Annotated in this window: 31 protein-coding genes and 8 pseudogenes; 14 read left to right on the top strand and 25 right to left on the bottom strand. The window is 70.3% G+C overall.

The window, feature by feature from the left end; genetic code table 11:
* The 3 genes from B118_RS0120015 to B118_RS28715 all read right to left on the bottom strand — a co-directional run.
* The coding region (locus B118_RS0120015; protein ID WP_162173364.1) for a transposase family protein at positions 1-228 on the bottom strand (228 nt) is incomplete at its 3' end.
* A gap of 79 nt (positions 229-307) precedes the next feature.
* On the bottom strand, positions 308-1093 hold the full coding sequence (locus tag B118_RS0120010) for an FkbM family methyltransferase (RefSeq protein ID WP_050592844.1): 786 nt from the start codon (positions 1091-1093) through the stop codon (positions 308-310).
* Positions 1080-2360, bottom strand: a complete 1281-nt coding sequence (locus B118_RS28715; RefSeq protein WP_162173363.1) for a cytochrome P450 — start codon at positions 2358-2360, stop codon at positions 1080-1082. The genes B118_RS0120010 and B118_RS28715 overlap by 14 nt, the downstream gene beginning before the upstream one ends.
* 376 nt (positions 2361-2736) lie before the next feature.
* On the opposite strand from B118_RS28715, the gene B118_RS0120000 reads away from it, so the two are divergent.
* The 9 genes from B118_RS0120000 (at position 2737) to B118_RS0119960 (ending at position 18302) form a co-directional block, all read left to right on the top strand.
* Positions 2737-5994 (top strand): non-ribosomal peptide synthetase, encoded by a 3258-nt coding sequence (locus B118_RS0120000; protein ID WP_080678098.1) that lies wholly within the window; start codon positions 2737-2739, stop codon positions 5992-5994.
* Positions 5995-6034: 40 nt separating this feature from the next.
* Positions 6035-6241, top strand: coding sequence for an MbtH family protein (locus tag B118_RS0119995; RefSeq protein WP_028193308.1), 207 nt, complete (start codon positions 6035-6037; stop codon positions 6239-6241).
* A gap of 107 nt (positions 6242-6348) precedes the next feature.
* Positions 6349-9408, top strand: coding sequence for a non-ribosomal peptide synthetase (locus B118_RS0119990; protein ID WP_028193307.1), 3060 nt, complete (start codon positions 6349-6351; stop codon positions 9406-9408).
* Positions 9405-10199: a thioesterase II family protein gene (locus B118_RS0119985; RefSeq protein WP_080678097.1), complete on the top strand. Its 795-nt coding sequence runs from the start codon at positions 9405-9407 to the stop codon at positions 10197-10199. Before B118_RS0119990 ends, B118_RS0119985 begins: the two co-directional genes overlap by 4 nt.
* Positions 10196-11263, top strand: coding sequence for an alpha/beta fold hydrolase (locus tag B118_RS29595; protein ID WP_080678096.1), 1068 nt, complete (start codon positions 10196-10198; stop codon positions 11261-11263). Before B118_RS0119985 ends, B118_RS29595 begins: the two co-directional genes overlap by 4 nt.
* Positions 11260-12516 (top strand): ATP-grasp domain-containing protein, encoded by a 1257-nt coding sequence (locus B118_RS0119975; protein WP_028193305.1) that lies wholly within the window; start codon positions 11260-11262, stop codon positions 12514-12516. Before B118_RS29595 ends, B118_RS0119975 begins: the two co-directional genes overlap by 4 nt.
* Positions 12517-12571: 55 nt before the next feature.
* Positions 12572-13729, top strand: coding sequence for a cytochrome P450 (locus tag B118_RS0119970; protein WP_238324040.1), 1158 nt, complete (start codon positions 12572-12574; stop codon positions 13727-13729).
* A 9-nt stretch (positions 13730-13738) separates the two neighbouring features.
* The gene (locus B118_RS29590) at positions 13739-17128 is read left to right on the top strand and encodes a non-ribosomal peptide synthetase (RefSeq protein ID WP_050592840.1); all 3390 of its coding nucleotides are present in this window, start codon (positions 13739-13741) and stop codon (positions 17126-17128) included.
* Entirely contained in the window at positions 17121-18302 is a 1182-nt protein-coding gene (locus B118_RS0119960; protein ID WP_028193303.1) for an NAD(P)/FAD-dependent oxidoreductase, read from the top strand. Before B118_RS29590 ends, B118_RS0119960 begins: the two co-directional genes overlap by 8 nt.
* Before the next feature lie 68 nt (positions 18303-18370).
* On the opposite strand, the gene B118_RS0119955 is transcribed toward B118_RS0119960, so the two are convergent.
* Positions 18371-20452: an amino acid adenylation domain-containing protein gene (locus B118_RS0119955; RefSeq protein WP_155256578.1), complete on the bottom strand. Its 2082-nt coding sequence runs from the start codon at positions 20450-20452 to the stop codon at positions 18371-18373.
* The gene (locus tag B118_RS0119950) at positions 20449-21687 is read right to left on the bottom strand and encodes an MFS transporter (RefSeq protein WP_043541639.1); all 1239 of its coding nucleotides are present in this window, start codon (positions 21685-21687) and stop codon (positions 20449-20451) included. Before B118_RS0119950 ends, B118_RS0119955 begins: the two co-directional genes overlap by 4 nt.
* Positions 21688-21867: 180 nt before the next feature.
* On the opposite strand from B118_RS0119950, the gene B118_RS33935 reads away from it, so the two are divergent.
* Positions 21868-22131, top strand: coding sequence for a hypothetical protein (locus B118_RS33935; protein ID WP_420329462.1), 264 nt, complete (start codon positions 21868-21870; stop codon positions 22129-22131).
* A 3-nt stretch (positions 22132-22134) separates the two neighbouring features.
* Here B118_RS33935 and B118_RS33060 read toward each other — a convergent pair whose 3' ends face one another.
* Positions 22135-22500 (bottom strand): hypothetical protein, encoded by a 366-nt coding sequence (locus B118_RS33060; RefSeq protein ID WP_238324045.1) that lies wholly within the window; start codon positions 22498-22500, stop codon positions 22135-22137.
* On the opposite strand from B118_RS33060, the gene B118_RS32485 reads away from it, so the two are divergent.
* The 3 genes and pseudogenes from B118_RS32485 to B118_RS0119920 all read left to right on the top strand — a co-directional run.
* Entirely contained in the window at positions 22393-22701 is a 309-nt protein-coding gene (locus B118_RS32485) for an IS3 family transposase (protein WP_026270612.1), read from the top strand. The genes B118_RS33060 and B118_RS32485 overlap by 108 nt on opposite strands.
* On the top strand, positions 22698-23057 hold the full coding sequence (locus tag B118_RS28695; protein ID WP_080678095.1) for a hypothetical protein: 360 nt from the start codon (positions 22698-22700) through the stop codon (positions 23055-23057). Before B118_RS32485 ends, B118_RS28695 begins: the two co-directional genes overlap by 4 nt.
* Positions 23005-23403 (top strand): annotated as a pseudogene (locus tag B118_RS0119920) (transposase); the annotation flags it as partial. The gene B118_RS28695 and the pseudogene B118_RS0119920, both read left to right, overlap by 53 nt.
* Before the next feature lie 20 nt (positions 23404-23423).
* On the opposite strand, the pseudogene B118_RS0119915 reads toward B118_RS0119920, so the two are convergent.
* The 5 genes and pseudogenes from B118_RS0119915 to B118_RS31905 form a co-directional block, all read right to left on the bottom strand.
* A pseudogene (locus B118_RS0119915) lies at positions 23424-23998 on the bottom strand (IS5 family transposase); the annotation flags it as partial.
* A 33-nt stretch (positions 23999-24031) separates the two neighbouring features.
* Positions 24032-24472 (bottom strand): annotated as a pseudogene (locus B118_RS28690) (MIP/aquaporin family protein); the annotation flags it as partial.
* Positions 24473-24494: 22 nt separating this feature from the next.
* Positions 24495-24920, bottom strand: a pseudogene (locus tag B118_RS0119905) (IS701 family transposase); the annotation flags it as partial.
* A gap of 13 nt (positions 24921-24933) precedes the next feature.
* Positions 24934-26184 (bottom strand): annotated as a pseudogene (locus B118_RS28685) (IS701 family transposase).
* A 79-nt stretch (positions 26185-26263) separates the two neighbouring features.
* Positions 26264-26401 (bottom strand): hypothetical protein, encoded by a 138-nt coding sequence (locus tag B118_RS31905; protein WP_155244132.1) that lies wholly within the window; start codon positions 26399-26401, stop codon positions 26264-26266.
* Between the two features lie 2 nt (positions 26402-26403).
* On the opposite strand from B118_RS31905, the gene B118_RS33485 reads away from it, so the two are divergent.
* Positions 26404-26526, top strand: coding sequence for a hypothetical protein (locus tag B118_RS33485; RefSeq protein WP_018223636.1), 123 nt, complete (start codon positions 26404-26406; stop codon positions 26524-26526).
* Positions 26527-26723: 197 nt separating this feature from the next.
* Here the strand turns inward: B118_RS33485 and B118_RS30790 are convergent, their stop codons facing one another.
* The 14 genes and pseudogenes from B118_RS30790 to B118_RS0119830 all read right to left on the bottom strand — a co-directional run.
* Positions 26724-27065, bottom strand: coding sequence for a hypothetical protein (locus B118_RS30790; RefSeq protein WP_232430539.1), 342 nt, complete (start codon positions 27063-27065; stop codon positions 26724-26726).
* Positions 27066-27128: 63 nt separating this feature from the next.
* Positions 27129-29432 carry a lantibiotic dehydratase gene (locus B118_RS0119885; RefSeq protein WP_028193298.1) on the bottom strand — a complete coding sequence of 768 codons (2304 nt, stop codon included), beginning with the start codon at positions 29430-29432 and terminating at the stop codon, positions 27129-27131.
* The gene (locus B118_RS0119880) at positions 29432-30487 is read right to left on the bottom strand and encodes a methyltransferase (RefSeq protein WP_028193297.1); all 1056 of its coding nucleotides are present in this window, start codon (positions 30485-30487) and stop codon (positions 29432-29434) included. Before B118_RS0119880 ends, B118_RS0119885 begins: the two co-directional genes overlap by 1 nt.
* A 13-nt stretch (positions 30488-30500) precedes the next feature.
* Positions 30501-31850 carry an MFS transporter gene (locus B118_RS0119875; RefSeq protein ID WP_018223632.1) on the bottom strand — a complete coding sequence of 450 codons (1350 nt, stop codon included), beginning with the start codon at positions 31848-31850 and terminating at the stop codon, positions 30501-30503.
* Positions 31843-36297, bottom strand: a complete 4455-nt coding sequence (locus B118_RS0119870) for a non-ribosomal peptide synthetase (protein ID WP_050573252.1) — start codon at positions 36295-36297, stop codon at positions 31843-31845. The genes B118_RS0119875 and B118_RS0119870 overlap by 8 nt, the downstream gene beginning before the upstream one ends.
* Positions 36298-36332: 35 nt before the next feature.
* Entirely contained in the window at positions 36333-39647 is a 3315-nt protein-coding gene (locus B118_RS0119865; protein ID WP_028193296.1) for a non-ribosomal peptide synthetase, read from the bottom strand.
* Positions 39644-40378, bottom strand: coding sequence for a DUF6875 domain-containing protein (locus B118_RS0119860; RefSeq protein WP_018223629.1), 735 nt, complete (start codon positions 40376-40378; stop codon positions 39644-39646). The genes B118_RS0119865 and B118_RS0119860 overlap by 4 nt, the downstream gene beginning before the upstream one ends.
* 5 nt (positions 40379-40383) lie before the next feature.
* Positions 40384-41739 (bottom strand): FAD-dependent oxidoreductase, encoded by a 1356-nt coding sequence (locus B118_RS0119855; protein WP_018223628.1) that lies wholly within the window; start codon positions 41737-41739, stop codon positions 40384-40386.
* Positions 41736-44990 carry a non-ribosomal peptide synthetase gene (locus tag B118_RS0119850; RefSeq protein ID WP_018223627.1) on the bottom strand — a complete coding sequence of 1085 codons (3255 nt, stop codon included), beginning with the start codon at positions 44988-44990 and terminating at the stop codon, positions 41736-41738. Before B118_RS0119850 ends, B118_RS0119855 begins: the two co-directional genes overlap by 4 nt.
* A pseudogene (locus tag B118_RS33715) lies at positions 44987-45475 on the bottom strand (lantibiotic dehydratase); the annotation flags it as partial. The gene B118_RS0119850 and the pseudogene B118_RS33715, both read right to left, overlap by 4 nt.
* Positions 45476-45808: 333 nt before the next feature.
* Positions 45809-49474, bottom strand: a pseudogene (locus B118_RS33710) (amino acid adenylation domain-containing protein); the annotation flags it as partial.
* Between the two features lie 267 nt (positions 49475-49741).
* A pseudogene (locus B118_RS33705) lies at positions 49742-51451 on the bottom strand (condensation domain-containing protein); the annotation flags it as partial.
* Positions 51373-51582, bottom strand: a complete 210-nt coding sequence (locus B118_RS0119835) for an MbtH family protein (RefSeq protein WP_026185846.1) — start codon at positions 51580-51582, stop codon at positions 51373-51375. The pseudogene B118_RS33705 and the gene B118_RS0119835, both read right to left, overlap by 79 nt.
* A 235-nt stretch (positions 51583-51817) precedes the next feature.
* The coding region (locus B118_RS0119830) for a transposase (protein ID WP_028193295.1) at positions 51818-52273 on the bottom strand (456 nt) is incomplete at its 5' end.

Below are 52273 nucleotides of genomic sequence, written 5' to 3'. Positions count from 1 at the left end.
CCCGAACAGCGGACCGATCTGGCGCATGGTCAGGTTCGTGCGCCAGTACACGGCCACCAGCAACACCCGGTCGGCGAGGTCGAGTGACCACTGCCGGCCCGGCCGCCCGTCCGCGATCGCGTCACCGCCCCGCTCGGCGACCAGCCGGACCAGCCTGCGGAACTGGACGGGCTGTAGTCCGGTGAACGGGAAGATCCATTCCGGGCGGGTTGACGTGATCACCTGCACCCCGAACATCCTGCACGACTGTCCCTAACAGACGGACATCAGGGTTACGAGACATCCCTTAGTCCGTTCCGAGGGATGTTCACGCGTGTGCAATGAGTTCGTACAGGACGGTTCCGGCCAGTTTCGGACTCTGCGAGACGGTGGTGGAAAAGCCGTGCTGCCGGAGTAGTGTCGTAATCTGCTCCAGTCGGCCATTCTCCGCGTGCACTTCGGCCGCGATGCGACGAATCATCGGCCAGTGGCTTTCTTCGATTCCCTGGAGCACGGAGAGTTCGGCGCGCTCCACATCGATCTTAAGTAGGTCGATCTCCTCGATCCTGTACCGCCGCATTATTTCCGACACGGTAGTGGCGTGGACGGTGAGGGACGTCCCGGAGTGGAGATCCTCGAGGAGTTCGTCGATGTACTCCTCATCGATCCCTGAGTTTCGGAGAAACTGGCGTGTCGTCTCGTCGTCCGCCCCGCGGTTCGCGAAGAGACTCGAGTTGCCGGGAGAGTTCGGGTAGAAGGTGAACTCTAGTTCTCCGATCCTGTCAGATACGGCGGCACGTACCGCGGTGGACTGCGGAACATGCTGGCGTAGATTTTCCTCTAGGCACACGAAGGTCTGAGGCGCCGGCTCGAATGCGAAGATCCGCAGGTCAGGTACGGTGTGATGGAACATCAGAGAGGCGAGCCCGATGTTCGCCCCGATGTCGAGTACGACATCGCCGGGTCGCAGGCTGGCTGCGACGGAGCCGTACATTCCTTCTGCAGACATCTCGTCCCACAGTAGGAGCGCTTCTGATTCCGTGACGCAGGCAATCTTCCGCCCATCGGGCAGCTCAAGATTTGCTTTCGGGAAATCTGAGCTATCTGCGTGCATCGCAGTCATTGTTACTGTTGCCGCCCTTCTGGTGAGCCGTCGGTGAGCCGATCGGATCCAGCTGTGCCATGACACTGAGTGGACCTCGGGTGAAGTTGGAGGGACTCCACTTCACTGGTTCAACAAGACGAATCTGCTGAACCCGGGTGCGCAACTCCTCCAGGAACGCGGCGATCTCCATCCGCGCTAGTCGCGCGCCGACGCAGATGTGTCGTCCGTTGCCGAAGCTGAGATGCCGGTTGGGATGCCGCGTTATGTCGAACCTATCCGGTTCGGTGAAAACCGAGGGGTCGCGGTTGGCGGCGTATGTCCAGAGGGTGACCCGGTCGCCCGGTGCGAGGGTGCGCTCGCCGAGCCGGGTCTCCTGGGTGACCGTCCTCATGGCGTGCACGGCCGGAGAAGTCCAGCGCAGGATCTCTTCCACCGCGGGGGTGACCAGTTCCTGGTCCTGCTGCAGCCGCATCCACTGGTTGCGGTCTTTCGCCAGCGCGACCAGCCCCCCCGCGACCGCATAGCGGGTGGTTTCGTTGGCTCCGATGAGGATGCCGGCCAGGTTCACTACTAAATCGACATCGCCGAGTTGGGGCGCGCCGGACGCCTCGGCCTCGGCTGCGGCCCTGATGAGAATGGTGATCAGATCCTGTCCCGGGTTCTGCCGGCGTTCCTCGATGGCTTCGGTAAAGTAGAGGAAAAGCTCGGAATTGGCGGTCAGCCGGACGTCGTCATCGTCGGAGTCTATACCGTCGGTAGTCAGCTGACCGATCCGCTCCCAGTCGCTTCGGGGTAGCCCCATGAAAGAGCAGATGATGTGCGTCGGCAAAGGGCGGGCGACCGAGGAGACGAATTCGCGCGGTGCATCGGCGATGGCCCTGTCCATCAGCTCCCTCACCACAGTCTTGACGTGGGTCTCGAGGGTGCGGACTACGGGAGGGGTAAAAGCTGATCCCACCAGCCGTCGTACATATGTGTGCTCGGGGTTGTCGGTGACGATCAGCATCCTGTCGGCCACAGCCTTGACAGCGTCGGGATTGGCTCCGAGACGCATACCGAGTCGTGAGCTGAACAGGTCGGCGTTCGCGTAGACGTGTGACACGTCCGCATGCCGTGTGACGATCCAGAATCCCGGCCCGTTCTCTTCTGTCTGAAAATGAACAGGTTCATGTTCGCGCAGATACGACAACGCGTCGATGAATCGGTCGCCGGCGAACATTGTCGGATCGGTCAGATCGAAATGCCCTTCGCCCGGCCTGTTCCCTCCCAGGTGCATACGCTTTCCTCTCCAGCGTGGGCGCGGCAGATTTTGGGCGCGCATAACGTGCAGCAAAGACGCACGAGGTGCGACGCGAATCGGTTCAAGAGCACACGCCAGGGTCACGGTATGTAGTCGGTATTGCCCGGGATTTGCACTCACGCGCCTTCCTCCCAGGTGATCATTCCTATCACAGGTTCGCTGTTGCTGTACAGAGCCGGATACTCCTGCCGCATCGTTTCTGAGGTGTCCAGGTGTCCACAGGTGTCATGTCGCGTGCCGGTGGCGTCCATGGAAGTGGGGCGCCGCAGTGGCCTTCTATAGCGTATTGTCCCGTGCGCCTGATTCGCCGCCTCGACTGCGCCGCCCACCCACCGCCTCACGCCGTTCCCGTATGGACATCCGAGGTCCGATCGGTTATCTTTCAATGGCCCTCGCTGTAGATCACTTGTGGAGGGTCCTGATCAGGTTATTGCCACGGGGGGCACTCTTGCATAGCCACGCTCTGCGTCCAACACCCGCAGAAATCGCGGCTCCGGCTACTCCGGCTACTCCGGCTCAGCGCCGTATATGGCTGGAGAGCCGAGTTCGAGAGGACTCCGGAGCCGACGGCGCAGGATTTCACTCGGTTCTCCTGCTTGGGCTGCCGCCGGACGTTTGCTTCGGCTCGATGCGACGCGCTTTGACCGCGCTCGTGCAAAGACACGAAGCTCTGCGGACGACTTTTTACTTCGCCTCGGACGAATTGTTCCAGGTGGTCCAGCCGCCCTACGTTTCCGACCTTGCCGTCGAGGAAAGCGCCTGCGACGCAGGGGTGCCTGTGAGCGGCCAGCACGTCGACTTTTTTCGCGAGCCATTCGACTTGGCGGCCGGACCGGTCTTCCGAGCTCGTGTCTTCACTGACATGTCGGGCGAGCGAACGCTGATGATCGTGATGCATCACATCAGTACGGATGGCTGGTCAATCGGGCTTCTCCACCGCGATCTGGGGGAGCTGTACCGGGCCGAGGTGGGACGTGTGAGGCCGGATCTGCCGGAGATCTCGCTGCGGCTCGCTGACATCGGTCAACTGTCCAAGGGCGACATGGCACTCGCCGCCCGTAAGGAAAGCCTCGCCTACTGGGAGCAGCGGCTCTACGGGGCACCGTCGGTGCTGGAACTTCCGCTCACCCGCCCTAGACCAGCTGTGCGGTCTCATCATGGCGATCGTATGGAGTTGGAGCTCGCCGACTCCCTCTGCCGAAGCGTGGGCCGCCTGGCCCGCGAGCTCGACAGTTCCGACTTCGTCCTCTACCTCAGTGCATTTCAGGTCGCGCTGAGCCGCTGGTGCGAGCAGGGTGATGTCATGGTGGGCACGGTGATAGCCGACCGCTTCGAACCAGGCTCGGAGTACGTCGTCGGCCCGCTGGTCAACATGCTGCCGCTGTGGGCCCGCATCGACGAAGCGGTGACCTTCCGGCAACTGGTCGACGTCAACCGCGAGATGGTGCTGGAATCGCTCGAGCACGTCGGCCTCGGCTTCGACGAATTGGTCCAGCACCTCGGCCCCGAACGGCTCCGCGGCTGCGCCCCGCTGGTCCAAGCGGTGTTCAATGACGTACGCGAGGTCTACGCATCCGGTGACTCACCGTTGGGCCGCTCCCTGCCCTTCGCCTACGGGGACAGCACCCACTTCGACTTCGTGGCCGAACTAGAAGAGCACGCGGGCAAGGCGTACCTGGCCCTGTCGTTCGCCACCGACGTGCTGGACCGTTCTGCTGTGGCCGCCTTCGGGGCCCGGTATCTGAACCTGCTGCAGCAGCTCTGCCGCCACCCCGACGCGGCATTGCTCACTTATCCGCTGGTGAGCCCCGCGGAGCAGACCGATCTCCTTCGTAAGGGAGCAGGGCTGGCCGTCTCCGCAACGAAGGGGTTTGTGCAACGGGTGCAGGAGGCGGCGGCTCGACACCCCGACCGACCTGCCGTGATCGCAGGTGACGAGACGCTCACCTACCGGGAACTGCTCGACCGGGCCTCCCTGCTCGCGCAGGTACTGCGGGAGACAGGCGTGGGTCCCGAGACGCCGGTGGGAGTTCACCTCCCACGGTCGGCCGAGTTGGCTGTCGCCATGACAGCCGTCATGGGGGTGGGCGCCTCGTACATACCGCTCGACCCGGACTATCCCGTGGACCGACTGCGGTTCATGATGAACGACGCCGGTGTCACGGTGCTGATCACCTCAGTTCCACAGGATGTCGACTGGGCCGGGTCCTCCTGCACCGTGCTCCCGCCCGACGCCCGTACGACCGAAGCGGCAGCCTCCGTCGCCGCAGAGCCGCTCCCCGACGGTGTGGCGTACACGATCTACACATCGGGAACCACCGGGCGTCCCAAGGGGGTTCAGGTTCCGCACCGCGGGTTGAGTCACCTCATCGACTGGTACGTGGGCGCGTACGGGCTGACGCACCGGGACCGGATTCCGCAGATGGCGGGGATCAGTTTCGACGCCAGCATCCTGGAGATGGCGCCGACCCTCGCCGCCGGTGCCTGTCTTGTCGTCGTGCCCGACGACGTTAGGGTCGATCCGGCGGCGCTGTGCCGATTCCTCGACGTATCCGGCGTGACCGTGGTCTTTTTGGTAACACCGGTCCTCACCGCCGTCGAGGCTGCAGGCAGCGAACTACCAGCCCGAATCCGCAGGGTGCAGGTTGGCGGCGATGAACTGACCGCCGTGCCTGCCGGAAAGCCCTACCGCCTCGCCAACCTCTACGGCCCGACCGAGGTGACCGTTGTCAGCACTGCCGGGGATCAGTACGAGGCGACAACGATCACACTCGGCAAACCGCTGCCCGGCGGGAGGCTCTATCTACTCGACAGCCAGCTGCGACTGGTGCCCGACGGAACGTCCGGCGAGCTCTACATCGGGGGCGTCGGGGTTGCTCGCGGCTACGTGGGTCAGCCGGGGCTGACCGCCTCCCGTTTTCTCGCTGACCCGTTCGCCGCAGACGGATCCCGGATGTACCGCACTGGCGATCGCATGAAGTGGGACGGCGACCGGGGGCTGATCTTCCTCGGCCGTACCGACGCGCAGGTCAAGATTCGCGGATTTAGGATTGAACCTGCCGAAGTGGAACGTGTACTCCTGGAAGCCGAGGGAGTCGGCGCCGCCTGCGTGGTGGTGCGCGAGGTGCCGGGAGCAGGAAAGCAGCTTGCTGCCTACTTCATCCCCGCAGCCGCGACGGACGAAGTGCCAGATTTAGACGAGATCCGTGGTCATCTCGCCCGTAGGCTGCCGCAACACATGGTGCCGCCGATCCTGGTCCAAGTGTCCGAGTTCCCGCTGACGCCGAACGGAAAGGTTGACCGTAGCGCTCTGTCACAGCGCGAGATGCCGACCGCCGAAGAGCCCGACTTCACGGCTCCAGAGGGACCGGTGGCCGAACTCGTCGCTGTTGTCTGGGGCGAGGTGCTGGGCGTGTCGCGCTTGTCGGCCGAGGACGACTTCTTCGCTCTCGGCGGTCACTCCTTGCTGGCCACCCAGGCGGCCGCCCGCGTGTCCGACCGCTTGGGCCTGCGCATCCCTCTGAGCCTGTACTTCGAGCAGACGGTGCTGCAGTCCCTCGCCGACGAGATCGAGCAGCGACTCTTCGCCGCCATCGGCGAAACCGCCTGAAACGAAGCTTGCCGATCTTTTACCTGCCAGGAGAAGACACATGACGGCCTTTGGCGTCCAATACCAGGTCCTCGTGAACAACGAGGGGCAGTACGCGATCCACCCCGGTTGGCTGAGTTGGCCAGCGGGCTGGCGCGCGGCCGGATTCACCGGCTCCGAGACAGAGTGCATGGAGTTTGTCGATGAAGTGTGGACAGACATGCGTCCCCAGAGTTTGATCGACCAGCTGTCTGGGGGCTCTCGGTGAATCAGACGGTAGAACGTAGGGCGGCGATCGCGAAGTGGCTCGCCCAGCGAGCCGAAGCCACCGCGCAGGATCCGACCGTGACCCCCGCGAACACAGGGCGTATATCTATGGGCCAGCGTGGACTGTGGTTCCAGAGTGGCCTGGGCGAGAGTGAGAATACCGGCTCCGCCTTCTGCTATCGGCTACGCGGACCGTTGCATCACGAAAGCCTCGCCCGGGCGTTCGCAGCCGTCATCGCCCGCCATGAGCCCCTCCGTACCCGCTACGTCTATGAGCGGGACGAGCCCGCCATGGTGATCGACCCCCCGACCCCCGTTGCGCTGGACGTCGTCCAGGCCGAGCGGCCGGCCGGTGAGGACGGGATCGACTGGCTGGTCCCCTCAATCCAGGGCTACGTGAGCGAACCATTCGATCTGGGCGCCGACGCGGCCCTGCGGCTGCGGCTCTGGAGGATCACGGAGGACGATCACGTCCTCGCCATCGTAGTCCACCACATTGCCTTTGACGGCTGGTCCCTTGGGATCTTCCAGAACGAGCTCTCGTATCTTTACGACCACTTCTTGAACGGCACCCGGGTCACCCTTCCCGAACTGACGACGACGTACAGCGCGTACGCAGAGGAACAGCGCAGGTCGGTGGACGAATTGCGGTTCGCCGAGCACGCGGCGTACTGGAAGGAGCAACTGCGCTGCGCTCCGCCGCTGCTGGATCTGCCGACCGACCACCCGCGTCCGCTGGTGCAGTCCTTCAAGGGTGACCTATGCGCCTCCGCGGTGTCACCCGAGACCTGCCGGGGCCTGAGCGGGGTGGCCGAGGAAGAGGGGGCGTCGCTGGCCATGGCCCTCGTCGCCGGCTATGCGCTGTTCCTCGGTCGTTGGGCACGCAAGGACGAGGTCGTCGTCGGTGTGCCCGTGGCGAACCGCGCCAGAGCGGAACTCGAGCCGTTGATCGGCATGTTCGTCAACTTGCTGCCGATCCGTGTCCGGCTCGACCGCGACCTGACCTTCCGCGAGCTGCTGCGGCAGGTTCGCGTGACAATGCTCGCGGCGTTCGACCACCAAGCGCTGCCGTTCGACCAGATCGTCCAGGACCACCGTCGGGCGGACGAGGACCAGTGGTCCACACCGATGGTCAACGTTGCGCTCGCGCTGCAGACGGCCGATCGCGGCAGACTGGTGTTCGGTGAGGCGTCCATCGAACCGCTCATGGTCCACGAGCGCACCAGCATCTTCGACCTGACGTTGACGATGGGCCCGGCCGACGACGGGTTCGCCGGATACATGGAGTACAACAGGGAACTGTTCGAAGCCGAGACGATCAGTCGGATGAACGACGCGCTGAGCGTGGTGTTCGGCCATTGCGGCGGCCGCCCCGACGTGCCCCTCGCGGACCTTTCGCTGGGGGGGGAGGAGCCTGCGGCACAGACTGCCGGGGAACCGATAGCCGCATCGGTGGAGGGGCAGAGGGCCGGCCACAGCTTGTTCGACCGCTTTCTGTCCACCGAGCGCGACGATCCGCAGCGCGCCGCTGTGCTAGACCGTCGGGAGGCGATGACCTACGCCGAGTTGCGGACCGCCATCGAAGCGCTCGCCGCCCAGCTCAAGGATGCTGGAGTCGTCCCGGGATCGGTGGTGGGCGTGCACCTGCCGCGGGGCAGGGACCTTTTGACGGCGTTCCTCGCCGTTCTGTGGGCAGGCGGGGTCTACCTTCCTCTCGATCCGGTCCATCCCGCGCGGCGGCTGCGTGGCATCGTCGAGGACAGCGGTGCCAGTCACATCGTGACGGGAGCCGTCGGTGACGTCCCGTGGGAGCCCGGGCCCGTGGTTCTGGGACCTCGCCCGGAGGCCCGAGCTCGCCTTGCTCCCGTCGCGGTCGGGGAATCGGCCCCCGCCTACCTCATCTATACCTCTGGGTCGACCGGGCGGCCCAAGGGCGTGACGGTCAGCCGGGCGAGCCTGGACCACCTTGTCGTGGCGCAGGATGCACTGCCGGTCGAGGGCTTGGAGCGCTTCGCGGCCGTCGCCACGCCCTCGTTCGACGCGTCTATCTGGGAAATGGTGCTGCCGCTGGGCCGGGGCGGGCGTCTGGACTTCTGCGCCCCCGAGGAACTCGTCGAAGCGCTCCAGGAGTTCGGAACCCAGATGCTCACCGCCACTCCCTCGCTGCTGGCGACGGTCGACCGATTCCCGCCGTCGCTGCGGGTGGTCGTCTCGGCGGGCGAGGCACTTCCGCAAGCACTGGCGCGGAAGCTGGAGCAGTCCGTCTGCCTGGTCAACGCCTACGGTCCGACCGAGGTAACCGTGTGCGCCTCGTTCTCCACCAGCGCTCGTGGCCAGGACACACGAAGCATCGGCTTGGCGCTGCCCGGCGTCAACATCCACGTTCTCGACGCGAACCTCCGCGAGGTGCCTCACGGGGCCGTGGGCGAAATCTGCATCGGTGGAGCGGGCGTCGCACTCGGGTACCACGGTGACGAGGCCCTGACCAAGGACCGCTTCGTGTCGTCGGTGTTCCGGCCGGGTGACCGCGTCTATTGCACGGGCGACCTCGGCCGGTGGGGCGTGGACGGCTGTCTGTATTACCTGGGCCGCGTGGACGACCAGGTCAAGCTCAACGGCCAGCGGGTGCAACTGGCGGACATCGAGGCGGCTGCGTCTCGTGCGCCCGGCGTGCTCTCGGCCGCCGCCTACGTCGGCCAGTCCGCAGCGGGAATTCATCTGGGGCTGGCCGTCACCGCGGACAGCGGGACCGACACCGCGGGTCTCGTCACGGCGGTGGAGCGGAGCTGCGCCGAGTGGCTGCCGTCTGGCGTCGTACCGACCCGCGTCTGGGCTGCCGCAGAGTTGCCTCTGACTCCGAGCGGCAAGGTCGACCGGGCGGCGCTGGCCGCTGCGGAACCGGCCGGGCCCGAGGCACCGACGGATGCGGCGCCGCCGCGTACCGAGCTCGAAGCGGCGATCGCGGACATCTGGGAAGCCGTACTCGGTACACCGGTGAACGACCTGACCAGCACCCTGTACACCCTGGGCGGGCAGTCCCTGCAGGCGGTCCGGATCATCTCCGAGATCCGCAAGAAATATGGCATCGGGATCGCCGTGCGCGACTTCCTCTCGGCCCCGACCGTCGCGGCCCTGGCCGAGCGGGTCGGAAAGGAGTTGAACCAATGACGGCGATACCACGATCCGGCCCCGTGCTCGTCGGCCTGCGCGACGGCGCCGCCACCGCACCGCTGGTCGTTCTGCTGCCGCACTCCGGATGTAACAGCGGCGTGTTCCTGCCCGTGGCCCGCGCCATGACCGGCCCCTCATTCGTGATGGGCGTCGACTACCCCGGGCACGGCGGCCGCTTCACCGAGCCGCTGGCGCCGGACGTCTTCTACCTCGCCGCCGAGATCGCCGACTCCGTGGCGGCACTCACCCCGCCGGAAGTCGTTCTCTTCGGCCACAGCTTCGGCTCGATCGTCGGCTTCGAAGTGGCACGAGCGCTCAGTGCGCGGGGCGTACGGGTCCGCAGACTGATCGCCTCCAGCTGCGTCAGCCCCCACGCGATGGCCGCGGAGACACGCACGGTCCATCAGGAACCCGAACATGTCCTGGTCGATCTGCTGGTGGACCACGGGGGGCTCGATGCGGACCTGCTCGATGAGCCCGAGCTGCTGGAAGTGATGCTGCCCGTCATTCGTCACGACACCCGGCTCGGCGAAGTCCACCGGCCTGATCCGGCAGCGGTGGTCAACGCGCCGGTGACCGCCGTCGGCGGATCCGAGGACCGCACGGTGAGCAGTGCGGACCTAGCGGGCTGGGGTGAGTGCACGACTGACGAGTGCACGGTCGAGTTTGTGCCCGGTGGCCACTTCCACGTCATGGAGCATCCGCAGAACATAGCGGTTCTGCTCGACGCCGCAGCAGGCCGCGACGCCGGACAGCCGCTGGAGACCATCGAAGGACGGACAACATGAGGCAACTCTCGCCTAGCTTTTGGGAACTGAGCCCTCCGGCTGGGCCGGGGCTCCCGGTCGCGCTCCTCTTCCCCTTTGCTGGCGGGAGCGCCCATTCCATCAGGGAATGGGGCGACCGGTTCGCCGGCTACCGGACAATCGCCGTGCAGTACCCCGGGCGGGGCAGCCGCACCGAGGAGCCGTTTGCCGCGTCCGTGGAGGAGTCGGCTGCCGCGCTGGTCGACGAATACACCGACCTGTTCACCGAAGCGCCGGGGCTGCTCCTCGGACACAGCATGGGTAGCCTAGTTGCGCTGCAGACAGCGCTGGCGTTCGAGAAGCTCGGCACCCCGGTTGGTGCACTGGTGGTATCTGCCGCCGGACCCCCCGGGACCCGGCCGGGGGGTGATGGACCACTCTCGGAGGGCCGACACGGCCGACCGCTGCATCTCCTCGACGACGACGAGCTTGCCGCGTCACTGGTCGCAGCCGGTGGACTCCCGGCGGAGACACTGCATGAGCCGGAACTTCTCGCCCTGGCGCTGCCGGTGGTGCGCCATGACTTTCGGCTGGGATGGAACTATGTGTCTTCAGCGGAGGGGTGGACAGTATCGTGTCCACTTATAGCCGTCGGCGGCGTCGACGACCAGACCGTACCTGACCACGTCCTGCGTGCGTGGGAGCCCCTGACGACGGGTCCGTTCACGACTCGGACCTGGCCGGGCGGCCACTTCTACTACCGTTCGGACCTGCCGGGCTTCGATGATCTGGTCCGCCCGGAGCAGCTTCCTGTGACCCGTGGGCCCGTTGGACCGTCCGGTTCTCCGCCCGCTGCCGTGCAGCAGGCGGAGAACGAGGTGCTGGCAGCGGTCATCGACGTATGGGCCGAGCTGCTTCCCCTTGCCGCCGTCGACGGGCAGACGCGGTTCTTCGAGGCCGGAGGAACATCGATCGCGGCCATGCGGGGCTGCGCCAAGCTGAGCGCCAAGCTGGGCGTACGCGTGCCCGTGAAGATTCTCCTCGATCAAGGGCGTCTGGAGGACTTCGCCGCCCAGGTCTGTCAGATCCGGCGCGCCGCGCGATGAAGCGACTCCTGGTGCCGTACGACAAAGGGGCGGTGCATCCCGCAGAGATCGCGCGCGCGTTGGGAGACATCGCGGAAGTCGTCTTCGCGGTTCCAGACTCCCCACACGCGAGGCGTCTGGAACCGGTGATGGCCGCACTTGGCTGTACGATGCCGCTGTCGCAGCAGCGCGAGTCCGATCGCCGGGCAGCCAAGGCACTGGGACTCGACGGAGTCGTCACCTTCAGTGAACGGATGATCCGGTCAGCGGGGTGGATCGCCGCGGACCTGGGGTTGCCAGGCCCCGGCGCAGAGGCGGCCGAGGCGGTCACCGACAAGGGCCGCCAGCGTGATCTGCTGCGGGCCCGCGGCGTCGACACGACCCGATCGGTTGTGGTCGCTTGCGGCTCGGACTGGGACGCGGCCGTGGCGGCTGTCGGCCTCCCCGCGGTGCTCAAACCGGCACGGGGAGGAGGCAGCCGGGAGACGCATCCAGTCGCCGACGCCGAACAGGGAAGGCGTCTGTTTGCCCGTCTGCAGCGCTCCGACGAGGTCTTTGTGTTGGAGGAGCTGTTGCCCGGCGCCGATTGCGGTCCCTTCGGGAACTACGTCTCGTTAGAGAGCCTGGTACTGGCCGGGACACCGCACCATGTCGCGGTGACGGGGAAGTTCCCGCTCGCGGCACCCTTCCGCGAAGTGGGCCAGTTCTGGCCGGCTCCGCTGAAACCAGCCGACATGGACGCCGTGCTCGGTCTGACGACAGCCGCCCTGCAGGCACTCGGGTTCGAGACCGGAGTAACGCACACGGAGTTGAAGCTGACCCCGAGTGGCCCTCGCATCATCGAGGTGAACGGTCGTCTCGGCGGGCACATAAGCGAGCTCGCCAGACGCGCAGCAGGGATGGACGTGGTGCGGGTTGCAGGCCTTGCCGCCTTGGGAGAGGCGTCGCCGCCCCGGCCGGTTCCGACCTGCGGCCCAGTGCACTGGCAGTACAACAATCCGACACCACGCGACGCCTGTGAATTTGTCGGCGTCAACGGGTGGCGTGAGGCACTGGGGGTCGAGGGCGTCAGCGTCTACACGCCATACCTGCGGCCCGGGACCCGGCTACCGGGCGGGGTCATGACAGAGCCGCTGGATCTTGTGGGCGGAGAGGCCGCCGACTACGACGAGATGTTCACCCAACTCGTGGAGGTGGGGCGCCGTCTGTCGTATTCCTTTAAGTTCGCCGATCGCGAGCGGACCATATCCATGGGGTTGCTGCCTGATGCCTAGTCCAACAGACGCACTGACACGCCCTGCCGCAGAGCCGTATCTCCCCGACCCGACCGTGCACGCGGAGCAGGACCTCTCTGGTTACTTCCGGCAGATGCGCGTGCACCAGCCGGTGGCCTGGCGCCAGTCGGTGGACGGGCCGGGGTTCTGGCTGGTGAGCAGGCATGCCGACGTGCTCACCGTGTGCCGGGAATCCGACTCGTTCGTGTCCACCGGCGGCAACGTGATCGACACCCTGCTTAACGGCGGCGACACGGGGGCCGGCCGAATGCTCGCGGTGATGGACGGACCCAAGCACACCAGCATGCGCAAGCTGCTGTGGCGTTCCTTCACTCCCGGGGCGCTCACGACCTACGCGGAGCGCATCAGAGCAGCGACGCGGGAACTCCTCCGGACTGCCTTGCTGGCAGGCACCTGCGACTTCGCGCGTGATGTCGCGGCCCACATCCCCTTGGCGGCGATCTGCGACCTTTTGGGCGTACCCGCGGCAGACCGGCAGTTCATCCTGCAGCGGACCAGCAAGGCGCTCGGCTCCGAAGGGGCTGCCCATGCCCCGGGAGCCGCCCGGCTGGCCAAGGGCGAACTACTGCTGTACTTCGCCAAGCTGGCCCGTGCCCGACGGGATGAGCCCGCCGACGACCTGGTCACCTTGTTGTCCACCGGGCTGGTCGAGGGAGACAGGCTCACCGACGATGAGGTCGTGCTCAACTGCTACAGCCTCATCCTGGGCGGCGATGAGACGACGCGACTGGCCCTGATCGGCGCTGTCCAGGCCCTGATCCAGCACCCCGATCAGTGGAAGGCGCTGAAGACCGGCGAAGTCAGCACCGCATCGGCCACCGAAGAGGTCCTCCGGTGGACCTCGCCCGCCCTCCACGTCGGTCGGACGGCCGTGCGCGACGTTGAACTGGGCGGACATAAGATCCACAGCGGTGACGCGGTGGTGGCCTGGACCGCCTCTGCCAACTTCGACGAAGCCGAATTCGACGAGCCCGAACGATTCGACCTGGCTCGGCAGCCCAATCGGCACCTGTCCTTCGCCCATGGCCCTCATTACTGCCTCGGTGTCCATCTCGCGCGTATCGAGATCGCGGCGCTGCTCGACGGCCTGCGTGAGACTGTGAACGTCCTCGAGCCGGCGGGCCCCACCCAACGTGTCCATTCCAATTTCCTGAGTGGCTTGAGCAGCCTGCCGCTGCGGCTGGGAGCATAGGTGTTGACGATGCATGAACCGGCGACCATTCCCGCGCTCTTCGACGAAGTGGCCCAGCGTCACGCCGACCGCACCGCGCTCGTCTATCAGGGCACGACGCTGACGTATCAGGAACTGCAACACCGCGCCGACGACCTCGCCGATCTGCTGAACGGCGGTGGCGTCACTACCGAAACCGTCGTCGGCGTGTACGCGGAGCGCTCAATCGAACTCGTTGTTGCTTTCCTCGGTGTGCTCAAGGCGGGCGGAACCTACGTCTGCCTCAGCCCCGACCACCCCAGGGAACGACTGGCCCAGATCCTGGCCGAGGCGGGAGCAGCCCGCGTAGTCACTACCAGCCAGCACCGGCAGGCGGCGGAGGAATTCGGCCTGCCCGTGATCGACATCGCCGAGACCACGGACTCGGGCCGACTCTCCGCGGGCCGCGTGCTGTCCCGTCCGGTGACGGCTCCGGATGCACTCGCGTACATCATCTTCACGTCTGGGTCGACCGGGAGGCCGAAGGGCGTCGGCATCACGCACCGCAACCTTCTCGGGCTGGTCCGCGACCAGACGTATGCCGCATTCGGTCCCGAGGAAATCTATCTCCAGCTCTCTCCCGCGTTCTTCGATGCCTCGGCCTTCGAGATCTGGGGTGCGCTGCTCTCTGGCGCCCGGCTCGTCGTCGCGGCGGCCTCCTACCACGCCCTGGACGAGCTGCCCGACGTGCTGCGCACCGAGCAGGTCACGATGCTGCTGCTGACGCCTCCGCTCTTCCACGAACTGGTCCGGCGGCAGATCGACGCCTTCAGTACCGTCCGACGGCTCATCGTCGGAGCCGAGGCGATGTCGCTGACAGCCGCCCGGACCTATCTGGAGCACGCCCGCAGCCACGGTGCGAGCTTCGCCAACGTCTACGGTCCGACTGAAGCGACCACGTTGGCCAGCTGCTACGAGATCACCGACCTGGAGAGAAGCGAGGGGATCATTCCGATCGGCTCGGCCATCGACGGAGCAGCCATCCACCTGCTCGATGAGGACTTGAACCCCGTCGCTCCCGGCGCCACGGGTCAGATCTACATCGGCGGTCCCGGCGTCGCACGTGGCTATGTGGGACAGCCGGGTCTAACGGCAAGAAGCTTCGTCGCGGACCCGTACTCGGCTGTCCCCGGGGCACGCATGTACGCCACGGGAGACCTCGGGCGACGCCGCGCCGACGGGGAGATCGAGTTCCTCGGGCGCGGCGATGACCAGGTGAAGATTCGGGGCCACCGGGTTGAGCTGGGTGAGGTTGAAGCCGCACTGGCGCGGTGCCCGGGGGTCCACGCCGTCGCCGTGACCGCCCGAAGCACCAGCGTCGGCAGCCACCAGTTGGTCGCCCACCTGGTGGCTCAGGATCCCCAGAACCAGCGACTGGGCCGAGACCTGGCACAGTTCGCCGTTACCCGGCTTCCGGCCTATCTGCGGCCCTCCGCGATCCAGTTGCTTCCCGATTTTCCGCTCACGCCCTCTGGCAAGATCGACCGGAAGGCGCTCGACGCCCGGCTCGACGAACCGGCCCCTGCGGCGACACCGATGCCGACCCCGGACGACGAGCAGTCCGTTCTCACCGGCATCTGGCAGCAGATCCTGGGGGTCGACGACATCGGCCCGGACGACGACTTCTTCGCACTCGGGGGTGACTCGCTGCTGGCCATACGTGTCATCGCGGATGCGGAAGCGGCAGGGATCGACATCGCCCTCGCGGATTTGTTCGCCACGCCCACGATCAATGGGTTGACCGGCAGAGGGGCGTCGGACAAGTCGGGGGCTGCTGTGGCCGTAGCTGGGGCAACGCAGGAGAGGCCTTCGCCTGTCCAGCAGCGGCTACGGGATTTGTGGGCCGAACTGCTGGGCGTGGTGCCGGCGCTGGATGACGACTTTTTCGCCTTGGGGGGTGACTCGCTGCTGGCCATACGTGTCATCGCGGATGCGGAAGCGGCAGGGATCGACATCGCCCTCGCGGACCTGTTCGCCACGCCCACGATCCGCGCGCTGGCCCCTGACAGCAGCGGAACCCCCGTGCTCGCGCAGCGAAGCGACGGCCATGCCGACCACACCGAGGACAGTGACCTGACACGGCACTTCGGCCCGGAGGTCGAGACGGTGTATCCGGCGACCCTGATGCAGCTCGGCCTCCTCTTCGAGTCGGAAGCAGACCCAGACAGCGGACTGTACATCGATGTCATAAGCCGGCGGATCGCAGGCCGCTTCGAGGAGGCGCTGTTCACCGAGGCGTTGCGGCTGAACCTGACGCGGCACCCGGTCCTGCGTACAGGTTTCGACCTGCATACGCTCGACATGCCCGTGCAACTCGTGTACGCCGAGCCGGCCATCAGCCTGACGGTCAGGGACGTGCGAGGTGAGAGCCCCGACACGGCCGCCGCAGCCGTGAAGGAGGACCTGCGGGCGGCAGGGCTGCCCTTCGCCCCCGACGACCGCTCGCTCATCCGTTTCCGGGTCACCCGGACAGCCGTCGCGGAGTACTGCCTGACCTACGGCTTCCACCATGCCGTCATGGACGGCTGGAGCGAGTCGGTCTTCGCCGGGGAGCTGCTGCGTCGCTACGACGCACTGCTGCGCGGTGCAGCCCCCGTCCCCGTCCAGCCGTTGCAGGGTTACGGCGACTTCGTTGCCCTCGAACAGCAAACCCTGCAGTCGGAGACGGCCCGCCAGTACTGGAAGGAACGCTGTGCGGCCCTGGCCCCGACGCTCACCAACTCCGGGGAGGGTCGATCGGGCACCGACCGGCGGACCCTGACGGCAGTGGTGCCGCAGGATGTCGCGGCAGGGCTGAGACATGGATCCCGGCAGTGGCGGCTGCCGTACAAGAGCTTGCTCGTGGCGGGTCACTTGGCGGCTCTCGGCCGGATCCTCGGCACGGCTGAGCCGGTGACCGGCCTGATCGTGAACGGTCGCCCGCAAGCCACCGAGAGCGATCAGATGGTCGGTCTCTTCCTTAACGTGGTCCCGGTGTCGGCACCCGTCACCGGCTCGTGGAGAGAGATTGCCGGCAGTGTCTTCGAGGAGGAGAAGGCCCTCTTGCCGCACCGTCGCTTCCCCTACCCGGCACTGCGCGAGCTCATGGGCACGCAGCTGTTCGACGTGGCGTTTAACTACGTCCAGTTTCACCGCAGTGCGCGGCTCCTCGAACTGAAGGAGGTCCGCGTGCTCGACACCCGCATCGAGGACAAGACGAGCTTCCCGCTCGCTTTCGATGTGGTTCAGTCCCCGGACGGGGAGCAGCTCACCATCGAGGCGGCAGCCACGGCCGACACGTTCTCAGCAGCCCACCTGGAAGCCGTGGTGGCCGCCCACTTGGACGTCTATCGCGAGATGGCGGCCGACGCACTCACGGGCGAGGTGAGGCGCAGTGTATGACGTCATCGTCGTGGGCGCGCGTTGCGCAGGTGCCTCCACCGCACTGTTGCTCGCCCGCCAGGGCCACCGTGTGCTGCTGATCGAGCGCGCTCGGTTCCCGAAGGACACCCTGTCCACCCTGTACATCCACCAGCCGGGCGTGGCCAGGCTCGCCGCCTGGGGCGTATTGGATGATGTCGCCTCCACAGGATGCCCGCCGGTCGACACCGTGACCTATCGGGTCGACGACGTACGGCTGACCGGGTCGAGCCGACCCGTGGAGGGGCAACGAGCCTCCTACGCTCCGCGTCGATACCTGCTCGACCAGATCCTGGTCGATTCGGCCGTTGCCGCGGGCGTCGAGTTCCAGGACGAGACCACGGCAGGTGACCTGCTGTTCGAGGACGGCCGAGTCGTCGGGCTCCGGTGCCGAACGGCCGGTTCGGCGTGGCGGAGGGAGCGCGCGAGACTGGTCATCGGCGCCGACGGTATGCGCTCGCAAGTGGCGAGCCAGGTCGAGGCGACGGTCCTGCAGAGCACCGAACCCAGGACCTGCGCCTACTACACGTACTGGGACCTGCCGGGCCCGAGGATGGCCTTGCACGAGGCTTCCGGCCGCTGGGTGGGCGCCGTATCGACGAACGACGGCGCCACCCTGGTAGGGTGCTACTTCCCGCAGAGCGACTTCCAGCGCATTCGGGGAAATGCCCTCGATGCGTATCTGGACTGCTTCCGTGACCATGCTCCAGAGCTGTACGAACAGGTTGCGGCAGAAGGACCCATCGACAGGCTCTACGGCACCGGTGACCAGCGGAACTTCATCCGTCGAGCGGCCGGGCCCGGTTGGGCGCTGGTGGGCGACGCGGCCCATCACAAAGACTCCATCACTGCACGCGGCATCACCGATGCCTTCCTTCAGGCACAGTTGCTCGCCGACAGCCTTCCGGGCGACTTGGGGAGAGACGAGGCGCTGGACAAGGGACTGAGCCGGTACGCCGCCGATCACTACGATCTGGTCGTCGAGGGTTATCACAGCACCTTGTTCGTCGCGGAACTGACGGTGGCGGAGGGGCGACTCGCCATGCTGCGCGCCGTCGCCGAGAGCCCGGAGTTGACGGAGTTGTATTTCTCCATGCTCTCCGGCGCGTGCAGTTCCGATGACTTTTTTACCGAGGAGTTCATGGCCTCTCTGTAACGGTTCCGCTCGGCTGTGTGCCGCCGACCGCATCGGGCGTCCTGCCTCATGGCAGGACGCCCGTTCTTTCAGCTTTCGCCCAGCAACAGCCGCACTGCGGCCCGATCGACCTTTCCGTTCGGCGTCAACGGAAGCACGTCTGCAGAAACCAGGTGGGTGGGAACCGCATAGGGGGGAAGGACCTTCCGCACCTCTTCCAGGACCGCCCCGTGATCCAAGACGTCGTTGCTGACCACCAAGGCACCGAGAGCGCGGCCCCCGCCGACGGCATCGACCATTTCGACGGCAGCTTGGCGCACTGCGCCCACCGACGCCAACACTCCTTCAACCTCTGAGAGCTCGACCCGGAAGCCGTTGACCTTCACCTGCCGGTCGATCCGCCCCAGATACTCCAGGGCCCCGTCACCGCGCCAGCGCACAAGATCTCCGGTGCGGTACACACGTGTCCCCGGCACCTGAGGCAGCTCTACGAAAGCGGCAGCCGTGCGCACGGGGTCGTTCAGGTAACCGACTGCCAGGGACGGGCCAGCGATGCACAACTCCCCGACGGCACCTCGCGGCCGGAGCATCAGCGCCTCGTCTACGACGAACGCGGTGCAACCGGGTATCGGACGCCCGATCGGCGGCGAAGCGGTCCACTCGCCGGTCAGCCGCTGGAGCGTGACCGCCACGGTGGTCTCGGTGGGGCCGTATCCGTTCCACATCTCCCGCTCGGAGCAGGCCCAATCGGCCACGAGGGCGCCTGGAACCGCCTCACCGCCGACCGATACCAGTCGCAGGTACGGCAAGTCGGCCGGATCGAGCAACGGCAGCAGAGCCGGGGGAAGTTCGGCCACGGTGACTCCCTCCGTATGGAGGAAGCCGGTGAGCAGTATCGGGTCCATCCGGGTGTCCGGGTCGGGGATCACTACCTGGGCACCGGCCGCGAGGGTAGCGAACACCTCAAACACTGACACGTCGAACACCGGCCGGGCGAAAGCGAGCACCCGGTCCTCGGGGGTGATGCCGTACGCGGCGTTGATCTCTCGGCAAAAGTGGCCGAGGCTGCCTTGGGACACCTCGATGCCCTTGGGAACCCCGGTGCTCCCGGAGGAGGATAAGACGTACGCAGCCGCCGAAGGCTCCGGGAGACAGAGCGTTACAGGCTGCGCTGCGAGATCCCGAGGCGTCCGAACGACAGGCATCTCAACTGGCAGGAAGTCCGATTCTGGAACTTCCTCCCCGGCCTCGTCAGCCCACAGGCAGGCCGTGGCCCCGGTGCTGGTTGCAATCTGCTTCATTCGCGCGACGGGTGACTCTACGTCGACGGGAACGTAGCTTGCGCCAATCAGATGGCAGGCGAGCATGCCAGCCACGGTGAGATCGGACTGTGCGCCGTGCAGGAGCACGCGGTCGCCTTGGCACACGCCGGCGGAGCGCAGTTCGGCGGCAGTGGTCGCGGCCTGCCGGATCAGATCTCGGTAGGAGAGCGTCCTTCTGGCGTAGCGGACCGCAGGAGCCAGGGGGCGCCGCTCGGCCCAGTCGACAATCGCCTCCAGTGCGGTGCGGTACCGGACCTCGGATGGTGTTCCTCCACCCCCAAGCGTGAGCAACCCGTCGAGCGCGGCGTGGGAGAGCAGCGGGAGGTCTGCCAGTTCCGTCTCGGGACCGGCCAGCCAGCCGGCGACCAGCGTTCGCAGAGCGTCGAGAAACGCTGCCGCTGTCTGTTGGCCGAGGGTATCCTCGTCCCAGGATGCGGTCAGGGTTACCGCGCCACCCGTTGCGTCGGGCGCAGCGTCCAGAGCCATGGAGAGGGCGCCCGGAGAGCCGGGATCCGCCGCGCTGCGCGCGGCCGTAACACCTCGGGTGCCGTCCACAAGGAACCTACCGACCGTCGCGCCGGGCTCCGCGGGCATGTTGCGACTCCAGCGTTCGGCCAGGTATTCGGTCAACCGTTGAACGGCCTGTGCCGCCGGAACCTCGTGCCGGCGGCACCAGTCGAACAGCGCGCGGGCCTGTTCCCCGGCGAGTAGGACGATGTGTGTGTCGCGCCTTCCGCGAGCGTTGTGATCAGTCTCTGCGTGGTCCGGAGGAAGGGATAGATGCCATCCTGCCGGTGAGGCCCCTTCTGCGCTGTCCGAGTGTTCCGCGACCGCGGCGGGGAGGTTCACGCCGCTTCCTCCTGCTGCATGGCGGCGTTGCGTAGAGGAGCGGACGCCAGGGCCAGGAGGCCCGCGCCGGCCAGCACGGATGCACACACCACAGCTGTAGTGAAGGCACCGATGGCATCGGCCAGTTGGCCGAGCAGATTCAGGGTTACCACCAGGACCAGGCTCTGCACCAATGTGATGAGGGATTGAACCCGAGCCAGGTGCGTGTCAGGGCTGGCTCCCAGCATCAGCGGGCCGAGGTGAGTGACGAACATGCCCAAGCCGAGGCCGAACACCGTGGCCGCTGCCACCGCAATCGCAGCCTGCTCGGTCACTGCGAGCACGCAGATGCCGAGGCCCATGGGAACGACGCTCAAGGCTGCGACGAAGCCGGGCCTGCGAAGAGCTCCCCGCCGCGCCACGACTAGAGCCACGACGAGGGCACCGAGCGCCTGGCCGCCTAGGACCACGCCAGCAGCCTGTGCGCCCCAGTGGTTCTCCCGTGCCAACAGCGGGACGAGGAGTGCCCCGACCGGGATAGCAAATCCGGCGACTGCGCCGGTCAGGATCAGCGCTGGGCGCAGCACCGGGTGGCGCATCGAAAGCGTCACACCCTGGCCCGCCTCACGCAGCAGGCTCGCACGCTGAGCTGGCGGGGGAACCTCGAAGACAGGGCGAATGAGCACAGCGACGATCAGGGCGAAGGCGAACGTCAGGCCATCGAAAAGCGCAGCCCCGGCGAGGCCACCGGCCGCCACCAACGCTCCGCCGAGCGAGCCTCCGACCAGCGAGATCAGTTGGCTGCCGGTCTGGCTGAGACCGACGGCACGGTCAAGAGCGTCCGGGGCCACTAGTCGTCGCGGCATTGACCCCGCCACTGGGAGGTAGAAGGCGTCAATGGTCCCTATGACTACGCCGGCACCCAGCAGCAGCCACAGGGTGGATCCTTGGGTGACCGCGGTGAGCCCCACGACCACGGTCATGGCGACCATCAGCGCATCACCGATGATCAAGATGCGCCGGGGGGAGAACCGGTCCGCGACTGCCCCTCCGAGGAGAAGGAACAGGGTTCTCGGAAGAGCAACGGCAGTGAGCACGAGCCCCGCCGCGCCGCCCCCGTGGGCGGTTGCCGCCCAACCGAGGGCGAAGTACATGGCGACGTCCCCAAGCTGAGACGTGAACGCTCCGCTAAGCCAGAGGAAATATATTCTCGGCAGCTTCACAGGCGCCGCTACGCGGTCGCGGGCGATGGTCATGGAAGATCACAATAGTGGAGCTCCCTCCACTGTGCTAGCAAGATGACCTCCCGGCTTCCGGGGGTCGGAACGTGTCAAGGGATTGAGACCAACGGGAGTTAAGGGGCCTGTTGTTCCGGTTCGGGTTTGTTGATTCAGACCTGTTCGGGCAGGTTGAGGATCTTGGGTAGGAGCCGGGTGGTGCCGAACCGCTCCGGGTGGACCGACTTCGTGACCTGGTACAACCATGCTCACCGACACGCCGGGATCGGCTTGCACACCCCGGCCGAGGTCCACCACGGCCGCCATCACCGCGTCCGCGCCAACCGCCAGGCCACCCTCGCCACCGCGCGGGCGGTCATGAACGCCCGTGCCTGGGCGAGGGACGCGAACCGGTCCGGGAAGACTGGTGCGTACTTCAGCGTCTTGAAGCTCGCCTCGATGAACGGGTTGATGCTCCTATAGATGTCAAGCGGCCAGCGCAAGGTCCTTTTCGATAGTGTCGTTGCGCGGTGGGGGGCACAGGACCTGGTAGATCTCGCGGGCGATATAGCGCTTGAGGCAGCGCGTGATCTCGGCCTTGCTCTTGCCTTCGGTCAGGCGGCGGGTCATGTACTTCTGGGTGGGCTCGTGCCAGTGCAGGCGCACGACGACGATGGGGTCTGCTGCACCGATAGGTGACATCTGAGATGGCTTGCCCTGCGGGCAGGCTGGAAGGATGTCGCTGTGCCCAAGCCTTACCCCCGAGAGTTCCGTGATGACGTCGTGCGTGTGGCTCGTGACCGCGAGGCGGGAGTGACGGTCGAGCAGATCGCGAAGGACTTCGGGGTGCACCCGATGACGTTGTTCAAGTGGCTTCGCCAGGCCGATGTTGTCGCCGGCGCCACCCCTGGGACGTCCAGCAGCGAGTCGGCCGAGCTACGCGAGGCGCGTAAGCGGATCAGGTTGTTGGAGCAGGAGAACGAGGTCCTGCGCCGGGCGGCGGCGTATCTGTCGCAGGCGCATCTGCCGGGAAAAGGCTCTACCCGCTCGTGAGCGAGCTGTCCGCCGACGAGATCCCTGTGGCGGTGACGTGCCGGGTACTGAACATCGCTCGTCAGCCCTACTACCGGTGGCGTGCCCGCCGTGTCACCGACGCCGAACTGGCGGCGGCGTATCGGGCGGATGCGTTGTTCGACGCCCATCGCGACGACCCGGAGTTCGGTCACCGGTTCCTGGCCGATGAGGCCCGCGCTGCCGGCCAGCCGATGGTCGAGCGCACCGCCTGGAAGATTTGCTCCGGCATGGGATGGTTCAGCACGTTCAGCAAGCGCAAACGTCGGGGCAAGGGCAGCAAGGCCGGTCCGCGGTCGACTCATCGGCGCCCGGGTACTCGCCGAAATCGGAGATGACCGATCCCGCTTCGCTGATACACGAGCACTGAAATCGTATGCCGGTTCCGCCCCGATCACCCGCGCCTCCGGCAAGAGCCTGATCGTCATGCACCGACGAGTGAAAAACCAGCGCCTCGCCCACGCCAGCCATCTCTGGGCCTTCTCCGCCCTCACCGCCTCCCCCGGCACCCACGCTCACTACCAACGCCGACGAACCGCCGGCGACGGCCACACCGCCGCCCTGCGCCACCTGTCCAACCGGCTCCTTGGCTGCCTTCACCACTGCCTGCAAACCCGACAGCTCTACCAGGAGACAACCGCCTTCACCCCACCCCAACCACAACAGCTACCCACCGCAGCTTGACACCAAATTGCGTGGGATGTCTTGTCGGCGATGACGTGGTCCGGGCGCACGCGGGGCCGGCCGGGACCTGACCGCTCGACACGGATGTCGGCGAGGACCTGGGTGAAGCGGGTGCAGTCGTTGACGTTGCCGCCGGAGAGCACGAACGCCAGGGTTCGGCCCAGGCCGTCGCAGGCGAGGTGAATCTTGGTGGTCAGTCCACCTCGAGATCGACCGAGGGCGTGATCTTGTGGTTCGTCCGTTTCTCGCCGCCCCCTTTAGCGCCGGCGGCGTGCTGGTGGGCTCGCACGATGGTCGAGTCGACCGAGACCAGCCAGTCGATGTCACCGGCAGCGTCCGCGTCGACCTGGACCCCGGACAGCATCCGCTCGAATGTCCCGTCCAGGGCCCACCTGCGGAAACGGGTGTAGATCGATTGCCAGGATCCGTAGCGGGCGGGCACGTCCCGCCACGCCGCCCCGGCTCGGATCTTCCACACGATCCCGTTGAGCACCCTCCGGTCATCGACCCGAGGCCGACCACCCGTCACCGCCGACGGCAGGTACCTCGACAGCGCTTCCCACTCGACGTCAGACAACTCGTAGCGACGACCCACGCGCTACATCATCCGACATCAAGATCCTTTGAAGACACCGCCTAGCGGCCCGACGATGGGCACCCAAAAGTACGGATATCCACTCGGGTCCAGGAAGGCCGTCTCGTACCCGGTGAGGAAGGACGCGAGGCGGGGGCCGAAGTCACGGGCCGGGTTGATCGCGTAGCCGGCGTTGACGGCGAACGCCATGCCAATCGCGACCACGATCAGGCCGACGATCAGNGGGGCAAGGTTGGCACCGGGCANAGAGTTNCGGGCGTCGGTTACGGCAANGATCANAAACAGCAGGATCGCCGTGCCNATGATCTGGTCACGCAGGGCGCCCCACTCNGTNATGCCAGCACCCGGCAGNGTCGAGAAGACGCCCTGNCTCTTGCTGGTCAAGCCCGGGTCAAACCGCTGCAGCACCTCGCTGTAGTTCCAGCGAATGATCAGGGCCGCGACGAACGCCCCGGCGGTCTGTGCGAGGGCATAGTACGGCAGCCGCCATTCGTGATCATGGCTGGAGTTCGAGGGTGAGTCGCCGGGCGTAGTGGGCTCGTCTGGCTCGTGCCTGGTGGTGGCGTCGCCATCGTGACCAGCGCAGGTGGTAGGCGATGCTGCGCGTCGGCCGGATCAGTAGGACGTTGATCAGGCGGCGGATTTCGTTGACGGTCAGGTCGATCATGTCGGGTTGAGCGGGACGGTCTGCTGATCGGGCGGCGGCGGCGCAGATCGCGAGGACCGCGAGGGCTGCCAGGGCGAGGGTGGTGAACCGGTGCCAGGACGTCCAGCGGCGGACCTGGTGCTGGTCAAGCCCAACCTGTCCCTTTCCGGTCTGGAAACTCTCTTCCACGATCCATCTGATTCCGGCCACGCGGACCAGTTGGGCGAGTGTGACCGGGCCCGGCGCCCAGCAGCGGTAGAACGCCAGCTCACCAGTAGGGCGTAGAGGGTCAGGCCGGCGCGGGGGCTTTTGGGTCGAGGCGTTGCAGGGTGCAGAAGGCGTGGGCGGCGGATACGAGGGTGACGTGGTGGTGCCAGCCTTGCCAGGTGCGGCCCTCGTAGTGGTCGAGGCCGAGTCCGGTTTTCAGTTCGCGGTAGTCGTGTTCGATGCGCCAGCGGAGTTTCGCCCATCGGATGAGGGTGCGTTTCGGCGTGGTGGCGGGCAGGTTCGACAGCCAGTACTTGGTGGGTTCGTCGCGCTCGGGTGGCCATTCGGCGATCAGCCACGCTTCGGGTAGGTCCTGGTCGCGGTGTGCGGCGAGTAGGACCCGTCCGGCTGGGCGGACCCGTAGGAACACGAACCGGGAGCGCATCCTCACGGGCCGGCCGGCGCGGTTACGGGAGCCGTCACGCCAGTACACCGGCTGGGCCGCGGCAGCGCCGTGGCACAGGACCAGATCCTTGACCGAGGTCGCGGGGTTGCGGTATCGCAGTGTCGGTCGCCGGCCTGTCCACGCTGCCGGTGGCGCGGTCCGTGCCGCTTCCTGCCGTTAAACGCCGATCGTGGTGGCCATCTGCACCACATAGGACAAGCCACGCCCAATCGGGCCGTGGCGGAACTCGCCGCTGTCGCCGTACCCGGCGTCCGCCACGATCACCGGCGGCGTCAGCCCCCACCCGATCACCTCGTCGATCATGTCCAACCCGAGACGCCGCTTCTCCCGATGCCCGACCTCGCCAGGGATCTGCGATCGCACACGCCGCGCATCGACATCAGCCGCAGCGGCCGGCGAGGCGGGATCCCACGACTCCGGCAGGAACAACCGCCAGTCGACCGGACACGACGCGACATCGGTGACCCGGTTCAGACTCACCCCGATCTGACAGTTGGTGACCTTGCCCGCCGTACCGGTGTACTGCCGAGCCACACCCGGCGACGCCCTACCGCACTTGAGCCAACCCGTGTCATCCAGAGCCCACGCCGCCGGCCCGATCGCCTCATCCATCCGCACCGCCAGCCGCCGCCGCACCGGCACCACGTCCCACGGACTGTTCGTCACAAAATGGTTCAACGCCTGATCATGCACACCCGGCAGATGCCCCGCCATCGGCTGGATCGACTTACGCCGCCCATCCACCATCGACCCACGCACATACTGCCCAGCCCGGTCCTGCCACCCAGCACGAGTCAACGACCCGAACACCTCACCGGTGAACTCGGCCAGACCCTCACCCAGACGCTCCACTTCCCAAACATCCACACCAGAGCCAACAACTCACCACACCAACAGTCCTCGAACTATGCCCAAATGCGACAAAGCGCAACCTTGTGATTGGTTGTCACGTACGCGCGGGTCCTCCGGCGACGTGCGAGACGGTGTCGGTCACCTCCGCGAAGCCGCCGGCGCGTACGCGCTCGAACGTCAGCCTGGTGAGGTGTCGCTCGAAGCCCCGGCAGCGGGTTCGGGGATGATGCACGGATGGCACACGTCCTCGAGGCAGCGGCTCCGCTCCGCGGCCGGGCACGGGCCTTTCTGGCCGAGAACGCCCGCGTGATGCCGGTCGGCACCGGCCCGACGACGACCGTTGCCGGGCGGCCATGAAGGCGACGTTCGGACACAGCGACGAACAGGCGTTGGCCGCGCTGCGACACCTCCAGCGTCGGTACTCCGGGCTGACGTACCGCAGCGCGTTCCCGCGAGAGCGAGATCGTCTTCGAGCCCGTGTTCGACGTCGACCACGACGAGAAACAGATCAGGTTCGACTTCGCCATCTCGGACACCGATCCGGACGGTTGCCGCTACGGCTTCCCGCGTCCCGACGGCACGGTGTGGTTCGGCCACCTGAACACCGCCGTCCCCGCCTTTCCGTCGCTGGACTCTTCATCGAGTGCGACGCCCTGCTGCACCACGCCCACCGTCAGCATCTCCGGTCCACCGAGACGCCGCCCGACGCCGACGCCCACCGGGAGCGACTGCTGGACCGCCATCCCACCCTTCGACGCCTCGACATGGCCAGTGGTCTCTGTGTCGAGTGGTGGGCCGACGAGCGAAGACTCGTGCACGTCGATGGGTTCGCCGCACGGCAGGCAGCGCACGGACGCGGCGCGGGCCGGGTCGCGACCGTGGCGAGGACGTGGCACCTCGACGAGGATGCCGGGTCCGGGTGCGATGACCGGTCCTGATCGCCGGGGATCGACGGTGGGTCACCCCGGCGAGGCGACGAAGCGCAGTTCGGCACTGCGCCGCTGACCGTCCGGGCTGGTGAACCAGAGCTGGTCGGGGGCGGGCAGCATCTCGGTGACGGTGACCCGGGCGTCTGCCCCGGCGGTCCGCGCCGCCCGTCGCGCGGCGCGGGAGAGCACCTCCACCGAGGCGAGGCCGGCCAGGTCGACATAGACCGGCTTCTTCTCCCCGGTGCACCGGACGAAGACGTGCCGGGGCAGCCCGTGCCGGCCCGCCCAGGCCCGGGCGCGGCGGAACCGGCGGGCCTCGTCGGGGTCGGCGGCGAAGTCGATGGCGCCGGCGGGCAGGGTCCACGACTCACGGCTCACCACGAGCCTGCCGATGGTCAACCGGGGCCGGTGCGCAGCCGGGGAGAGGAGCCGGAAGTGCGGCATCAGGTTGGCCGCCACCAGGTCCGCCAGCACCTCCAGCAGGTCGTGGCACACGCCGTCGCGGCGCCGCCGGACGACGAGCCGGCCGTCGCTGTCGAGCACCTCGCAGCCACCGACCACCAGGTCGTGCTCCGGGTCATGGCCGCAGGTGTCGGGGGCGAAGACCAGACGACGATCCGCGGGGGCGTGCAGTCTCGGGGACAACCGGGTCGCGCTGCCGCCCTGCGCGCCCGTGGACGCCAGCCGGACCGTGCCGGCCGACAGGTCCGCCGCCATCGCCCGGGCCAACTCGTCCGGCGCGGGGTGGCACTCCACCCAGCTGGCGTACCGCATCGTGTGGTATCCGGGGTGCAGCTCCCCGAGGACCCAGTCGACGTTCCCGGCGACCACGGCGGCCAGGTCCGGCGCGGCGATCATCAGGTCCGGGCTGTGCTGGGCCGCCGCCGGCCAGCCCGGCGGGCCGGCGGGGAACGCGGCGGCGACGCCGGCCCGCAGACCGGCGGCGTCCCGCCACACCCGGCGCTCGCCGTCGTCGACGGCGAGCAGCCGTTCCCAGCGGGCGGCCAGGGCGCGGGTCAGCGGTCGCACCACCGGCTCCGGGTCGTCGATGAGCACTCCCCGGGCGGCCAGCCACAGCTCCGCCAGCGGCACCGGCCCACCCGGCCGCCGGGTGGCGAGCTGGTCGAAGTGGGTCCGAAGCGCCCGCCGGTAGAGGGCCGCACCGGCCGCCGTGTACCACCGGGCACTGTCCAGCAGCAGAGCCAGCGGAGCGCGGAGCGCGTCCAGCGCCGCCGGACCGATCGTGATCGTGTCCGGCTCCCGGCACTCCTCGAAGACCAGGGTACGACCGGCGTACAGCTGACCAGCCGCGCGGACCGGGGCCTCGCCGGTCAGGTCGGTGAAGGTCGCGTCCAGGGTGGACAGGGCGTCGCGGACCGCCGTCGCGTCACCCCGGGCCGCCGCCACCCCCGCCGCCGCGGCGGTGAGCCGGTCGAGGGCGGCGCGGGCGGGTCCGCGTACGGCGGGATCGTCGACCCGGTCCACGACGGCCCGCATGGTGGCGGCCGGGTGCAGGTCGTCCGGGGGTGCCTCCAGGGTCCACTCGATCCGGCGGTCGACGTACAGCCGGTCCAGGGCGGCGCGGATCCGCTCCGGGTCGGTGGTGCGGGCCGCCGGGTCGGCGCGGACCACGTCGACCACCTCCCGTGCGGTCCGGTCGGGTCGCAGCGCCCGCAGCACGGCGGCGTCGACCGGATCCAGAAACACCGGCTCGGCCAGCGGGACACGCAGGTCCTCCCCGTCGGCGTCGAGCAGGGGCAGCAGCCGGGGAACCAGCCACGGACGCAGCGGCGGGGCGAGCGCCCGACCGAGTGCCGCGAGGGCCCAGCCCTCCAGGTAGAGGGTGCGGTCGCCGCCGGTGCCGTCGTGCACGAGGCGGACGGGCTCCACCTGCGCCGGGTCGATCCGCCCCCACCGCAGCGGCCCGAAGAAGCCGATCGTGTCGTTCTTCAGGCAGTACCGGTGCAGGTAGCTGGTGACCAGGGCCTCGATCCGGCGGTGCCGACCGGTGCGGGAGACCGTCCGCGGGTCACGTCGCAGCAGCGTGTCGAACCCGTTGTCCAGCGCGGCCGGGTTCTGCCAGGCGACCGCCTCGCGGACCCGCGGGTCGGCGGCCACCCGGTGCAGTGCCCGCGCGAGGGCCCGCTCGGCGACCCGGAACCGGGCGAGGTAGTCCTCCGCGGGAGCGCCGCCGTTCGCCGCGTCGGCCAACCCGGCCAGCTCCGGGTCGACCAGGGACTCCACGAGGTCGGCGGGGAAACCGGCCGCGCGGACGCAGAACCACTGCCACAGGCCCCAGCCGCCGCCGAGCGCCACCTGGTGCGGGGCGGCCATCAGCCCGCCCGGACCGCGGTCACCAGGTGGTCGCTCTCCGAGCCACCGAGCACCTGCTGGCGTACCTCGGTGAAGCCGGCCTCGTGCAGCAGGCCGACGAGTTCGTCACGGGCGTAGGCCCGACCGCCCTGGGTGTGGAAGAGGTTCAGGCTGAACATCCGGACGAACGCCTCGCCCGGTCCGGCTGGCCGCTCGGGCACCTCCGCGAGCGGTTCGAGCAGGGCCACCCGCCCACCGGGTCGCAGCGCGGCGGCGACCCGGCGCAGCAGGGTCAGCGTCGCGGCCGGCTGGTAGCCGTACACAATGTTGAAGAGCAGCACCAGGTCGTGGCCGGTGCCGTAGTCGACCTCGAAGAGGTCGCCCGAGCGCAGGGTGACCCGGTCGGTAAGCCCGGCGGCGGCGACGGTCTCCGCACCCTGGGCCAGCGCGCCGGCCAGGTCCACGACGGTCGCCCGCAACCGCGGGTTCGCGGTGAGGAAGGCCACCGGGTAGCTCGCGTGCCCGCCGCCGATGTCGAGCAGGCTGCGCGCGTCGGCCGGTACCGGTACCTGCTCGACGATCTCCGCACCGAGCCGGTCGGCGAGGCGACGCAGCATGGTCTGGAAGTCCGCGAGGGTCTGCGGTTGCGTCTCCAGCCAGGCGTAGAAGTCGCCGGTCGGTGCGCCGGAGCGGATCGACGCCTCCAGGTCGTGCCACCAGCCGGTGAGAAGCGCCGACCAGAAGGAGAGCACCGGCGCGAAGCTGTCCGGGGCGGCACGCAGCAGCCAGCGCGCGGTGTTGGCGCTGTTGGCGTACCGGCCGTCGGCACGGGTTAGGTAGCCGTAGCCAGCCAGCGCGTCGAGGAGGATGCGCAGGCCGAGCGGGTCGGTGCCGGTACGCGCGGCGAGCTGGTCGACCGGCAGCGGGCCGTCGGCCAGCGCCTCGAAGACCCCCAGGCGCAACGCCGCTCCGGCGCTGCGGAAGGAGACCGCGTCGAGCAGGTCGAGGTACGCGGCGGGGGCGGCGTCGGAGGTGAGGAACTGCTGTTCCTCCTCCGGAGTCAGCGGCACCGGCATGGCGGGGGCTCCTTCACGTGGCTGGTCGACTGTCGGCCGGGGCGGTCTCGGGGTCCGGAGTGTCGTCGGGCAGGGCGTCGGGCAGGGCGTCGGCGCAGCGCAGCGCCGGCCGGGTCCAGGCGAGCGCGGCGAGGAGCACCATCGCCACCCCGGTGACCGCGAAGAGCAGCGCGATCCCCCGGCCGTCCCCGGTGCCGACCACCCGGCCCACCGAGTCGGCGAGCGCCCCGCCGGGACGCAGCAGCGGCTCGAAGACGCCGTCGGCGACCGGCCCGGCCAGCACGTACGCCAGCGGCACGCTGGCGTCACCGATCACCCGGGCGGTGGCCAGCACCCGGCCCAGCAGCGCCGGTTCGGTCTTGGTCTGGATCAGGGTCATGGTGGAGCTGTTCACGATCGGCAGGGTGAAGAGGAACAGCGGGGCGACCACGCCGATCAGCCAGGCGGAGGGGGACGCGGCGTGCAGGACGAGGGCCACTCCCCCGGCGGCGAGTCCACCGCAGACAGCGGTGACCCGGCGGGTCGGCCCGCCCCACGCTCCCATCACGAGGCTGCCGGCGAATAGACCGGCGCCCCCGGCGAACATCAGCACACCGAGGGTGTCCGCCGTGGTGAACGACAGGATCAGCGGCTGGACCAGCACCCCGGCGAGTCCGAAGAGGAAGTTGTACACGCCGAAAACCATCATGAGCTGGAGCAGGCCGCGCCGTTGCCGCAGGTACCGCCACCCGGCGGTGGCTCCCCGCAGCACCGCCTCGGCGGGACCGGATCGGGCGGGGCGGGCCACCTCGGCGGGGAGCCGGACCAGCAGCAGAGTCGAGGCCGCGACCACGAAGGTGCCCAGGTCGATCGCCATGACCCCGCCGATCCCGATGGTCACCACCAGCACCCCGGCGATCAGCGGGGCGGCGATCTGCACGGCCCGGGAGATCTGCATCAACCCGTTGAACCGGCCCAGGTGACGCTTGCCGACCAACGCCGGGGTCATCGCCTGGTAGGCGACCTGGTGCACGGTGGACGCGGCGGCGCTCACCGCGGTGGCGAGGTAGATGTGCCAGACCGCGAGGGCGTCGGCGGCAACCAGCGCGGCGAGCGCCGCCGTGCCAGCGGCGGCGACGGTGTCGGCGGCCACCATCAAACGGCGGCGGTCCCGGCGGTCCGCGAGCGCGCCGGCGACGGGCGCGAACAGCACCGCCGGCAGCGTCGCGGCGAGGAAGATCAACGCGAACTGGGTGACCGAGCCGGTGCGCTGGTAGACCCAGACACCGAGGACGAACCCGGTGAGGCTCGATCCGACGAGCGACACGAGCTGCCCGAACCAGATCGCCGCCCACCGGGCGGTGGGTGTCGCACGGTCATCCACGGGGCCGCCCGGGCGGTGGGTCGAGAAAGCCGGCGGCCACGAACGCCGCCAGGTAGGTGTGCACCATCCGCTCGTCGGCTGCCGGGCAGGTGACCCCGGCCGCCGCGAGCACCGCCTCGGTGCCGGCGCAGTCGAAGTCCGGCTGCGTCCGGACCGGGGTGTCCGCGCCGAGGAGCGGGGCGAAATGGGCCAGCGCGGCGTCCGGGCGGTCCAGCAGGGCCGCCCGCCAACGGGGGTACGCCACCACCGTCACCGGGTAGCCGAAGCTGGCGAGCGCGGCGGCCAGGGCGGGGTACGAGATGGTCCGGTTGTTGTAGTAGTGGTGGTCTCCGGTGGAACCGGTCCGGGTCAGGTGCCCGATGCCGGCCCCGACGTAGTCGACCGGCGCGAGATCGGCCGGGTCGTCGATCTCCGGTACGGCACCGAGCTGCACGCAGGTTTTCAGCAGCCGGCTGAAGAAGTCGTCGGTGTTGCCGACGCCGCTGCCGGCGTCGCCGGTGATCCGGGCCGGGCGGTGCACGCTGACCGGCAGTCCCCGTTCCCGGGCGGCGCGGACCAGCGCGTCGGCCACCCACTTGCTGGCGTTGTAGCCGTCGTGGAGGCCGTCGCATTCGTCCGGGACGTCGCCCTCGCGGACCAGGGTGCCGGTGCGGGACGGGGTGACGAACACCCCGAGGGTGGAGACGAAGTGCACCGCGCTCGGGCCGCCGGCGGTGGCCAACCGGAGCACCTCCCGGGTGCCGCCGACGTTGGCCGGACGCAGCACCGGGTATGGCTGGACAAAGTTGACCACGCCTCCGTTGTGCACGATCGCGTCCAGCCGTTCGCCCAGCTCGGCGAAGGCCACACCGGTCAGGCCGAGGCGGGGTGCCCCGAGGTCACCGGGGACACCGACAACGCGGTCGGCGTACTCCGGTCGCCAGAGTCCGTACCGGTGGAGGTTGGCGCGGACCCGGTTGATGGCGGCGACCGGTGTGTCGGCGCGGACCAGGCAGTGCATGGTGGCGGTGCTCGCGGCGAGCCAGTCGGCAAGCAGATACGCCCCGAGGAAGCCGGTCGCCCCGGTGCAGAGCACCGTGCGGGGCGGCGAGACCGGCGTCCCGGGGGGTACGGACAGGTCCTCGGGAAGACGGGCCTCGGCGCGGAGCAGGTCACCGCCGCTGCGCGACGTGGGAGCGCCGCCGTCGAGGACGGCGGCGAGACCGGCCAGGTCGGCGGTGGAGAAAACTTCCCGCAGTGGCAACTCCACCCCGAGCGCGGCCCGGATCCGGGTCGCCACGGTCGCCGCGAGCAGCGAGTGTCCGCCTAGGTCGAAGAAGTTGTCGTGCCGCCCGACCGGGCCGGTGTCGAGCAGCTCGGCCCAGATGTCGGCGAGTGTCTTCTCGGTCGGGGTGGCCGGTGCTTCGTGCGCCGGCCGGCCGGTCTCGCCGGGCAGGGGCAGGGCGGCCAGGTCGAGCTTGCCGTGCCGGTTGGTGGGCAGGTCGGGCACCCGGACGAAGGAGGCGGGCACGAGGTGTTCCGGCATCCGGCGGCGCAACGCGATCCGCGCCGCCGGCCCGTCCGGGGTGGTGTCGTCGCCGACCAGGTAGGCGACGAGCCGGGGGCCGGCCGGGGCGTGGTCGACGACGACGGCGGTACGGCGTACCCCGGGCAGGGTGGCGCAGGCCGCCTCGACCTCGCCGATCTCGATCCGGTGGCCCCGGATCTTGACCTGCTGGTCGGTGCGGCCGAGGAATTCGAGGGTGCCGTCGGCGCGGTGCCGGGCCAGGTCACCGGTGCGGTAGAGCCGCGCCCCGGGTGGGCCGTACGGGTCGGGCACGAACCGGGCGGCGGTCTCGGCGGGGTTGCCGAGGTAGCCCCGGGCGGGGGCGGTGCCGCCGACGTACACCTCGCCGCCCAGCCCGATCGGCACCGGCCGCTGGTGGGCGTCGAGGACGTGCACCCGCACGTTCGGCACCGGTCGGCCGATCGGCAACCGGGTCAGGCCGGGCAGTTCACCGGCGTCCACGGTGGCGTACGTGGTGGCGCAGACGGTCGCCTCGGTCGGCCCGTAGTGGTTGTGCAGGGTGACCCGGCCGGCGGTGAGCCCGGCCCAGCGGCGGACGGTCTCCAGGTCGACGGCCTCCCCGCCGACCATCATGGCGCGAAGCGGGCCGACGTCGACCACGCCGGTCCGGGCTGCGAGGTCACCGACCCAGCGTGCCCAGAGCGGCGCGGCGGTGTCGACCAGGGTGAGGCCGTGCTCCCGGCACAGCGCGGTCAGGCCCGCCCCGGTGATCGCGGCCGGCTGCCGGTGCACCACGAGCGTGGCCCCGCTGACCAGCGCCGGAAGGATGTCGCCGACGGAGGCGTCGAAGCTCAGCGGGGGCAGCATGAGCAGCCGGTCACCGGGGGCGATGCCGTGCAGGTCGGCGAACGCCAGCGCCAGGTTGACGGCGGTGCGGTGGCTGACCATCACCCCCTTGGGCGTGCCGGTGGAGCCGGAGGTGTGGATGACGTAGGCGAGTTGGTCCGGGTGGACCGGCCGGGGTTCCACCGGGGACGGGTCCCCGGCCCCACCGGCGTCGACCCGTTGGCCGTCGGCGTCGACGGCGAGGAGTCTGCCGGCGTACGGCCGGTCGCCGCCCTCGTCCGGCGCACCGGCCAGGGTGGCGGCGAGGTCGGAGTCGGTGAGGCAGACCGCGGTGCCCGCGGCGGCGAGCAAGGCGCGCAGCCGGGCCGGCGGGTGGGTGGGGTCCAGTGGCAGGTATCCGGCGCCGGCCTTGAGGATCGCCAGCAGGCCGGTGACGGCGGCGCGGCCGGCGGCCAGCGCGAGCCCGACCGGCTGGTCGGGGCCGACGCCGACGCGGCGCAGGTGGGCGGCGAGCCGGTCGGCGCCGGCGTCCAGTTGGCCGTAGGTCAGCACCGGCCGGGCCGGCCCCTCCGGGCTGATGTCCAGCAGCGCGGGCGCGTCCGGGTCGGCCGCCGCCCGCGCGCCGACCAGATCGTGCAGCCCCACCCCGTCCGGGTACGCCCGGTCAGTGGCGTTCCAGGCGGCCAGGTCGTGCCGCTCGGCGGGACCGGTCAGCTCCACCGTGGAAAGGCGGACGTGCGACCGGGCAGCCAGCGCCGACAGCACGGAGCGGAACCGGTCGACGAACCGGTCGATGGTCACCTGGTCGAAGAGGTCGGTGTTGTAGTCGACCAGGCCGCCGAGTCCGGCCGGGGACTCGTGCACCGCCACGGTGAGGTCCAGGCGGGAGGTCTCCCGGCGGACCGGCACCGGGCGGACGGCGAGACCGGCCCGTGGACCGGCGACGCCGGCCTGGTTCAGGACCAGCATCACCTGGAAGAGCGGGTTGCGGCTGGCGTCGCGGGGCAGCCGGACGGTCTCGACGATCCGTTCGAAGGGCAACGCGGCGTGGGCCAGGGATTCCACGCAGGTGGCCCGGACCCGGGTCAGCGCCTCGGTCAGGGTCGGGTCCCCGGAGAGGTCGGTGCGCAACGGCAGACTGTTCACCAGCAGGCCGACCATCCGCTGCTGTTCGACGTCGGCGCGCAACGTCACCGGGGAGGCCACACACACATCGTCGGTGTCGCCGAGGCGGGCCAGCAGCACCTGGAGGCCGGCAAGCAGAATCATGAAGCGGGTGCAGCCGGTCCGCCGCCCCAGGGCGTCGAGTGACGCGACCAGATCATCGCCTATGTCGAAGCCGTGGGTGCGGCCGGGGAAGGTCTGCACGGCCGGTCGCGGCCGGTCGGTCGGGAGGTCGAGCAGACCGGAGGAGCCGGCCAGTCGGTCGGCCCAGAACCTCCGCAGTTCGTCGGCGGCGGTCCCGGCCGACCGGTCCTGTTGCCACAGCACGTAGTCCGGGAACTGCGCGGCCGGAGGAGCCGGCGGCGCGGCCACCCCGGAGAGACGGCGGTGGTGACCGTCGAGAAGGCCGGTGAGCACGATGCCGACGGACTGCTCGTCGGCGACGATGTGGTGCAGGCTGACCACCAACAGGTGCTCGTCGGCGGCCAGCCGGCCCACCCGGACCCGGACCAGGGGTGCCCGGCTCAGGTCGAAGGGGGTTTCGCTCTCCCGGTGGACGGCGACGGCGACCGCCGCCTCACGGCCGGCGGGTGCCACCGCGGTCAGGTCCTCCACGGCGAGTACGCACCGGGCGGACGGGTCGGCGGCGGGCAGGACGACCTGCTCCACCTCCCCGTCGCGCTCCACGAACGTTGTGCGCAGCGCGTCGTGCGCGGCGACGACCTCGTCCAGCGCGGACTGCAACGCGGCGAGATCCAACCGGCCGGTGATCCGGACCGCCTGGTTGAGCACGTACGCCGGGTTGCCCGGCTGGAGCCGGTCGAGGAACCACATACCCTCCTGCATCGGAGAGAGCGGCACCCGGGTGCCCGGTGCCCGCCGGGGGATGCCGGCGGGCCGGGCCCCGCCGGCGAGCCCCCGGCGGGCCATCAGCTCCCGGATCAGGCGCTCCCGGTCGGCGCCGGTCACTCCTGGCCACCCAGCAGCGCCCGCAGATCCTCGTCGGAGAGGTCGGCCACCTCGTGCCGGAGGGCGGCGACGGCGTCGACCTGACCGGCGACCGGTTCGGTGGCGCGCAGCACGCCGGCCAGCGCGGCGATCGTCGGTGCCTCGAAGAGGACCCGGATCGGCACCTCCATCTCCAGCGCGGTGCCGATCCGGCTCAGCGCCTGCGCGCCGAGCAGCGAATGCCCACCGAGGCGGAAGAAGTCGTCGTGCACGCCGATCCCCTCGACCCGCAGCACCTCCGCCCAGATCCCGGCGAGCACCTTCTCCAGCGCGTCGCGGGGGGCGACCCGCTCCGCTCGCCGGTCGGTCCACCGGACGGCGGGAAGGGCACTCCGGTCGACCTTGCCGTTGCCGTTGAGGGGCAACGCGGCCAGCGGCACCAGGGCGGCGGGCAGCATGTACTCGGGCAGCCGGCCGGCGAGTCCGGGTCGGACCCGGTCGGCGAGGGACTCCGGGTCGACGCCGGGCGCGGGCACGGCGTACGCCACCAGTCGGGTGTCGCCGTCGCCACCGGCCCAGGTGCTGACCACCGCGTCCGCGACCAGGTCGTGGCTGCGCAGCAGGGCCTCGATCTCGCCCAGCTCGATCCGGAAACCCCGCACCTTGACCTGGTGATCGACGCGGCCGAGGAATTCCAGCCGGCCGTCGGTGCGTTGCCGGGCCAGGTCACCGGTGGCGTAGAGCCGGGCGCCCGGCTGGTCGGCGAACGGGTCGGGAACGAACCGGCCGGCGGTCAGGCCGGGCCGGCCGTGGTATCCCCGGACCACCCCGGAACCACCGATATGGACCTCGCCCACCACGCCCACCGGCACCGGCTGGCGGGCGTCGTCGAGCAGGTAGATGCGGGTGTTGGCGATCGGCGCGCCGAGGTCCACCGCGGCCGGGGCGGGTGGCACGACGGTGGCCGCGGACCAGACGGTGGTCTCGGTGGGCCCGTAGCAGTTCCACAGCGTCGCGCCGTCGGACAGCAGGGCGTCGGCGAGGTCCCGGGGCAGGGCCTCACCGCCGCAGAGTCGAGTCCGCAACGCCGTCGGTACGCCGCCGGAGGCCAGCAGCAGCCGCCAGGTCGCCGGGGTCGCCTGCATGGCGGTGATCCCCGCGTCGTTCAGGCGACGGCGCAGCGCCGGGCCGTCGCCCACCTCGTCGGCACCGACGACCAGCAGCGGAACGTCCAGCAGCAGCGGCACCAGCAGCTCCAGCACCGAGATGTCGAACGACAGGGTGGTGACCGCGGCGAACCGGTCCCCGGGCGTCAGGTCCAGGTCGTCGTGGAAGGAGGCGACGAGGTTGACCACGCAGCGGTGCGGGACCGCCACCCCCTTCGGCCGGCCGGTCGAGCCGGAGGTGTAGATGAGGTACGCCAACCCGTCCGGGTGCGACGGCACCGTCGGGATCGGTTCGTCGGGGGCCGGATCATCCGTGTCGTCGTCGAGGAGCACCGTCACCGAGCCGTCCAGCACCGCGCCGAGGCGCGCGTGGACCGCCCGTTGCGTGAGGACGACGCGGGTGCCGGAGTCGACGAGCATGTGGCGCAGTCGCTCCGGGGGAAGGCCGGGGTCCAGCGGCAGGTAGCCGGCCCCGGCCCGCCAGACGCCGAGCACGGCCGCGACCATGTCGACGCCGCGGTCCAGGCAGAAGCCGACCGGGGTGTCCGGGGCGACACCGGCGCCGAGCAGCCGGCGGGTGATCTGTCCTGCCCGCCGGTGCAGCCCGGCCCGGTCCACCTGCCCGTCCTCGCCGGTGACGGCTGGCCGGTCGCCGGGCTCGACGGGATCGGTGGGGAGCAGGTCCAGGACGGTGGCGACCGGCGGTGCGCCCCGGTCCGTCTGGTTCCACTCGACCACGGCACGCCACCGCTCCACCCCGCTCAGCAGCGGGATCCGGGCCAGGGCGAGATCCGGGTCGGCGACCCCCGCCTCCAGCAGAGTGCCCAGGTGCTGGGCCAGGCGGTCGATCGTGGACGCGTCGAACAGGTCGGTGTCGTACTCCAGTGCCAGCCGCAGGGTGCCGTCGGAGGCCGTCTCGGCGGCCAGGGTGAGATCGAATTTGGCGGTGCCGCTGTCGACCTCCAAGGAGGCGACGGTGCAGCCGGTGAGCCGGAAGGCGGTGTTCGGGGCGTTATGCAGGATGAGCTGGGCCTGGAAGATCGGCGCGTGGGACATGCTGCGGTCGGGTTGCAGTTCCTCGACCACCCTCTCGAAGGGCACCTCCGCGTTGCCGAGGCCGACCAGGGTGGCCTCCCGCACCCGCGCGACGAGTTGCCGCAGGGACGGGCGGCCGGCGGACGACACCCGCAGCGCGAGAGTGTTCACGAAGAACCCGGCCAGCCGCTCCAGGTCGGGGTGCTCCCGGCCGGCGACCGGAGTGCCGACCACGATGTCGTCCTGCCCGCTGTGTCGGGACAGGACGGCCTGGAAGGCGGCGAGCAGGGTCATGAACAAGGTGACCCCGTTGTCCCGGTTGAACTCCTCGACGCGCGCGGTGACCGACGCCGGGACGGTGAAGTAGTGACAGGCGCCCCAATATGAGCGGACGGGCGGGCGGGGCCGGTCGGTGGGGAGACTGAGCAGGGCCGGTGCCCCACGCAGGTGTTCCACCCAGTAGTCGAGTTGCCGGCGCAGGGCGTCGCCGGCCAGCCGGTCGCGCTGCCAGACGGCGAAGTCGGCGTACTGGGTGGGCAGGTCGGGCAGGTGGGCGGGGGTGCCGGTCGACACGGCGGCGTACGCGACCTCCAACTCCCCGAAGAGCACCCCGATCGACCAGGCATCGAAGACGATGTGGTGGACGCAGAACGCCAGGTGGTGGCGGTCCGCCCCGGTCCGGACCACCTGCACCCGCATCAGCGGGCCCCCGGCCAGGTCGAACGGCTGCCCGGACTGTTCCCAGACGAGCCGGGTGGCCTCGGCGTCGCGCCGATCCGCCGGGAGGCTGGTCAGGTCGACCTCGGTGAGGTCCACCTCGCCGGTGGGCCGGACCACCTGCACCGGTTCCCCGCCGGACTCGTCGAACGTGGTGCGCAGCGCCCCGTGCCGGTTGACGATCGTGGTCAGCGCGGTGCGCAGCGCCGCGACATCCAGCGGGCCGTGCACCCGGTAGGCGACCGGAATGTTGTAGACCGGCACCCCGCCGGTGAGCCGGTCCAGGAACCACAACCGCTGCTGGCCGAAGGAGGCCGGGTGGCTGCGGACCGCCCGGGCCCGTTCGGTGAGCAGTCTGGCCAGCAGGGCCCGCTTGCCGCCGGCGGCGGACGCGGTGGAGTCGGCGGTCGTCATCGAACCCCCTGGTTCGTGGTGTCGTGCAGAATCTGGACGTCGGTGGAGATTCCGGGTATCGGAAGGCCGTGCCGCTGGGCCGCCACCGCGACCTGCCGGCGCAGCGACGCCGGGCCGTTCTGCCCGAAGTGCCGCAGGTAGCCGGCGAGGGTCACCGGGTCATCGGCGAGGAACGGCAGGTCACTGGCGACCATGTGCCGGACCACCAGCATCGGCACCGGGCCGCGCAGCGGCCGGAACGCGGTGTTCCACAGACCGCCCTTGGCCGGCGGGCCGTCGTGGAACTCGCCGAGCATCAACCCCTGCTCGGTGTAGTCCGGCTTGAGCCGCGCCTGCGTCCGGTCCACGGCCTCCCGGGCCACGTCGGGCGGGAGGTCGGGGAGGGTGAGCAGGATCGTCTTGAACTGGGCGGGTAGACCGGCAAGCGGTTCCAGACGGCGGAACCAGTCCCGGTAGACGGCGAGCACCTCGTCCAGGCCGGCCTCGTCGACGGTGTCCCCCCGGTGCACCGCCAGATAGAACGTGTCCCGGTCCAGGGAGCCCTGGACGAAGGGACAAACCGGGCCCTTGCGGCCCAGTTCCGGGTGGGGTTCGCAGAGGTACTCGCGGGCCCAGTCGACCACCGCCCGCAACTGGTCGACGATCCCGGTCAGCAGCGGGTGCAACGGCTCAGCGTGCAGGTCGGGATCGGTGAAGAGGATCTGCTCGGGGAAGTGCGGCTGGGTCAACAACCCACTCACCGCCCGGCGGACCGACGCCGGCCCGCGCGCAGCGTGGTGGCGGCGAGAGCGGCAGCCAGGACGAGACCGGCACCGGCGCCCCGCAGGATGCGGTCCTGCCGGTCGGCCCGGGCCAACGCGTCGGCGTACGGGGCGGTGGTGTGCGCGACCATCGCGTACAGCGGCACCCACCGACCCGGCAGCAGCCGGGCGAGGGTCCGGTCGGCGGCGGCGGCGATCGTGTACCCGAGCCGGTGCACCCGGCCCCGCAGGTCCTCGAAGTTCGCCGCGGAGAGGTCGGCGAGCACGTCGGTGTGCGGCTTGCGGGCCGCCTCGAACGCGGCGAGCGCGGAGGCCCGGTCGGGGTGCTCGGCGAGGCAGCGGTCGAGGACCGCGCAGTCCTCGAAGGCCGAATTCATGCCCTGTCCGTAGAACGGGTAGACGGCGTGGGCGGCGTCACCGATCAACACCACCCGGTCGGCGTGCCGCCAGGGGGCGGTGCGGACGGTCACCAGGTGGCCGACGGGGTGGTCGGCCACCTGGCGGGCCAGGTCGGGCATCAGGTCCTCCGCGTCGGGGAAGTGCCGGCGGAAGAAGTCCACCACCGCCGTCGGGGTGTCGAGGGCGGCGAAGCTCACCGGCCCCTCGTGGGCCATGAAAAGCGAGCAGGTCAGCGAGCCGTCCCGATTGGGGTGGGCGACCATCAGCCCCTCGTGGCCGGGCCAGACGTGCAGGGCTTCCAGCCGTACCCGGGGGCGGCCGTCGTCGCCGACCGGGATCGTCAGCTCCTTGTAGCCCCAGGGGAGGAACTCCTGGGCGTAGTCGGCGCGGAGGCCGTGCTGCATCTGTTGCCGGACGGCGGAGAAGACCCCGTCCGCGCCGACGACCAGGTCGGCGCGGACCATGGCCGGCTCGCCGCCACCGGTCGGCGCGACCCGCACCGTGGCGGTCTCCCGGTCCAGGTGCACCATCCGGCTGCCGAAGTGGAACCGGACACCCGGTTCGGCCTCGGCGGCGTCCACCACCCGCGAGATCAGTTCCTCGCGGAGCACCGAGTGGAGGATCTCGTGCTCGCGTACCCCGTAGGGCTGGAAGCGGACGGTGCCGTCCGGCGAGTGCACCACCCGGCCGCGCATCGGCACGCTCTGCTTGAGCACGTCGTCGAGGAGACCCACCCCGTCCAGCGCCCGCATGCCCCGGGCGGACAGCCCCAGGTTTATCGATCGCCCACCCGGGCCGGCCAGTGCCGAGCGGGGGTCGGGACGTCGCTCGTGGACCCGCACCTCGTAGCCCCGACGGGCGAGGTGCAGGGCGGCGAGGGAACCGGCCAGACCGGCCCCGACGACGACCACACGTTCTCTGCGCTCGGTCACGCACCCTCCTCGGCGATCAGGGTGTCCAGGAGTTCGTCGACCTCGCTGTCGGATAGGTCGTCGAGCGAGGCGAGTAGGTCCTGCGGCGTCGGGCCGACCGGCCCGGTCCGATCCGGCCCGGCGGGGGTCCCCGCGGTGTTGCCGACCTCGACGGCGAGTTCGGCGACGGTGGGCGCGGCGAAGAGGCTGCGCAGCGCCAGGTCGACGCCGAAGGTGGCACGGATGCGGGCGATCAGCCGGGTCGCGGTGAGCGAGTGGCCGCCGAGGGCGAAGAAGTTGTCGTGCACGCCAACCTCGGTGCGGCCGAGCACGTCGCGCCAGAGCCCGACGAGCTGCTCCTCGGTGCGGGTGCGGGGTGCGGTCGGCCCGTTGCCGGTGGTTTCCCGCCAGGTCGGCTCGGGCAGCACCCGCCGGTCCAGTTTGCCGCTCGTAGTGCGGGGCAGCGCGCCGAGCAGGACCAGGGTCGCCGGCACCATGTAGTCGGGCAGCCGACGGGCCAGGTCGGCCCGGACCGCCGGCCAGATCGACGCCGCCTCGGCGCCGGGCGGATCGGTGACCGCGTAGGCGGCGATCCGCACGTCGGCCCCCGCGCCCCAGGTGGTCACTGCGGCCTCCCGGACGGCCGGATGGTCGCGCAGCGCCGCCTCGATCTCGCCCAGTTCGATCCGGAATCCCCGGACCTTGACCTGCTGGTCGGCGCGGCCCAGGTAGTCGAGTCGTCCGTCGGGCAGCCGGCGGGCCAGATCGCCGGTGGCGTAGAGCCGGCCGCCGGGGCGCGGGCCGAACGGGTCGGGCCGGAACCGGGCGGCGGTGGGGCCGGGGCGGCCGTGGTAGCCGCGCGCCACCCCGGCGCCGCCGATGTGGATCTCTCCGACCACGCCCTCGGGGACCGGCTCGCCCGCGGGGTCGAGCAGGTGGATCCGGGTGTTGGCGACCGGGCCGCCCAGGTCGACCGGGACGGAGTCGCCGACCGCGCCGACCGAGGAGTAGACGGTGGTCTCCGACGGACCGTATGCGTTGACCACCCGGGCGCCGTCGACGCGCAGCGCGTCGGCCAGGTCGCGGGGCAGCGCCTCGCCGCCGCTGATCCGCAGGCGAACCCCCGCCGGTACGCCGGCCGACGTGACCACCATCCGCCACGTCGCCGGCGTGGCCTGGAGCACCGTGACGCCCCGGTCGACGCAGGCGGCGCGGAGCGCGGCGGCGTCCCGCGCGGTCTCCGCATCGAGGACCTCGATCCGGGCCCCGGCCAGCAACGGCAGCACCAGCTCGACCAGCGAAATGTCGAAGGCCGGGGTGGTGATCGCCGCGACCCGGTCGGCGGAGGTGAGCCCGAACAGCCGGTGGCAGCCGAGGAGGAGGTTGACCACCGCGCGATGGCTGACCGCCACGCCCTTGGGCACTCCGGTGGAGCCGGAGGTGTAGAGCAGGTAGGCGAGCCCGTCCGGGTGGCCGGTGACCGGCGGCGGGTCGCTCGACGGGCCGGTCGGGTCGAGCTGGTCGACGCGGAGCACCACCGGGGTGGTGCCGGCCGTCGCGACGGCGTCGGCGACGAGGGCCGCCCCGGCGGCGTCGGTGAGAAGCACCGGCGGGGCCGCGTCGGCGAGCATGCCGGCGAGCCGGGCCGGCGGCAGCGTCGGGTCCAGCGGCAGGTATCCCCCGCCGGCCCGCCAGACGGCGAGAAGCGCCGCCACCAGTTCGGTGCCCCGACCCACGCAGAGCCCGACCGCCACGTCCGGGCCGACACCGTGGGCGCGCAACAGGTGGGCGAGGCGATTGGCGCGGGCGGTTAGGTCGTGGTGGCGCAGGGACCCGTCCGGGCCGGCGACCGCGACCGCGTCCGGATCGGCCGGCGGAAACCGGTCGAGCAGTTCGCCGACTCCGGCTACGTCGGGCAGCGGCAGCTCGGTGTCGTTGCCGTCGCGCAGGATCCGCTCGCGTTCGGCAGGGTCGAGCAGGGGCAACTCGCCGACGGGTGTGCCGGGCCGGTCGAGGGCGGCGGTGAGCAGGGTGAGGTACCGCTGTGCGAGGTGGCGGATCCGGATCTCGTCGTAGAGGTCGGTGCGGTAGGTGATCCGACCGCGCAGCCCGGCCGGACGGTCCTCCACGGTGAGCGTCAGGTCGAACTTGACCGTGCCGTTCTCCCAGAGGCGGGGGGCGATCCGCAGCCCGGCCGAGGTGACGTCCGGGGTTGGCTCGTCGAGGGCGAACATCACCTGCGCCACCGGGGAGTGGGCGAGACTGCGGGTGGGGGCGAGCCGATCCACGATCCGGTCGTAGGGGACGTCCTGGCGGGCCTGCGCGGCGGTGGCCGAGGCGCGGGCCCGCGCGTGGACGCCCGCGAAGGACGGTTGGTCGGCGAAACCGGCCCGCAGGGCGAGGGTGTTGGCGAAGAAGCCCACCACGTCCCGGGTCTCGGGCCGGGTCCGCCCGGACACCGGGACCGCCACCAGCAGTTCGTCGGCGCCGGTGGCCCGGTGCAGGAGGATCTGGAAGCCGGCCAGGAGTCGGGTGAAGAGGGTGCCGTCCCGGCCGGCCCGCAGCCGTCGGGTCAGCTCGTCCGGAACGTCGAAGACCACCTCGGCCCCGGCGTCGGACTGCTCGGCCGGGCGAGGCCGGTCGGCGGGCAGGTCGAGCAGGGTGGGCGCGCCGGCCAGTTCGGCGTGCCAGAAGTCCACGTCGGCGTCGAACGCGCCCCGGTCGGCCTCCTCCCGTTGCCAGACCGCGAAGTCCGCGTACTGCACCTCGGGTGCGGGCAGGGCGGGGCGGGCGCCGGCCACCGCCGCCGCGTAGCCGGTGGCCAGCTCGCGGAAGAGGATCCCGAACGACCAGCCGTCGGCGACGCCGTGGTGCACCACGACGACGAGCACGTGCGCCCCGGCGTCCCGGCGGACCAGGCCGAATCGGGCCAGCGGGCCGGTCGCCAGGTTGAACGGCTCCCGGGCGGCGACATCGACCAGATCCCGCCAGGCCCCACCGGGACCGGCGTCGACCACCGGCAGGTGGACCGGCGCGGCCGGGACGACCACCTGGGCGGGATCCCCGTCGACCGCGGTGAAGTGGGTGCGCAGGGTCTCGTGCCGCTCGACCAGCCAGCTGAGGGTGGCCTCCAGCGCGGGCACGTCGAGTTGTCCGGTCAGCTCGACCGCCCAGGCGATGTGGTAGGTCACCGCCCCCGGGGCCATCTGGTCGAGCATCCACAGTCGACGCTGGGTGAACGACGACGGCACGATATAGGTTTCGGTGTTCATACCCCCGCCTGGTTACGGTGTGGAGGGGCCGGCCGCCGGTCGGCGGCCGGGGTCTCGGGGCCGGTTGACGCGGCGTCGACGGCTCCGGGCGTACGCGTGTCGACGGCGACGAGCCGCAGTTCCGCGGTGTGGCGCTGCCCCTGGGCGTCGGTCAGCCAGGCGTGTTCCGGGCCGGGCAGCATCTCGCTGCACCGCAGCGTGGCCGCCGGGTCGTCGGCGACGGTACGACGGACCGCGCGGGCGAGGACGTCCACCGAGGCGAGGCTGGCGAGGTCGAGGTGGAACGGTTTCGCCTCCACCGGGGTCTTCACGAAGAGGTGCCGGGGCAACCCGTGCTCCTGCTGCCACCGCCGGAGCCGCCGGAACCGCTCGCCCTCGTCGGTCAGCGTGGCGAAGTCCAGTTCCGCCGCGGCGAAACGCCAGCTCTCCCGGGCCAGCACCACCCGATCGACGGTGATCCGGGGCTGGTGGTCGGCGGGGCGGCGAAGGTCGAAGCGCTGCACCAGGTGCAGCATCAGCGGCTCGGCGAGCACCTCGGCCAGCGGCAGCCGGTAGCGTCCGTCCCGGCTGCTCACGGTCAGCACGCCGTCGACCGGGCCGAGGACGCAGTCACCGATCGGCAGCGACGTGGCCGGGTCGAGGCCGCAGCTGTCATGGCCGAAGACCAGTCGGACGTCCCGGTCGGTGACGAGCGCGTCGGCCAGCCGGGACGATGCGCCACCCACCTCCCCGGTCGCGGCGAGGGCGATCCGGCCGTGCGGCAGGTCGGCGGTGATCGCCGCCCGCAGTTCCCGCGGCACGGGGTGCTGGCCGACGAAGAGCGCCGCGCGGAGCGTGTTCACCCCCGGGTGCACCTCGCCGACCACCCAGTGAAAGTCGCCGCTGGCGACCGCCTCCGGCCCGGCGGCGGCGAGAAGCACGTCCGGGCTGTGCTGGTACGCGCCGACCCAGCCCGGCCGGGGCGCGGCGAACGCGGCGGCGACCCGCTGCCGAAGCTCGTCCGAGGTGGCGGTGATCCGGTGGTCGACCGGGTCGGGCAGGATCCGCGCCCAGCGGTCCTGCAATCCCCGCACGACCGGGGCGATCAATTTCTCCGGCGGGTCGAAGAGCAGGTCGTTGGCCCAGAGCCAGAAGTCGGCGAACGGAACGGTCGCCGCGCCGGTGCGGGCGACCAGTTCCCGGTACCGCTGCGTCGCGGCCCGCCGGAACAGCGCCGCCCCGGCGGAGGTGAACCAGCGGGCACTCTCCAACAGCAGGCTCAGCGCCGGCCAGAGGGTCGCGGTGAGGTCGGTGGAGAGGGTCACGTCGGTGCCCGAGGCGCACTCCTCGTAGACCAGGGTCCGCCCGGCGTACACCATGCCGGCCCGGCGGTTGGGCGACTGACCGGTGAGGGCACTGAACCGCTCCTCCAACGCCTCGACCGCCGCGCCCAGCCGGTCGGCGTCCCCGGCGGCCACGGCGACCGCGTCCCGGGCCCGGTCCAACTCGTCGAGGGCGGCCAGCGCCGGTTCGCGTACCGCCGGGTCGGTGACGGCCGCGAGGCGGGCGCGCAGGGCGCGTTCCGGGTGCAGGTCCTCCCTCGGCACCTCCAGCGACCAGGTGATCCGGCGGGCGTCCCGAAGTTCCGCGAGCAGCCGGTGGACCTGGTCGGGGTCGGTGATCCCGCTGCTCGGATCGGCGACCAGTTCGGCGGTGATCGCTCCGGCCGGTCGGGTGCCGTCACAGGCGCGCAGAAGTCGGGCGGTCACCGGGGGGAGAGGCACCGGTGCGGTCAGCGGCACGTGCAACTCGTCGCCGACGAGGGCGAGGAAGGGCATCCGCCGGGGCACCAACCAGGGGCGCAGCCCCGGGTCGCGGGTGGTGAGCGCCTCGGCCGTCTCGACGATCGCCCAGTTCTCGAAGTGGACGGTCCGGCTGGCGAGCGCCGCGGGGCCGTGCCGGACGGTCAGCGCGGGCACGCCGTCGTCGATCCGGGCCCACCCGACCGGGCCGAAGAAGCCGATGGTGTCGTTCTTGGCGCAGTACCGCTGGAGGTAGGTGGCGACGAGCGCCTCGTGCTGCCGGTGCCGCGAGTCGGTGGCACCAGGAGCGGCGGCGCGGAGGGGGTCCACCCCGGTGCACAGCGCATGCCGGTTCTGCCAGGTCACGGCGGCCCGGAAGAGCGGATCGGTGGCGGCGGCACGCAACGCCGCGGTGCGTCGCGCGCCGGCGTCGCCGTAGACCTGCCGGTAGGCGGCGAGCGCGGCCTCCCGCGCGGAGTGGGCGACCCGCAGGGCGGTGTCGGCCTGGAGCAGCGCGCCCCCGCCGACCGTGGCGGCCTCCGGCGGCAGCGGGTCCGGCGGGCCGTCCCGGCGCACCTGCCGGACCGCCCGGTTCCACCGGGCGCGCTCGCCGGGTGGGCTGGCCATGCGGGCCCGGCGCAGCGCCTCGGCGAGGTCCCGGCGGGCCTCGGTGAGCCACTGTTCGGCGGCCAGCACCGCGTCGGCGGCCTGGACCAGTTCCAGGTCACCGAGGGCGGTCAGCGTCCGCAGCGGGAAGCCGGCCGCGCGCAGGCCTACCCAGCGCCACAGCGCCCAGGGCCCGTCGACCGGCCGGACCAGGTGCGACCGGGTGAGGTCGACGGCCGGGTCGGTGGGTGACGACCGGTAACCGGCCCGATCCCGGCGGGTCACCCCGGGGCTCGCCGGTCGCACCCCGGTGGCCCGCTTGCCGAGCAGCCCGGCCAGCCCGGCGAGGGTCGGGTGGTCGTAGACGACCCGCACCGGCAGCTCGACGCCGAACCGGTCGGCGACGACGAAGGTCAGCCGGGTGGCGAGCAGCGAGTTCCCGCCCAGCACGAAGAAGTCGTCGTCCGGGGTGGACGGGGCGGTGCCGAGCAGGTCGGCCCAGAGGGCGGCCAGGCGCACCTGGACCGGGTCGGTCAGGTCGGCGACCGGATGGGCCGCCGGCTGGTCCGGCAGGGGCAGTGCCCGCCGGTCGATCTTGCCGCTGCGGGTCAGCGGCAGGGTCGGCAGGACCAGGTGGGCGGCCGGCCGGAGGTGGACTGGAAGCCGGTCAGCCGCGTACCGGGCCAGGTCCGGCGGGGTCGGAGCCGTTACGTCGGGGCGGGAGGTCAGGTACGCCAGCAGCCGGCGCCGCTCTCCCGCCCCGTCGACCAGGACGGCGGCGTCGGAGACGGCGGGGTGGGTCCGCAGCACCGCGGCGACCTCTCCCGGCTCGACCCGGAAGCCGCGGATCTTCACCTGCTCGTCGATGCGGCCGAGGAAGTCGAGAGTGCCGTCCGGCCGCCATCGGACCCGGTCACCGGTGCGGTACATCCGGGCACCCGGACGGGGGTCGAACGGGTCGGGGACGAACGCCGCGGCCGTCGCCGCCGGATGTCCGAGGTAGCCCCGGGCGACTCCTGCGCCGCCGGTGTGGAGTTCACCGGGCACCCCGACCGGCACCGGCCGGCCCGCCGGGTCGAGGACGTACACCGTGGTGCGGGGCACCGGCCGACCGATCGGCACCGGGTCCGGCACGGCTGCCGGGTCGGTCATCGGGTGCACGCAGGTGAAGGTGGTGTTCTCGGTTGGTCCGTACCCGTTGACCAGGACCGCACCGCCACGAACCCGCAGGGCCCGGCGGACCGCCTCCGGGGCGAGCACGTCCCCGCCAGCGAGGAGTTGCCCGACGTCGGTGAGGCAGTCCGGGTCGAACTCCACCAGCTGGTGGAAGAGCCCGGCGGTCAACCAGAGCACGGTGATCTTCTCCCGGCGGAGCAACCGGGCCAGCTCGACGAGGTCCGGCGTACCGGGCGGGGCGACCACGAGCCGCGCACCGGAGGTCAGGGCACCCCAGATCTCCAGGGTGGCCGCGTCGAAGGCGGCCGGGGCGAGGTGAAGGACCGTCTCGGCCGGACCCAGTCGCAGGTAGCCGGGCCGGTGAACCAGGCGAACCACGGCGGAGTGGGTGACGGCGACACCCTTCGGGGTGCCGGTCGAACCGGAGGTGAAGCTGACGTAGGCGAGCCCGGTGGGGTGCGGTCGCCGTACCGCGACGCCCGCCGGCGTGCCGGCGTCGGGGTCGTCCAGGCGGAACAGCCGGGTCGCGCCGGGAACCTCGGCGGTGGCCAGCACCGGCGGATCCCCGGCGGCGGCGAGCAGCTGCCGGGTCCGCGCCGGCGGGTCGGTGGGGTCGAGTGGCAGGTATCCGCCACCGGCCCTGAGCACGGCGAGCAGGGTGACGACCAGCTCCACCGAGCGGGGCAGGGCCACCGCCACCGGCTCGTCCCGGCGCACACCCCAGGCGACGAGACGACGGGCGAGGGCGTCGGCCCGGCCGGCCAACTCCCGGTAAGTGAGGCTGACCCCGTCGGCGCCGACCACCGCCACCGCGTCGGGTTGCCGCCGGACCACGGCGGCGACGAGGTCCGGCACGGTCGCGTCCACCGGGTACGCCCCGGACGGCACCGGATCGCCGACGGCGCGGAAGCCGGCCAACATGGCCCGGTCGGCGGCGTCGAGCAGGGGCAGCGCGGTGACCGGCCGGTCGAGCCCGTCGGCCAGTCCGGTGAGGATCACCGCGAAGTGACGCAGCACCGCCTCCGCGCCGGCCCCGCTGAGCCGGCGTCGGTCGTGGTAGAGCAGGGCCTTCAGCACCGGTTCGCCGTAGACGCAGAGGGTGACCATCGGACCCGGGTGCCGGTGGACGCGGGCGACCCGAGAGCCCCAGCCGGGCACCGTACGGCTCAGCATGGTCTGCAGGTCGCGGCGCTCGTACATGAGGAGGGAGTCGAAGATCGGAATGCTGGCCGGCACTCCGCTCCACTGCTGGATCCGGGGCAGGGGGGCGAGCTGGTGCGGGCGGATCTCGTCGACCTGCCGGCGCACGTCGAGAAGCCAGTCCCGGACCGACCGACGCGGGTCGACGTCGGTACGCAACGGCACCGTGTTGATCAGCAGGCCGAGCATCTCCTCGGCGCCGTCCACGGTGGCTCTCCGGCAGCTGCGGGTGTGACCGAAGACGACCTCGGTGAGTCCGGTGTGGCGGTGCAGCAGCATGGACCAGGCCGCGGTGACCAGCGTGCCGACCGGGACGCCGACGGTCCGGGCCGCCTCGTGGACGGCCGCGGTGGCCTCCGGGGTGAGCGTCCGGACCCGTTCGCCGACCGTGTCCACCCCGCGGGGCAGGTCGTCCGGCGCCCGGTCCCGCGGCACCGGGGTCGGCAGGGGCACGCCGGCCAGCCGGCGGGTCCAGAAGCGCTGGTCTCCGGTGAGCGGGCGCCGCGCGACCCAGACCGCGTAGTCGCGGAACGGTCGTCGCCCCGGCGGGTCGTACGGCCGACCGGTCCGGAGCGCGTCGTGGTCGGTGAAGACCTCGCCGAGCAGCATGTGGACCGACCGTCCATCGAGGATGGCATGGTGCAGGGTGACCGCCAGGGTGTGCCGGTCCGGCCCGTGGGTGAGCAGGGCGACCCGGGCGAGTGGGGCGATCGAGGGGTCGAAGCCGGCGGCGCGGTCGTCGGCGAGGAATCGGGCGAGCCGCTCGGCGTGGCCGGTGGACGGAGCAGCGGACCAGTCGTGGTGCGCCACCGGCAGGGTAACCGCCGGGCGGACCTCCTGCGCGAGGTCGCCGTTCGGGGACCAGACGAAGGCGGTACGCAGCACCGGGTGGCGCGCGGCGGCGTGTTGCCAGGCGGTTCGCATGGCGGTCGGGTCCAGCGGCACGGGCCAGTCGACGACGACCTGGAGGATGTCGACACCCGAGCGGGGCTGGTGTTCCCGGGTGAACAGCATGCCGGGCTGCAACGTCACCGTGTCGTAGCGGCTGTCCGGATCGACGGCGGCATCGAAGGGCGTTGCCGGCACATTGACTCCTTCGTGTCCGGCACACCGGACATAAAAACCTCTGGAACAGTCGGTAAGCAGGGAGGATCGAATTCCCGGCGCCCCGTTGCCGCGATGTGCGGAATTAACTGGGCCGGGGATAGCTAACCAAAAATTACGAGAGCAATTCGGATCTGTCAACCGGTCGGAATGTCCGGTCCGACTCGCCGACGGGTAGCCCGCATCCGATGAACTAATAGGATATTTCCGAGGCAATGGTAAATCGGCTCCCGCCCCCACCGATAGCCAGATCAGTGGGCAGAAGGTTGTGTCTTCCGCCGATACCTCCACCGATCCCACAGCGACGACACCCGCCGGTCGCGCGGCTGACCAGGACACCGGCGCGCAGGAGGGCTCGTCGCCCCTCGGAGGAGACGGGCGGCGGGCGCGACGGGGCGTCCCGGCACGCGCAGGGACCGCCAGCGGCACCGTCGCCCGCCACCTGGGCAGGCAAAACGACCGCGGACGTACCGGTTCTCCCGGTGCGTCCGCGGTCGTCGGTGGTGCGGTGGCGGTCAGCCCTGCACGGCCAGCCACTCCCGCAGGCTGCGCGGGCGCAGGTCGGTCCAGATCTCGTCGATATGCGCGAGGCATCTGGCCCGATCGCCGTCGAAGCCCGCCGGACGCCATCCGGCCGGAATCTCCGAGCCGATCGGCCAAATCGAGTACTGCTCCTCATCGTTGAGCACCACGTGATAGCGGCGCCGGTCCCCAGGCTCTTCCATCGACACTCTCCAAGGCGCTGTAGCCACAAGTTAGACCGACCAATATACCCTCGGTTCGGCCGGTCGGCGTTGACCGATCGGCGTCATTGTCTTGTCCGTTTGCTCATCGACAATAGCCGGACCGCGCGCAGGGGGTACGCCAGAACCAAACCGACGGACGTTCGAGGTGAATTCTCACACCCGGGGTCATTTTTTCGGCTCTGGCACATATTTTGTGATTGATCGTGGTGGTGGCTCACGAGTTGGTCAGGACGCGTTTGCGCAGGAGGTCGAGGTTCGCCCGGCCATACATCTGCCGCTTGATCGTCTTGATGCGGTTGATCTGGCCCTCGACTGGACCTGAACTCCAAGGTTGGGTGAGGCCGGCGACGACGGCGTCGCGGTCGCCGACAAGACCGGCGGCGAAGCCGCGGATTTCGGGGTATCCGGCGTGGCGGGCGCGGTTGATCCAGGCGTCGAGGTGCTGCCCGGTGCCTTGGTGGCGGACCAGGGCGGCGAACCCGCGGGCGAGGCTGGCGACGGTGTCGAGGTCCGGGCAGAGTCTGCGGGCGTCGGCGAGATTGGCGTGGTCGTCGTCGGTGAGTTTGTGGCCGGGTCGCATGATCCAGGCGGTGATCCGCCGGGCCGACGGCACCTGGATTGCGGCGGCAGGGGCGGGTCGGGTGCGGTTGATGGTGAGCCAGTCCCGCAG

It is taken from the genome of Salinispora pacifica CNR114 (assembly GCF_000514775.1).
Lineage (GTDB): Bacteria > Actinomycetota > Actinomycetes > Mycobacteriales > Micromonosporaceae > Micromonospora > Micromonospora pacifica.
The sequence above is the reverse complement of the archived record's forward strand: the minus strand, read 5'-3'. Positions and strand labels throughout refer to the sequence as shown.

Coding starts and splice junctions, on each gene's coding strand:
- B118_RS28715 (WP_162173363.1), bottom strand. CDS start 2,360: ATGCACCTGGGAGGGAACAGGCCGGGCGAAGGGCATTTCGATCTGACC.
- B118_RS0119990 (WP_028193307.1), top strand. CDS start 6,349: ATGGGCCAGCGTGGACTGTGGTTCCAGAGTGGCCTGGGCGAGAGTGAG.
- B118_RS0119985 (WP_080678097.1), top strand. CDS start 9,405: ATGACGGCGATACCACGATCCGGCCCCGTGCTCGTCGGCCTGCGCGAC.
- B118_RS0119865 (WP_028193296.1), bottom strand. CDS start 39,647: ATGACGACCGCCGACTCCACCGCGTCCGCCGCCGGCGGCAAGCGGGCC.
- B118_RS33485 (WP_018223636.1), top strand. CDS start 26,404: ATGGCACACGTCCTCGAGGCAGCGGCTCCGCTCCGCGGCCGGGCACGG.
- B118_RS0120000 (WP_080678098.1), top strand. CDS start 2,737: ATGGACATCCGAGGTCCGATCGGTTATCTTTCAATGGCCCTCGCTGTA.
- B118_RS0119885 (WP_028193298.1), bottom strand. CDS start 29,432: ATGGCCGCCCCGCACCAGGTGGCGCTCGGCGGCGGCTGGGGCCTGTGG.
- B118_RS0119995 (WP_028193308.1), top strand. CDS start 6,035: ATGACGGCCTTTGGCGTCCAATACCAGGTCCTCGTGAACAACGAGGGG.
- B118_RS0119870 (WP_050573252.1), bottom strand. CDS start 36,297: ATGGCCCGCCGGGGGCTCGCCGGCGGGGCCCGGCCCGCCGGCATCCCC.
- B118_RS0119950 (WP_043541639.1), bottom strand. CDS start 21,687: ATGACCATCGCCCGCGACCGCGTAGCGGCGCCTGTGAAGCTGCCGAGA.
- B118_RS0119850 (WP_018223627.1), bottom strand. CDS start 44,990: ATGAACACCGAAACCTATATCGTGCCGTCGTCGTTCACCCAGCGTCGA.
- B118_RS0119880 (WP_028193297.1), bottom strand. CDS start 30,487: ATGCCGGTGCCGCTGACTCCGGAGGAGGAACAGCAGTTCCTCACCTCC.
- B118_RS0119975 (WP_028193305.1), top strand. CDS start 11,260: ATGAAGCGACTCCTGGTGCCGTACGACAAAGGGGCGGTGCATCCCGCA.
- B118_RS29590 (WP_050592840.1), top strand. CDS start 13,739: ATGCATGAACCGGCGACCATTCCCGCGCTCTTCGACGAAGTGGCCCAG.
- B118_RS0120010 (WP_050592844.1), bottom strand. CDS start 1,093: ATGCACGCAGATAGCTCAGATTTCCCGAAAGCAAATCTTGAGCTGCCC.
- B118_RS29595 (WP_080678096.1), top strand. CDS start 10,196: ATGAGGCAACTCTCGCCTAGCTTTTGGGAACTGAGCCCTCCGGCTGGG.
- B118_RS0119835 (WP_026185846.1), bottom strand. CDS start 51,582: ATGGAAGAGCCTGGGGACCGGCGCCGCTATCACGTGGTGCTCAACGAT.